Raw genomic sequence first — 56931 nt, forward strand, 5'->3', positions numbered from 1 at the left:
GCGCGCGGGCTCGTGATCGCTGGATTTAAGCGTAAGCTCTGAAATCGTCATGTGTCGAAGCCCTCAAAGGCTCCGAACATCGTCCTTCACGCCGATCACCGAAAGGTGCCGTCGGGACATCGCTTACGTTCAGTCTGTCGTTTGAACCTGGAATCTGGTGAAGGCAACCGAACCAATGGACAAGATCACAATCGACTTCTGGGGCTTTGCAATAACGGCCGAAGGGTTTTACGGCGTCTTGGCCGCGTCGGGGCTGGTGATGGCCATTGTCATTGTGTTGAAGGTCGGGAGGCGTCGGGGTACCTAAGGCTGCTTCTCGGCAAGACGGAGGGCATCGATGTGCGAAGCCAGTATGACATTGTTAAAGATTGGGCACTCCTATCCGACGACGAGGCGATGGAAGCCGAGATCGAAGGCACGGCAAGGACGCTACCACGTCGGTCGCCTAGTGTCCCTTGGAAGTGTCTGGCAATCGTGAAGATGCCGAATATCGATTCTGGTTCGATCTGTTTTTGAGACTTTCCAGAAAGGACGACGTCGGGTGGGCTTAGCCCGTAGGAGACTAACCTAACCAATCTGTCCCAGTTCGCATGGGACGCCACTCCCGCAAACGATAGCGGCTGCTCTTCGTGCTTCACACGCTAAGCTGTAAAGTCAAAGCCGACGCCGTACCTCCGTTCTATGACCCACTCGGGGACCAGCATCCCGCCATCGGCCAACGCGTTGCCTTTGCGATTGGCAAAAGGATTGGCGGAAAGGGCCATGAACGAGGATGACGACACCCTCTTCTTGGTCTTCGATGAAACCGAACAACCCGAAAACGCCGCCAGGTGAGAATGATGGCGAAGCGCCAGAATAGCATTGGTCTCCTTAGCCTCGAACCTTCCGCCAAGGCGGACTACCCCAAAGACTTGACGTCGCAGTCCTCCGACGGCGGAAGCCTGCGCCCGTATCGTTGGTGAAGACGAAACGATTGTTTCGAAACTTCAGGAACGAGGGCCACGTTGGCGGAACCGGCCTGACAGTTCTCACGTGGATAAGCACGTCGTCATGCTCCCGAGCGTCGGGGGCATCTACGACTGCGTAGTGAGTATGAGTTTCGGTTCTGCCGTCGGCTACCGCCATAACCACGTCAAACCGACTCGGGGGTCGCAGATGCGCAACTGAGATCGCTATAGCTTGCACATCATCCCCAGAGCTACGCTCGCCAAAGTACAGATTTGCCGCGCAGTTCAGTACCTGCTGGTGGTTGCACGCAAGAATGTCCGCCGTATTTGACACATCGATCCAGCCACCGACGTGCTCGGCTTGATAGACGTCGCCATCCAGGAGAACAGCCAACAGCGTTGGCGAAAGCGGCAGGAAGAGAAGCGCACCTGCGCTGGAGATTCCAAAAGATCTGTGCTGCGCATGCCTGTGCTGTTGATGCCAGCGGTTGGCGAGAGCAGCAGGGTCATCTGATGTGAGAAACGGCACCGAGGTAAGGTTGCGAACAACCCGCACCTTTAGATCGTCTACGACGCTCATCGTTTTGGCGTAGTGATGCATCGCCGAGATCACCGCACTTTTGACGGCCTCCTTGAAAGACGGTTGTTCGAAGTCCGCACCTTTGACTGACGTGGCAGCGAAAGCAAACTCCGCGGATCGACGCGCGGCGGCTTCTGTGCGGACATGCTGCAGGTAGGCGAAACGCCTGAGGATTGTGGCATGAAGATCCTTGATGACCGCACGTGGCTTGAGCAACGACGAAACGCAGTCGCCATAGTGTCCCTCGACGGTCTGGATTGCGGTTTCGAGCCTTGGGTCCTGCCCGTAGAAGTAATCCCTGGAACACTGATTCTTCACCGGGGCATCGAAGAATGATTGGTTGCGATCAAGGTTAAACAGGTGAATGGCTTTGCCTTCGGCACACACGCTGAAGGGCGATAGATGTACCCGGGGAACAAAGTGCTGGTTCTTGTTCTCCGCCATGCAATTGAGCGATCCGCCATTCCGGCACTGCCGTGGGGGCGCTCAAACACCCGCGCCAAGCCGTTGCTATCACACAGAGCTTCCAGCGGGAATGTACGTCTCAGGCCCGCCCTTCCTGGCACTCAATCGAAGAGACGTGACGAACGCCGTCGCAGGGTGGCGTTCGTTTCACGAAGCGTCAGACTTGGATGCGGCCGACGCGCTGTCCCGGGAGGACGGCTCCAAAGGAGACGGCGTGCAGGGCTGGCTTGTCCCCAACACGGGAGCGCAGCGAAGGAGCGGGCAGGAACGGGACAAGACGGCCGCGCCGGCTAGACCCGAGTAACCTTCCGATACCATGCCAAGGCGTCCGAAGGCCGGCGAAAAAGAATAGCGGTCGATCCTCGCTCAGGGCGAACCAGTAGTTCCGCTGAACATGAAGTCGGCGCGCGAGAAAGTGCCATCCGTGCGGTTTTATCGAACACGGGGATATGCTGCGCGATCTCCCGTTCCTTGACCAACCAGGCGAGGTTCGCTGCCGATCCGTAGGCGCTGTCGGCGGCCAGATGCGTCGGCTTCTGGGCCGCAAGCGGACTATTTGTTTTCGGGTTGGCCGGTCTAGAAACGGACTAACACGTCCAGCATAGCGCGGACCGCTTGGCGCCAACAGCCGTCCTGAGAACTGTCCGGTTGACTCCCCGCGGTTCGCAAGCGAATTTTCATCCAGGAGGTCGACAGATCTAACGGCGCGGGTCAACGGCGAAGGCGACCTGAATAAGAGCGTGCCTGCCAACACGATCCCCACGGAGCAATCACCGATCCCTAACTAGGGACGTCGCAAACCCTCCAGCCCTCTGGCTACCCAATTCGCGCTCTGTGTATGCGGTGAACTGTAGCAATCTCTGCCAAAAGAGTTCTTCAACCCGAGTCGAGGCAAATTCTTTGGACAGTTCTCCGATGCGTCTTGCAGTGTAGCGGATGTGGCTACACTCGTCGCCACTTAACTTGCATAGCGTTCGACCCAGCATGTCTAGGTTACGGTGCGGGCAATATGCCTCGAGCACGGGCTCCAACAACTTCTGGTGAATGCGGGTCCTCACCTCACCGAGGTTCACCTGAATCAAATAGTCGAGCACCCTCCAGGTTTCGAGGCTAGCGGCCTCGACCTGGCTGTGCTGCATGGGGGGAAACTGGGTCTCAACGGCCCCGCGCACATTATCTGGCAATGCGTCTGGAAATACCAGATCGGCGAGACGAAGGTACATTCGGCAATGACCTGCCTCATCCTCGACATGCTGGCTCAGATCGTCAACAAGCCCGGCACTTGTGCAAGCGTTGGCAATCTTCGCTAAGTCGCGGGAACCCTCGCCCTCTTTGATCGCATTCGAGACAAGCGACTGCAGCACCCATACCGGGTTCTCAATATGCGACCTAAAACTGTTGCCGTAGTCGGCGAGGAAGTATGGCGGCACGTGACGTGCAACAGCGTCGCCAAACAGCCGAAGGTAGTCGCGCGTTGCTATGTCGCCTTGTTCGTCAAGGGCAGTTTCAACAAAACGCGCGACGTAGTCCATTGTCATTTTTCAACTTCGAGCGGGCCATTGCAAGCGATAAAAGGGGCCATGCCGTCCTTGAAGGGTGAACTGCTGATACCGATTATCCCTGCGTTGATGGCAATGTTGTCGACCTTCAGGGTTGTCCCATCGACATAACCGGAAATGCGTATGCCTTTACCTCCAGCGAGGGACCTGAGGGCCTTAGCTTGATCTTCACTCAGTTCGAAGGAAAGCGGTGCTTCAGACATAGTCGAAAACTCCTTTGCCATAGAATTCACTGAACGCCGTTATAATTGCAAATCTTGCGATGGGAGACAATTGCAAAAGGACACGCTTCAAAGCAGAAGCGCCGCCAAACTCTTCAAGGTCAGCCAAGAATGTCCTAGTATCCGCCACAACGATTGCAGGACGCTCCCAACGCTCTTGCCCAACGCTGTAAATGATCTCTGCCAAGTGGTTATCGAACCACCAACGCGACACCGAAATGCTAACTGAGAGGGATTGGACGTAATGCCAGTAACTGGGAGGGATATGCAGGAGGTCGCATGGACCGACGATTGCATGACGTAACGACGGCACGCGTTGCCAGACATTGGGGTCCGTCGGCGAGGCATCGCAATGGTGCCCTCGCACTGTGGCGCCGTCCGTGAGCGCGAAGGTATCCCGTGGGTGGCAGACTGCAACATATTTCCACCCAAACAACTGAATGAAGTAATTATGGTTCGTGACGTAGTCGTTGTGGTTATCTTGATGAAAGGTTTGCACCGTTCCTGGCGGACCGATCCATATGTTGTCGAAGTATGCCGGCTCGCGTGATCGAGGTGAAACAGGCAATCGACGCGCGATGTCGACGAAGGACGCGTCACTCTGCCTGAGATAAAATTCAGTTGTGTCGAGACCAGCGAGATAATCGCCCAATCTCTGTTGCGCCCGGAGGTTCCGCCATCGTTCCTTATGCTCGAGCGTGACCAAGCGCGTCCCATGCCGTGCCGCGATACGCTGGGGTGTGAGGAGGGCAGCAAGTTCATCCAGAGCGGAAACGTCTCGCGACACCCAGGGAGTTTCCATCAGCTCTGCTGCGCACTTCATTCCGATGATGGGGATGCAACCTATTTCCCGAAATCTCACATCGGGACAAACGTATGACAAGTCTGGAGGAGCCGTCTGCAACATCCTCAGCCTCCAAGGGCAGCAACATATCCGCTTGGCAACTGGTCAGCATCGAACGCGGTCCAAGGGATATGATAGTGCACTCGGCTAAGATCCGACTGCCCATTTGCTTGCCATCGTTCCCGATGGGCTGCCAAGGTGCCGGCAAATTCGAGGCCCAGATCACCGAACACGACTATGTCGCGGCCGTGATAAAGCGCGCCCGAGCGGCGCTCGCTATCGATGAGACCGAAAGAGTAGTGTGTGAGGTCGAATGTACGCTCGACGCCTAGGTTCACAGCGCGGAAATTCGGTTCAGCGCCAAAAAGGTAGCTCCGGAATGCCAAAGAATCCAAAACAGGGTGACCAAAGCCTCGGCCCTTTTCAATATGCAAGAAGGACTTCGGTCGCGGATCAATAAGCTTTTCAAGCGGGATGTACCATGTGTCCTCATCTGCAATGGAACCGGTTGTAGGGACGGACACGGACATCCTAGCGCCGACCGTGAGTAGTCCTTTCTCGGTTGCTAGGAAGATCGTAAAGCAGTCCCCGCCACCCGGAATCGCTACAGGCATAGCGAGCATGCCTCCCGGCACCCGCAACGCCTCGCGAAGCAGTCGCGGGATGCCACGAAACGCAGAAGTGGCTATTATGACGTCGAAGAGACCCAGCTCGGGTAGTCGATCGACCCAATCACCTAATTGCACGCGCACACCAGAAGTGCCGATGAGGGCGCGCTGTGATTGATCGAAGAGGTCGGGAATAATCTCGCAACCAAATATCAGTGGGACGTCTCCTTCCCTGCCGGCTAGCAAGGAGAGTACTGACACCAGATAACCAGTTCCTGTTCCAATTTCGTATATGCGCTTCCCCCTCAGATCGCCGAGTTCTCTGATTATCCACCTAAGAAACGTTCGATCCGATATTGCTGAGAGAGTTGTCCCATCTGCGTCTGAGAACGTTCGAATAGGACCATCAAAACGCTCATGCCCCCTCGGGGCAAATCGCGCTATGTCCACCCCCGCGAAAGCGGCGTTGATGTCAGTATCGCCCATGGCACTAGGTTTAGCTAATTGATCTTACCTTAAGCTAATAGAGAGCGTCAGTTCGCACCGCGATGCAAGCACTTTTGCCAATACTAGTCTCCAGCTATCCATTTCAGTTGAACCCACATTCCATGCCTGTTCATGGCGCGACCGCGACGGCGCGCGTTGTCAACCGAAATGTCTGCTTCCGGGCAGAGGTAAAGTTCGCCTCTATGGCCGACACGAGGCGCAAAAGCTGCCAGGCGGCGTTGGGCCGTTGCAGGTTGGCAGTTTTAAGGCACAAATAGTCGGAAACGAACGTTGAGGCACCCCGCTAGGCATAGTCGTGACCTGACCCAAAGCTACCGTTTCGGCCAACACGGAAAAGCCCTCCAAAAGGGCCTCGCACTCAGTTCGCCATAGGCCGATTGCAGTGCGACGAATAGATCGCTTGCTGCGCTCAAACCCGGCTACAGCGAGAAATTCGCTACTGGTGCGGCATCGTGATGCCGGCCGCGGTCGGCGGCAGCGTGGTCGGTGCCTGCCAATTAACGTCGACTTTGCCCGACGCGGTCAGCCCTTGCGGGAGAAAGGCGGCCTGATCGAGCCTAACGACAAGGACGTAGTCACGGCGCTGTCCTGTCGGTGTGATCTGGATCGACCCCTTCTGTCCCAGCGTTGTAGGGATCTTGCCCTTGGTCAGTTCCAACTTGAACCACAGGGGGACCGTACCTGAAAACACCGGCGTGACGACATGGGCGAGCATGTAGATCGGCTGCGTGAGCCGCACATGGTAGGTTGTGCTGTCGCCATTGGGCGTATCAAGCGATGTCGACCCCGTCGCCGACTTCGCGCCCAAGGTAACCAGCGCGCCGCCGATTGGAATGGTGCCGCTTATCTTGCAGAACTCTACTTTGCCGCCGACCACTAAGCCGGCAAGGCCAAGTGTATTTTGAATGCGAAAAGCGAGGCCGTCATTCTCATTCCAGCTGTGATCGATATGATCGACGTGGAGCGCGCCGTAGAAAGCTTCGTTGAATGCCGGCACAACCTCGAAACCAATGCGACCTGGAAGCGGCCAAGGGCAATCGGTCCAAGTTCGAGCGATATAGCCCGAGTAGCCGTACGATTGATCGTCATCGTGCGATCGTTAAATCCAAGATTGTTGAATGCCTCGATCGTGTCTTCGATTGGCCTTCCGTGACGTCGAACTGGACATCCTGGCCTGCGCGCCCGCGGTACGGTGCCGCCATTCTTGAAGTGACCAGTGTAGCGCTCGCGGGGAAATAGGAAGCCATCGCTGCCGATTTAGTATTTCTGAAGGTCGGATTATAGTCTTTGCAGGCCATCTCGCTCAGAATAATTCGCGGCGGAGGGCACGTAGCAAAGAAGGGTTCGCAAGCTCGATCAACGGCATCTTCTCTGTCGAAACGCCAACAGTGACGCGCAGTAGAACCGCGAAGGCGTGACGAACGAGATCGAGAGAGTGATCGTCGGCCCAATAGTCGCTGGACGGTCTCTTGCGCGTTCTCGCCCAAGTTGGTGGCACGCCATGAGCGATGTCATTCCTGATCGCAAATGCAAGACTGGCCGCATTGGACCATGTCTGAAGAAGGGTGCGCTCGTCTCCCGCTGGCAGCGGTTGACGCGAATGTTTCAAGCATCCGGATCAAATCAGAGATCATCTTCGCGTCGGTCTCGGGTCGAATGCCCTTTGGATTGACGCCCTTGAGCTTCCACAACGCCGCTCCAGGTGATGTTCGATGCTGGCGGCGAAGATGATGATCGGCGCAATGCGCTGGCCAACCAGCGGCTTCAACCCAAGCCGCTCTTCGAGGGTATCGGCCCTTCCATAGGTCATTCGCGATCTCGCGACACCTTGCCCGGACGGGGCGGACCATACATTTTTGCGGCAGCATCCTTCAAGATCCATTGTCGAGCATCCGCTCCGCCGGCAGCTTCTTGAGCCGCGCGTTCTCGTCCTCCAGCGCCGTCAGGGGACGGGCGTCGGACAATTCCATCCCGCCAAACTTCGCCTTGAACTTATAGAAGGTCGCTGCCGAAATGCCGTGCTTGCGGCAAAAGTCCGCCGTATTCGCACCGAGAATGTCTCGGGGCTTGAAGATCGATCAATCGAACCAACGTTGTGGATAGGTGGCAGAGCGGTCGATTGCGCATCCCTGATAAGGAGGTGGACCTTCATCGGTCTCGTGGGTTCGAACTCCGCCCTGAATTAGAAAAGCCCGCTCCTGGATTCAGTCGAGCGGGCCCTTAAAGGCTATTTTGTTTTCGGCTATGGTCCGCGGGTCACTTCGATGTCGACCGTCCGGATGGGCCCATTTCCCTTGCGTTTTGGCCCTTCGACATTCTGCTGTTTGAAGACATTGGAAACATCATTTCCGTTTGACCCTCAACCCGCTTGCGGCCAAGCTTTTGTGGCGAAACAGCCGGCTGTCTTCCTACTTCCGGAAGATCTATCATCCCCCAGGCGTTCGACGGGCGTCTTCTAAATCTGGACTTTAGGAACTTGCTTTGAGCGCGGGCCGACCTCACCCTCGGATGCAGCCTCTCTCAGCATCGGTGCCGTTGGTGGATCAAGGCAAACCAAAACGCCAATCTCTGCGCTCTCCAGTTTGTGGATGGCGTCGACGCCAACGTGCAGTCCACCTTTTCGGACACAACCAGTTCGCCGGAAACCAAACTCCTTGGCGCTCTTCTGAATGAGGCCAAAACTGCTTCATGTCTGTCAAACCGGCGCTATTTCTTTTTTTTCACCCTTTGCGTAAGAGCGGATCCCGCGACCGATTTGACTGCCTTTGAGGAGCTGTTAGAACGAAGCAACTTGGATGCCGTCGAAGCAACTTTCTTGCTCGTAGTCTCATTGGGTTTCTTCGCCATTGGTTTTCCCGCGCGGTTGAGTCGGAGTAATACGCATTGTGATGCGTCTGCAATCAACTGCCGGAGAGCACTGTCCCCAACTTTCATTTTCCAACACTCGGTCCGGTTCCGCAAACAACCAAGCGGAGCAGGAACTATGCTCGCCTTCATTGCCTTTCACCTTTTGTCGGTCGGCATCGGCTGTTCTGCCGTCCTCCGTGATCAGCCACGCTAAGGCACGCAGGAATTCGAAATATGCGAGCACATCTTCGATGAAGATGTTGGCGATGCAACGTTTCTCATCACAGTATTTGACAAGGTAGCCGTTGCGACCGCCGAGCCTGCTGCCGTTTAACCAAAGACCAAGTCTCGCTGTCCATGTCGGCAATCTCTCATGATTGGTGAGATCGGCGACGGCGTAACTGCGAAGCCGGCGGCGCTTCGCGTCCTCGGCTGTGAGCGTGATCTCGCGGCGCTTCGCCTCCGCCGCGATCTAGCCGCGCCGGCCGATTAACGCGTCAATTGGCGCAAGGTCATTGTCAGCGCGCAGCTTGAGATATTCGAGCATCGAGAAGCCTGCAGCAAGGATCGCCTGTCGGACCTTATGCAGCGCCTGCTCGATGGATCCCATTGGTGGTGCGGTCCTGACATAATCCGCAGTGAAATGCCCTTGAGTCTTCACGTCAGTAGGCGAGGATACGTGGTCGCAATTGAGGGCTGTACGAAACCTCGAAAAGTTGCGCGATTGTTGGCCAGTAAGGCAATCCATCCCGGTCACGCAAATGGTCAAACGGCAGCAGTCTTCCGAGGTCGATAAATTCAAGGGCATCGAAATTGGGCAGCCGGATCCACTTCTGGTTCTACCACACATCGCGTCGCGTCGAGTAGTGCGAACTGTTCGCCGGTCGCAGCTGCGAGAAATCGTTCCCCTGTCTGATACGACCGTCTATGAGATGGAACAGCGTGGCGAGTTCCCACGACGCTTCAATCTCACCGCCCGCTGTGTTGTTTGGGACTTGGCAGAAGTCGAAGCGTGGATCGAGGAGCGGCGGAATGCGTCATCTGTCGGAAAAATCAAGACCAAGCCTGCGCCTGACGTAAGACTACGAAAGGCAAGACCCGTCAAATCGGATCAAGGATAACCGCTGCCTCTGCAGGCGGCTGGAGTGTGGGCGTGTGCTTTTTGCCTGCCGCCCACGCATCGACCATGTCCGCCCATTCCTGCAGCATATGACGACGCTGCGGCTCATATTCAGCTCTGTTGTAGACACCTCGAGAGGACCGCCTGTCGTCGTGGGCAAGGCATTTCTCAATCCAGTCGCGATTAAATCCGATCTCGTTCAGGAGTGTTGAGCCGGTGCGCCGAAGGTCGTGCACTGTGAAAGGCGCGAGCGGAAAGTCTTGCTGCTTTGCCCGCTCGACAATCGCCGCGGTTACCCGATTGAACGTCGCGCGCGACATGGGCTCATCGGCATCGTAGCGGGACGGCAGCACATATCGGGAGTTCGCCGCACAAGTCTTGAGCGCGATCATGATATCGAGGGATTGCTGTGACAGGTAGACGTTATGCGGCTTCTTCCGCTTCATTCGCTCTTTTGGGATGCTCCAGACGGCGTTCTCGAAATCGACCTCGTCCCAAGTCGCCTCGAGTAGTTCACTCTTTCGGACCATCGTGAGCAGGATGAACTTTAGGCCGACCCGAATCGTCGGCAGCGTCGGCACGTTTTCCAACTCTTTCAGCATTATCCGGATTTCTGCAGGCGACAGAGCGCGGTCTTTCGCCTCGAACGTGGCAATTGAGGCTGGTCCCACCTCGTCCGCAGGGTTGGCGATCTTCTCGCCGTGCAGAATGGCGTAGCTATAGATCTGCTTCACGACATCGCGGATATGGACGGCGGTTGCCGGCGCACCACGATCCCTCACCTTTGCGCAGAGCGCCCGCAAGTCGTCAGGTGTTATTTCGGTTAGGAGTCTTTTTTCCCAAATCGGCAAAATGTCGCGATCGAAAATAGCCTTGCGCATCGAGCGGGTGCTATCCGCCATCTTCGCTTCCTTTAACCAGCGCTTGCCTTGATCCCCGAAGCTCGCCGTGCCTGACAGGCGACGCTTCTCGCGCTGCTTTTCTTGCGCCGGCGACTTTCCGGCTGCCACCATTTTTCGCGCGGCAAGGCAGCGGTCGCGTGCCTCTGCCAGCGTGAGACCTCCGTTCCCATATCGGCCCAGCGTCACAGTCTCTCTCCGACCATTGGTCCGGTAGTCGTACCGAAACGCAATCTGCCCAGTCGGAGACACCGCAGCGTACATACCGTCACGGTCGGCAACTTTGTACATTTTGTCTTTCGGTTTCAGCCGCTTAAGGGCAATATCTGTTAACATAATGACAGAGGATCGGATCACAACTTGGGTTTCTCGGCCGCCAATTTTACCGTCATTGATTTTACCGTCAACTGTTAGGAACAATCATTGTATTTCAATGCTTTGATGGGCAAGAAGTGAGTGCGCTTGCAATCGGCGGGACGACGGTATTGCATGGCAGGAAAGAGAACGCTGAAACGCATGCCGTCAAATTTACCGCCAAATGATTCCGCTTCCAGGCGATAGATGGCGATAGATGCAGTAAGGAAAACACACTTATTTCAGAGGCTTATACAACTCTGATCGATACTTACCGAAAGCTAGCTAATGATGCACCTTTATTCCCACTCGATCGTCCCGGGCGGCTTCGACGTCACGTCGTAGACGACGCGGTTGATGCCCCGTACCTCGTTGATGATACGGGTGGCGGCGGCGGCGAGGAAGTTCATGTCGTAGTGGTAGAAGTCGGCCGTCATGCCGTCGACCGAGGTGACGGCGCGCAGCGCGCAGACGAACTCGTAGGTGCGGCCGTCGCCCATCACGCCGACGGTCTGCACCGGCAAGAGCACGGCGAAGGCCTGCCAGATGGCGTCGTAGAGACCGGCCTTGCGGATCTCGTCGAGATAGATGGCGTCGGCCTCGCGCAGAATCTCCAGCTTGTCGCGGGAAATGCCGCCCGGGCAGCGTATGGCAAGGCCGGGGCCTGGGAACGGATGGCGGCCGATGAAGCTTTCGGGCAGGCCGAGTTCCTTGCCCAGCGCCCTCACCTCGTCCTTGAACAGCTCGCGCAGCGGCTCGACCAGCTTCATGTTCATGCGCTCGGGCAGGCCGCCGACATTGTGGTGCGACTTGATCGTCACCGACGGGCCGCCGGAGAAGGAGACGCTTTCGATGACGTCTGGATAGAGCGTGCCCTGGGCCAGGAAGTCGGCGCCGCCGAGCTTCTTTGCCTCTTCCTCGAACACTTCGATGAACAGCCGGCCGATGGTCTTGCGCTTCTTCTCCGGGTCGCTCTCGCCTTCCAGCGCCGAGATGAAACGGTCGGAGGCATCGACCAGGATCAGCGGCAAATTGTAGTGCTGGCGGAACATCTCCACCACGCTCGCCGCCTCGTTCTTGCGCATCAGCCCGTGGTCGACGAGGATGCAGGTCAGCTGGTCGCCGACCGCCTCGTGGATGAGGAGCGCGGCAACCGAGGAATCGACGCCGCCCGACAGCGCGCAGATCACCTTGCCCTTGCCGACCTGGTTGCGGATCGCCTCGACGGCATGCTCGCGATAGGCGCGCATCGTCCAGTCGCCCTCGATGCCGGCGATGTTGTGGACGAAATTGCGGAGCAGCCTGGCGCCATCCGGCGTGTGCACCACTTCGGGGTGGAACATGATGCCGTACATCTTGCGCTCGACATCGCCGAAGATGGCGAAGGGCGAGCCTTCCGACCTGCCGAACACCTCGAAGCCCTCCGGCAAGGAGATGACGCGGTCGCCATGGCTCATCCACACCTGGTGGCGCTGGCCGGGCGCCCACAGCCCCTCGAACAGCGGGCTTTCCTTCTCGATCTCGACGAAGGCGCGGCCGAATTCGCGATGGTTGGAGCTTTCGGCGACGCCGCCCATCTGCACGCAGAGCGCCATCTGGCCGTAGCAGATGCCGAGCACCGGCACGCCGGCCTCGAAGACGATCTGCGGCGCGCGCGGGCTGCCGATATCGGTGGTCGAGGCCGGGCCGCCGGAGAGGATCACCGCTTTCGGATTGATGCGCTTGAAGGCCGCCTCGGCGGACTGGAACGGCACGATCTCGGAAAAGACGCCGGCCTCGCGGATGCGGCGGGCGATAAGCTGCGTGAACTGGCTGCCGAAGTCGACAATCAGGACGGTGTCGGAGCGATTGGCTGTTTTCATGGCGAGCGTTTAGAGAAAGAAACGAGTCGGCGCAATGGGTTGCGGGGCCTCTGGCTCAATCCAGTCCTTGCCGGGAACCAAGCCGGATCGTTCCGGATGCGATCGCCTGCTCCAGCAGGCCAATGGCGCCGGCCAGCTTCTCGTCGATGACGTGGAGATACTCCGTCCAGTCGCCGACATGCCTCAGATCCGCCGCACCGTCGGAAATGCCGCGCAGGCCGATCAGCGGCACGCCGAAGAGCTGGCAGGCGCGCAGGCAGGCGAATGTCTCCATGTCGACCATGTCGGCGGCGATCGCGTCATAGGCGACGCCGGAGATGACCGCGCCGCCGGTCGACAGCGATGCCTCCCTGATGCCCGGAATGCGTATCGGCAACGGCACGGTGACCGGCAGGTCGAGAAACGGCGTGGCGCCCTTCTCGAAGCCCAAGGGCGAGGCGTCGATGTCGCGATAGGCAACCGAAACGGCCTGGTAGATCTCCGCCTGCTCCAGCCTTCGGCTGCCGGCCGAGCCCAGCGAGACGACGAGATCCGGCAGCGCGTTTTCCAGTTTCAGCCTGGCAAGCTCGGCGCCCAGCCTGATCCCGGCCTCGACCGGTCCGACGCCGGTCATCAGCGGCGTGAACAGTTTCCTGAGATGCGGGCCATATTCGGCTTCCACGGCCATGACGAAGAGAACGTCGCTGCCGGACAGACGTGACACTTTGACGGTCATGACGGGCCCTACCCCCCTATTTGTTGCCACTACGAAAGGGAAGGGGCAATGTGCCCTCGCCGCCTCCCGGCCCTTCGCTAGGGCTCGGGGCGTTCGTCGCTCGAAAAGCCCATTTTGGGGCTTTTCGTCCGCTGCGCGGACCGCTCCTCACCCTTCGATCCCGTCCCGTCCGACGACCGTCATCATCGTGCCGGTCATGGTGGCGATCAGCTTGGCCTCGCCGTCGGCGGCAAAGGCATAGGCCTGGCCATCTGCAACGACGATGGTGCGGCCGGGCTTGGTCACCGAGCCGCGGAACAGGAAGCGCTCGCCCCTGCCCGGCGCCAGCAGATTGACCTTGAACTCGATGGTCAGCACGCTGGAATTCTGCGGCAGCAGCGAGAACGCCGCATAGCCGCAGGCCGAATCCAGCGCCGTCGAGATGACGCCGGCATGCAGGAAGCCATGCTGCTGGGTGAGCGCCGCCGAATAGGGCATCTCGATCTCGATGATGCCGGGCGTCACCAGGGTCAGTTCGGCGCCGATGGTCGTCATCGCCTGTTGCCGGGCGAAGGATGTGCGGACACGGTCCTCATAGTCCGGAGCGGGTACGATCTTTGCTGCCATGGCCATCGCCCTTGTTTCCAGGGAAAGCTTATTGCAGAGGCACGCAGCGCAGGCAATCTCTTATGTTGCAGTGCAACAATGCCGCCGCGCGGCCGTTCTCACCGGCCTCATCCCGCCCTGCGCAGCGCACAGACATGGAACCCGTCGGTGCCGCTCAGCGCCGGCGACAGCGAGATGCCACCGTCGCTGCCCAGGCGCGCGGCGGCCGGATGGCCTGGAAAGCGGCTGTCCCAGAGCTTGCGGTGGTCGACCGGCGCGAAATCGCCGTGGCGCGCACGAAACGCCGCGACCTGCTCGCCGTTCTCGGCGTCGAACACCGAGCAGGTGATGTAGACCAGCAGGCCGCCCGGTTTGACGAAGGCCCTGGCCGCGTCGAGGATTTCGCTCTGCTCGCCCCGGCGCTGGTCGAGCTGCCTTTGCGTCAGCCGCCATTTGGCATCGGGGCGGCGTCGCCATGTGCCGCTGCCGGTGCAGGGCGCGTCGACCAGCACGATATCCATGTGGTTTGACAGCGGGGCCAGCTCGGCCGGCTTGCTGACGATCTGGACGTTGCGGTTTTCCGAACGGCGGATGCGGTCGAAGATCGGCGCCAACCGCGCCTTTTCGGCGTCGTGGGCGAAGATCTGGCCTGTATTGCCCATCTCGGCCGACAGCGCCAGCGTCTTGCCGCCGGCGCCGGCGCAATAGTCGAGCACCTGCATTCCGGCCTCGGCGCCGGCGAGCGCCGCGACGATTTGCGAGCCCTCGTCCTGGACCTCGAACCAGCCCTTCTGGAAGGCAGGTTCGGCCTGGACATTCGGATGCCTGCCGTCGCCGTCGATCGGCGGGATGCGGATGCCTTGCGCGGCAATGCTGGCCGGTGCCGCACCCGTCCCGTCGAGTTCGGCCAGCACCCTGGCCCGGTTGGCCTGCAGCGTGTTGACCCTGAGGTCGAGCGGCGGGCGGGTGGCGAGTGCCGATCCTTCCGCGACCCAGGCCTCGCCGAAAGCCTGCTCGAACAGCGGCACGCACCATTCGGGAATATCGGCGCGCACCGCATCCGGCGCGTCGCCCGGCCGGCGGTCGGCAACCGCCTTGAGTTCGGTGTCGCTCAACAGCGGCGGCGCGAACTTGTCGCCTTCGAGGGCGTCGTTCAGCGACTGCGCCGTCTGCCCCCATTCGAGCAGAAGCGCGCCGAAGCCGATGGCGCGCGGCGTGTCCTCGCCGAGCAGCCAGCCGGCGGAACGCTTATGGCGCAGCGCGTCGTAGACGATGTTGCCGATCGCGGCGCGGTCACCGCCGCCGGCGAAGCGATGCGACAGGCCCCAGTCGCGCAGTGCATCGGCCACCGGCCGATGACGCCGGCCAATGTCCTCCAGCACTTCGATGGCCGCCGCCAGCCTTCCGCCCAATCGCATTCTCTTGTCTTCCGTTTTCCGAGCAAATTAATTCCGCCCTGCTCTTAGAGCCTTTCACACCCGATTTGAACCAACTCAATTTGCCGGCGGCCGGAGCAATCCCGGCGAAGGCTGCGAGCTCTCGACAAACCGGGCATCCGCCAGCGCGAACGGAACAATTCATCCAATATATGAAAGCTCTCTAATCGGCGCGACTGGCGGGCACAAGCATGCCGTGTGGAGCAAGTGCTCTGCTTTCCAAGGTTTCAGGTTGCGAATACTCTTTCGGCTGTGATTCGCGACGCAGGAAAAGCGGATTTGCGGATCGATACGAGGAGAGGGCAATGAAGACTTATCTTGCGGAAGTTCTAGGCACTTTTCTGTTGGTGTTCATCGGCACGGCTTCTGTGGTTACGGGCGGCTTTGGCGGCGCGCTGCCGCTCGGCCAGGAAGGCATCGGCCTGGCGTTCGGCATCGGCCTCATCGCGGCGGCCTATGCGATCGGGCCGATCTCGGGCGCGCATCTCAATCCGGCGGTGACGCTTGGCGCCTTCCTCGCCGGCCGGCTGCCGGCAAAGGATGTCGTTCCCTACTGGATCGCGCAGATCATCGGCGCCATCATCGCCTCGCTGGCGCTGTGGATCATCGTCTCCGGCCAGGTCGGCGGCCACACCGGCGGCTTCGGCGCCAATGGCTGGGACGAGGCGAAATGGGGCGTCAGCTCGGCCTTCCTGTGGGAGCTGATCGGAACCTTCACCTTCGTCACCGTGATCCTCGGCGTCACGGCGCAAAACCACAGCACGACCTTCGCCGGGCTGGTCATCGGCCTGACGCTGGCCGGGCTGCACTTCGCCATCATCCCGGTCACCGGCACCTCGCTCAATCCGGCCCGCTCGATCGGACCGGCGCTGTTTTCGGGCAGTGCCGCGCTCAGCCAGCTGTGGCTGTTCATCGTCGCGCCGCTGATCGGCGGCGCCATCGCCGGCGTCGTCGCCAAGGCGCGCATCTTCGAAAAGGAGTGATTTTCGAAGCCTGAGGAAAAAAGGCGCGGGCTGGCCCCGCGCCTTTTCTTTGCAGTGAATGCTTGGCGTCAGGCGATCTCGAAGCGGTCGAGGTTCATCACCTTCACCCACGCCTTGACGAAATCCTTGACGAACTTCTCCTTGGCGTCGCCCGAAGCGTAGACCTCGGCCAGCGCGCGCAGCTGCGCGTGCGAGCCGAAGATCAGATCGGCGCGGGTGCCGGTCCACTTGACCGCCTTGGTCTTGCGGTCGCGCGCTTCATACACGCCGTCTGAGCCCGAGGCCGGATCCCAGATCGTCGCCATGCTGAGCAGGTTGACGAAGAAGTCGTTGGTTAGGGTGCCCGGCCGGTCGGTGAACACGCCGTGCTTCGACTTGCCGGTGTTGGCGCCGAGCACGCGCAGGCCGCCGACCAGCACCGTCAGTTCGGGCGCCGTCAGCGTCAAAAGCTGCGCCCGGTCGACCAGCAGCGCCTCGACCGAGAGCACCTGCTTGCCCCTGGCATAGTTGCGGAAACCATCGGCGACCGGCTCGAGCGCAGCGAAGGAGACTATGTCGGTCTGTTCCTGCGAGGCATCGGTGCGGCCCGGCGTGAACGGCACCTTCACGTCATGGCCACCGTCCTTCGCCGCCTTCTCGACCGCGGCGACGCCGCCGAGCACGATCAGATCGGCGAGCGAGACTTTTTTCCCGCCGGCATTGAACTCGGCCTGGACGGCCTCGAGCTTCGCCAGCACCTTCGCCAGTTCGGCCGGCTGGTTGACCTCCCAGTCCTTCTGCGGCTCAAGGCGGATGCGGCCGCCGTTGGCGCCACCGCGCTTGTCGGAACCGCGGAAGGTCGAGGCCGAGGCCCAGGCGGTCGAGACCAGCTCGGAGACCGACAGGCCGGAGGCCAGGATCTTCGCCTTCAGCGCGGCGATATCCTGTTCGCCGACCAGTTCGTGGTCGATCGCCGGGATCGGATCCTGCCAGATCAGCTCTTCCTTCGGCACGAGCGGGCCGAGATAGCGCACGACCGGACCCATGTCGCGGTGGGTCAGCTTGAACCAGGCGCGGGCGAAGGCATCGGCGAATTGCTCGGGATGCTGGTGGAAGCGCCGCGAGATCTTCTCATACGCAGGGTCGAAGCGCAGCGAAAGGTCGGTGGTGAGCATGGCCGGGGCATGGCGCTTCGACGAATTGTGCGCGTCCGGAACGGTGCCGGCGCCGGCGCCGCCTTTCGGCGTCCACTGGTTTGCACCCGCCGGGCTCTTCGTCAGCTCCCATTCGTAGTTGAACAAATTGTCGAAGAAGTTGTTGCTCCACTTGGTCGGCGTCGTGGTCCAGGTGACCTCCAGGCCGGAGGTGATGGCGTCGCCGGCAATGCCGGTGGCATGCTTGCTCGACCAGCCGAGGCCCTGCGCCTCGATGCCGGCGCCTTCCGGCTCGGCGCCCACCAGCGCCGCATCGCCGGCGCCGTGCGTCTTGCCGAAGGTGTGGCCGCCGGCGATCAGCGCCACGGTCTCTTCGTCGTTCATTGCCATGCGGCGGAAGGTCTCGCGGATGTCGCGCGCCGCGGCGAGCGGATCCGGCTTGCCGTTCGGTCCTTCCGGATTGACGTAGATCAGGCCCATCTGCACGGCGCCAAGATGGCCGCTGAGTTCACGATCGCCGGAGTAACGCTCGTCACCCAGCCACTTGGCCTCGGAACCCCAATTGACGTCCTGCTCGGGCTCCCAGACGTCGGCACGGCCACCGGCGAAGCCGAAGGTCTTGAAGCCCATCGATTCCAGCGCGACGTTGCCGGCGAGGATCATCAGGTCGGCCCAGGAGATCCTGCGGCCATACTTCTGCTTGACCGGCCAGAGCAGGCGGCGCGCCTTGTCGAGATTGGCGTTGTCCGGCCAGCTGTTCAGCGGCGCGAAACGCTGCTGCCCGGCGCCGGCGCCGCCGCGTCCGTCGCCGATGCGATAGGTGCCGGCGCTGTGCCAGGCCATGCGAATGAACAGCGGCCCGTAATGGCCAAAGTCGGCCGGCCACCAGTCCTGCGAATCCGTCATCACCTGGTGCAGGTCCTTGACCACCGCATCGAGATCCAGGCTCTTGAATTCCTTGGCGTAGTCGAATCCTTCGCCCATCGGATCCGAGAGGTTCGACTGCTGGTGAAGAACGCCGAGGTCGAGCTGGTTCGGCCACCAGTCACGATTGGTCCTGCCGGCGGATCCATGCGGCACGGGGCATTTGCCCGCGCTGTTGTCGTCGGTTTTCGCGTCCATCTTACTCTCCGATTTTTACCGAGATTTGATTTTTCACCAGGGGCGGCCAGCGGCCGCGCCAATCTGGAACGATTCCAGACTAAGCCGGCGAGTTGATAAAGACAAATTGCCTTTCCTGTTTTTTCCGATAGGATTTTCTTATGATTGGCCTCACCGTGCGGCAGATGCAATATTTCGACGCGCTGGCGCAGACGCTGCATTTCGGCCGCGCCGCCAAGCTCGCCGGCGTCAGCCAGCCGGCGCTCTCCTCCCAGATCGCGGAGATGGAGCAGCGGCTGAGCTGCCGTCTGTTCGAGCGCGGCGGCAAGACGGTGCGGATGACCGACGAGGCGCTGGCCTTGCAGCCACGCATCGAGCGCATCCTCGCCGATATCCGTGACGTCGAGACGACGGCGCGGCGCGGCCGCCCCGCAATGGAAGGACGCTTCCGGCTAGGCATCATCCCGACAGTCGCGCCCTATCTGCTGCCGCATGCGTTGCCGGAACTGAGGCGGCACTTCCCGGTCTTGCAGCTCGAACTGCGGGAGGCGGTGACCGCGTCGCTGGTCGACGACACTGCCGCCGGGCGGCTCGACGCGTTCATCGCCGCTCTGCCGCTCGACCATCCCGGCCTGGTCAGCGAAGAGCTCTTCCCCGACCGTTTCTTCCTTGCGGTGCCGTCAGGCGATCCGGCCTTCGCCTCGCCGCCGGTGCCGCCGGAAAGCCCGGCGCTGGAAAGGCTGATGCTCCTGGAGGAAGGCCACTGCCTGCGCGAGCAGGCGCTGGCCGTCTGCGGCAATGTGCGGCCCGTGGCGATGGCGAGCTACGGCGCCACCAGCCTGACGACCCTCTTGCAGATGGTGGCGCATGGGTTGGGCGTGACGCTGGTCCCGGAGATGGCGATGCGGCCCGCCGGCACCATCCCCGACCTCAAGATCGTGCCGTTCCAGGAGCCGATGCCGCAGCGCATGATCTGCCTCGCCTGGCGCCGCAACAAGGCGCGGCACGACGAATGCGTGGAACTGGCGAAGATCATTCGCGGGCTGGATGCGGCGGTGCTGGCCGCGTGAGGGTGCGCCGACTACGCTGCCATCCCAGTTTCTCGGCAATCGCATAGCGCTTCAGAAAGGCCTGCGACCTGCTGGTTCTTACCAAAGCCTCTCACGGCACAAATATCAGAAATACATATGTAAAAAACACCACGACATGCACCATGCCGGTCAGGAATGTGGTTCTCTCGGTGCTGAAGCTGATGCTGCATACGAAAAGCGCCAGGACCATGAGGACCGCGTCAGCCGCCGGGAGCCCAAGGGTCAGCCCTCGTCCGGTAAAAAGGCTGGCTGCCGCGACCGCCGGTATCGTCAAGCCAATTGTGGCGCAGGCAGAGCCCATCGCGACATTCAGGCCGCGCTGCAGCTCGTTGTTGAGGGAAGCACGGACCGCCGAAATCGCCTCCGGCATCAGAACCAGCCCCGCGATCAATGCCCCGACAATGCTGTCGGCCTGGGTCACCTCGTAGGCAACGAGCGTGTCTTCGACGCTCGCGGCGACCTGCTCGGCCAGCATGACAATTCCGATCAGCCCGACGAACAGCAGCAGGGCGCTGGCGTAGACGCCTTCATGGGGGGCGGTTCGGATCGGAACCTCGTGGGCCTGTGCTTCGATGAAGTCTTCCCGATGGCGGACGGTCTGCGCGAACACAAAAGCCGCATAGAGCAGCACGGAAAGCACGCTGACAAAGCCGAGCTGAGCGGCTGAGAACGTGCCGGGATCGGTGGTCCGCGTGTAGGTCGGCAGAACAAGCGTCATGACCGTCAGCGCGACCAGAACCGCCAGATAGGCGCTGGTCCCCTGGCGAACGATCGCCTGCTTGCGATGACGCCAGCCGCCAAGCACGAGACAAGTGCCGACAACGCCGGTGGAGGTAATCATCACCGTCGAGAAGACGGACTCACGCGCAAGCGTCGGGTTGTTCTCTCCATGCAGCATCATCGACACGATGATCGACACCTCGATCGCCGTCACGGCAAAGGTCAGCACCAGCGTGCCGTAAGGCTCGCCCACCCGCCGAGCCACCGCCTCGGCATGCTCGAGCACCACGAAAATGGTGATGAACATGATCGCGCTCGAAAGCGCTCCGACGAGGATCCTAACGCCCGGCGACCCTACGTCCACGGAGAGCCCGCTGGCCCTGACCGCGACGGCCATCGCCAGGGCGGCCAAGGGCATCGCGTAGGACGTTACCGATCGTCCGAAACCTGTCATCCGAGCCCCCGAACGCCACGCGTTTCCGCGAACTTAGCGGAAAAGCGCGGCGGGGGCACCTCTCACAGGCATCTTTGCCTGCCAAGCGCACCATTCAAAACACGATTGAGGCCTGGGCACCGTTTTGCGCATCGAATGTCTCGATGGCCTTGCGAACCGCCCCACAAAATCGTTCCAGAAGTTCCAACTCGCTCCCCAGTCGACGGCGCAACGACAAGGGCACTTCCAGCTGTGCTCCTTTCCCCGTCAAGCCTCGGTTGACGATGTTCAAATCCTGGATACCTGGAAAGGGATGGTTGTCCTTTTGCGTCTGGAAGTCGGCCTCCTGCAGACGCCAGGCTATCTCCGAAACCAACGCGGCGTCCTTGCCGCCGAGGTAAACTGTCGAGGGATCGTCCCGATCCTGACGACCGTGGATGGCGACGACCGTGGACTTGGTCCGCAACAGTTCCAGCGCGGTTGCCTCGTCAAAGTTCCTGGATGTTATGTGCAGCTCTCGGTTGCTTTCCGGCATGAGCCCTTCAAAGCAATACATGTCGAGATCGCGCCCTGCTATTGTCTCGGTGATCAGGGAAGTGCGGGGCTCGATCTTGCCGCCATGCGGGGCCATGACGATCGCACTGCCGGTTCGCGCTCCGAGCCGGACGACTATGCGATAATCTATGTTTTCGGTTTTGGCGGCCTTCAGCGCCGCGAAATTCGGAAACTCGTTGTCCATAAATGCCGTTTCACGCCGTCTTCTGCACCACCAAACCCAGTTCTTCGATCATCGTGTCGCGCATCAGGAATTTCTGCGGCTTGCCGGTGACCGTCATCGGCAGTTCGGTGCGGAAGCGGATATAGCGCGGCACCTTGTAGTGCGCGATCTGGCCGGCGCAGAAGGCCTTGATCTCCTCCGCGGTGGCGATCTGGCCGGGCTTCAGCACGATCCAGGCGCACAGCTCCTCGCCATATTTGTCATCGGGAATGCCGAACACCTGCACTTCCTTGACCTTGGGATGGCGGTAGAGGAACTCCTCGACCTCGCGCGGATAGACGTTCTCGCCGCCGCGGATGACCATGTCCTTGACCCGGCCGACGATGTTGCAATAGCCCTCGGCGTCGATGGTGGCGAGGTCGCCGGTGTGCATCCAGCCGTCGGCGTCGATCGCCTCGCGGGTCTTTTCCACGTCGTCCCAATAGCCCTTCATCACCGAATAGCCGCGCGTGCAGAGTTCGCCCGGCGCACCGACCGCGACCGTGGCGCCGTCGGCATCGACGGCCTTGACCTCGACATGCGGCTGGATGCGCCCGACGGTGGAGACGCGCTTTTCCAGCGGATCGTCGACGCCGCTCTGGAAGGAGACCGGGCTGGTCTCGGTCATGCCGTAGGCGATGGTCACCTCAGACATATGCATCAGCGACACAACCTTCTTCATCACCTCGATCGGGCATGGCGAGCCGGCCATGATGCCGGTGCGCAGGCTGGAGAGGTCGAAGGACGAAAAATCCGCATGGTCGAGCATGGCGACGAACATGGTCGGCACGCCATAGAGGCCGGTGCAGCGTTCCTGCGCCACCGCCTTCAGCGTGGCGCCGGCATCGAAGCCTTCGCCCGGGAACACCATGGTGGCGCCCTTGGTGACGCAGCCCATCGTGCCCATCGACATGCCGAAGCAGTGATAGAGCGGCACCGGGATGCAGAGCCGGTCGTCGACGGTGAGCTTGATCGCCGAGGTGACGAAATTGCCGTTGTTGACGATGTTCAAATGGGTGAGCGTGGCGCCCTTCGGCGCGCCGGTCGTGCCTGAGGTGAACTGGATGTTGATCGCCTCTCCGGGCTTCAGCCCCTCGGAGATGCGGTCGAGGCTATCGTGCTCGTCGCGCCCGGCCATGGCAAGCACGTCACCGAAATTGAACATGCCGGGCGAATTGTCCTCGCCCATGCGGATGACGATCTTCAGCGCCGGCAGCTTTTTCGCCTTGAGCTTGCCGGGTTCGGCCTTGGCGATCTCGGGCGCGAGCGTCTCGATCATGCCGAGATAGTCCGACGTCTTGAAACTGGCGGCCGTGACCAGCGCCTTGCAGCCGACCTTGTTCAGCGCATATTCAAGCTCGGTCAGCCGGTAGGCCGGATTGATGTTGACCAGGATCAGGCCGATGCGCGCGGTGGCGAATTGCGTCACCAGCCATTCCCAGCGATTGGGCGACCAGATGCCGACGCGGTCGCCCTTTTCAAGGCCAAGCGCCAGGAAGCCGGCAGCCAGGGCATCGACCGTGTCCGACAGCTCGCTCCAGGTGAAGCGCTTGTCCTGGCCGACGAAGACGGCGGCGTCGAGCGTGCCGTATTTGCTGACCGTGTCGGAAAACAGTTCCGGGATGGTCTTGTCGAGCAAGGGCACCGAATGGTCGCCCGAGACATGCGCCTTGCCATCGACCGGGGCAATAAAGGTGCCCCTTGCGCTGCGCCCGCGCAGATTGGTGGCGTTCATGAGCTCGTCGAGTTTGATCGCCATCGCCGTCTCCTCCCGGGATTAGCCGAGCCTATCAGTCGACGGCGGCGGTGGGAACTGGCCGATGGTATGGAGGGCAATCGCCTGAGGCTCGAATGCCCGTCACGGTGATTATGTTTCGATATGTTGGCGCTGCCTGCCGGGCATTTCTCCCCGTACGGTGACGGGGAGTAAGGGCGCGTCGCCGAGGGGCGGCGCCGACCTCGGTTGCTATCCGTTCACGGACGCCATCTTCGCCGCTATGTCGCGCAAGACGGCTTGGTCCGCTGCTCCACGCGTCTTCCTCGACGCCACAAGGCACGCCTGCGATCGCAGCACGACGCCGTCGGCAAGCACCTTGAGGTGGTTGGCGCGCAACGTCGAGCCGGTGGTGGTGATGTCGACGATGACGTCGGCCAGCCCTTGCGCCGGCGCGCCCTCGGTGGCGCCCAGGCTCTCGACGATCCGATAGACCTGGATACCGTGCTTTTGCGAAAAGAACTGCTGGGTGAGCCGCCAGTATTTGGTGGCGATCCTCAGCCGCCTGCCGTGGCGCTGGCGGAAGTCGGCGGCGACATCGTCGAGATCGGCCATGGTCTCGACGTCGAGCCAGATGTCGGGCACCGCCACCACGACGTCGGCATGGCCGAAGCCGAGGCGGGCGACGATCTCGGCGCGCGCTTCCCAGTCGGCCAGGTTTTCGCGCAGCAGGTCCTCGCCGGTGATGCCGAGATCGACCGAGCCCTGGCCGATCTCGCCGGCGATCTCGGAGGCCGACAGGAAGGCGACCTCGACGGCCTCCATGCCCTCGATGCGGGCGCGGTATTTGCGCTCGTCGCTGGGCAGGCTGACGGTGAGGCCGGCCTTGGCCAGCACGTCCAGAGCCTCCTCCTTCAGCCGGCCCTTCGACGGGAGCGCGAGCGTGATCATTTGGCCTTCTCCCGCAGCGCCTCGATGCGGTCGAGCCAAACCGAGAAGCCGACGCCGGGGATCGGCGTCTTCGCGCCGAGCAGCGTCAGCAGGCGGTCGTAGCGGCCGCCGCCGGCCAGCGGCCTCTCCACGCGCTTGGCCGCGATCTCGAAGACGAGGCCGGTATAGTAGTCGAGCGGACGGCCGAAAGCGGCATCGTAGTGGATATCCGCCGTTGGCAGGCCGTGAGCCTCGATCGCTCTGGCGCGGGCGGCGAAATTGTCTAGCGCCGCGCCCAGGGAAAGGCCCGCGCCGGAAGCGAAGCTTTCCAGCGCCTGCGCCGCACTGTTAAGCGGTACGTCGATCGCCAGAAACCCTTTCAGCGCCGAGAACGCCTCGTTGGACAGCCTGACGCTGCGCAGCTCGGCCTTCTCGATCAGCCGCCGCGCGATGTCGGAAGGCGAGCGGCCGGCCGATGCCGACAGGCCGGCTTCCTCCATGCCGCCGGCGATGTGAGCGGCAAGACTCTCGACGTCGCCGTCGAGCACCAGTGTGGCGACCGGGCCGGAAAGCTGGCTGTTGCGCGGCGGGTTGGCGAGGTCGGCCAATGCCGCCTCCAGCATCGGCGCCGAGCCGAAGGCCCGCGCCAGCCGCATGCGCCAGCCGCGCGGCAAGCCAAGGGCTGCCAGCACCGCCTCGAAGACGGTCTGGTCGCCAAGCGTGACGGCCAGCGCCTGGCCTGGCAGCGCCAGCGTCAGCAGCGCGTGCGCGTCGGCCAGCGAGCGGGCGTCGGCAGCCGCCGTGTCGCGGTCGCCGAGATCCTCGATGCCGGCCTGGAAGAATTCATTGCCGCCCTCGCGGCGCTGGCGGAACACTTCGCCGAGATAGGAATAGCGGCGCGGCGTGCCGGCCTGGCTGGCGATATGGTCGAGGCAGACGGGAATGGTGAATTCCGGGCGCAGGCACAGCGCCCTGCCGGTCTCGCTCTCGGTGAGGAAGATGCGGCGGCGCAGGTCTTCGCCGGCCATGTCGAGGAACGGATCGGCCGGCTGCAGCACAGCGACCTCCACGGCGTGCGTGTCGCGCGCGGCGAAGAGCTTGGCGATGTCGGCGGCGATGGCGGGGTAGCGGGAGGTCATGCGGCACGCCCTTCCCTTCTCCCCTTGTGGGAGAAGGTGGATCGGCGCGCAGCGCCGAGACGGTTGAGGGGTGCTGGAAGGAATGAGACGTTGGCGTTCCCTGGAACACCCCTCATCCGACCGAGCTTCGCTCGGCCACCTTCTCCCACAAGGGGAGAAGGGGAGGTCGGCGCCTTACCTGCCACGTGCCCGCTCCTCGGCCTGAGCCGCCAGGATCTTCTTCACCTCGCCAACCAGTTCGCTCTCCGCCACCGTCACCTGTGCCGGGCGAGCGGCGCGCCATTCGGCGTTGTCGGTGATCTCGGCCGACATGCGCGCGCCTTCGATCAGGTCCTTGATCTGCACCTCGCCCCGGGCACGCTCGTCGCCGCCCTGGATGATGGCGACCGGGCTGCCGCGGCGGTCGGCGTATTTCAGCTGCGCCTTCATGCCGGCGCCGCCGAGATACATTTCGGAGCGGATGCCGGCGGCGCGCAGCTCGGCGACCATCTTCTGGTAGCGGCCGAGGCTTTCCGTGTCCTTGTCCATGACCAGCACGACGACCGGAGCGATGACATCGGAGATGTCGAGCTTGCCGAGGTTCTTCAGCGCGGTCATCAGACGCGAGACGCCGATGGAAAAGCCGGTCGCCGGTACCGGCTCGCCGCGGAAGCGCGAGACCAGCCCGTCATAACGGCCGCCGCCGCCGACCGAACCGAAGCGCACGATCTGGCCGTCCTCGTTGGGAATCTCGGCCAGCAGCTCGGCCTCGAAGACGGGGCCGGTGTAGTATTCGAGACCGCGCACGACGGAGCGGTCCATGGCGACCCGGTCTTCGCCATATCCTGCCGCTCTGACCAGAGCTTCGATCGTGGCAAGTTCGGCGACGCCTTCCTGGTAGACGGCGTTGGAACTGACGCTGTTATCCTGGCCACCCTGTCCGTTCCTCGCCGTTGCAAGCAGCACAGCTTCGGCCTGCGTGTCTTTCAGTCCGGCGCCCTTCGCGAAATCGCCTTCGCCTTCCTTGCCGCCATCCCAGCGCCCCGGACCAAGCAGGAGCCTCACGCCTTCCGGCCCGAGCTTGTCCAGTTTGTCTATCGCGCGCAGCACCGTCAGCCGGCGCCCCGCATTCTCGTCACCGCCGAGCCCGATCGCTTCCAGCACGCCGTCCAGCACCTTGCGATTGTTGACGCGGATGACGTAGTCGCCGCGCTTGATGCCGAGCGCTTCCATGACGTCGGCCATCATCATCGCCATCTCGGCATCCGCCGCGACGCCCGGCGTGCCAATCGTATCGGCGTCGAACTGCATGAACTGTCGGAAGCGGCCGGGACCGGGCTTCTCGTTGCGGAACACCCAGCCCGAGCGGTAGCTGCGATAGGGTTTCGGCAGCTTGTCAAAATTCTCGGCGACGAAGCGCGCCGTCGGCGCGGTCAGGTCGTAGCGCAGCGACAGCCACTGGTCGTCATCGTCCTGGAAGGAGAAGACGCCTTCGTTCGGCCGGTCCTGGTCGGGCAGGAATTTGCCGAGCGCGTCGGTGTATTCGATCATCGGCTGGTCGACCGGCTCGAAGCCGTAGAGCTCATAGACGCCGCGAATGGTCGCCATCATCTTCTCGACGGCGCGGATGTCATCGGCGCCGCGGTCGGCAAACCCGCGCGGCAGCCGCGCTTTCGTCTTTTCCGATTTGTCGGCCATGGGATGGGTACTCGGTGTTTCGTGGCGTTGCGTGGGCCGGTTAGATTACCGCTTTCCACGGCGGGCGTGTCCTAGCCGATGCCGCTTGGTGCGGCAAGGGTTTGCGGCTCGATCCGCAACGAGGCTTGAGTTCGGACAGTTTGCGAACGCCGCGCCGCCCCTCATCCGCCTGCCGGCACCTTCTCCCCCGTATAGTGACGGGGAGAAGGAGAGACTTCGGCGCCGGTGCTACAATTCCAACGTTGGCGATTGGCGAAATCGGCGATGACGGCGTCCTTCTCCCCGTCACTATACGGGGAGAAGTGCCCGGCAGGGCGATGAGGGGCAGCGCCAGGCAGCTGAAGACGTAAGCACCAATTGCTGTGGTTAGTAGTTTGGAACGCCTAAGGCATTTCTGAAACCAACCCCACCAAAAAGGAAACAATTCCGCCATCAGCGCGGCATCGTGCCGACACAATCGCAGCCGATAAAGCGCACCGAAACCAACGGGTTCGGGGCTATGAGCACCACGGGACAATTCGACACAATCGACAGCGGCGCGCGCGAACTGCCCGCGCGGCTGCGTCCGGCCGATGGCCAGGCCCTCGTAACGGTGAGCCAGGTGGCGGGCCCGTTCGAGGTGGAGCCGCGCCAGGGCTCGTCGATGCGCGATGCGCTGATGACCGGCCTGCTGGTCATCTACCCGGCCTTCGCCGCGCTGGCGGCGATCGTCGCCGGCCTGTTCCTGACCGGCGCCAGCGGCATCTGAGGGCGCGACCTGACCTTCTCCCTTGTGGGAGAAGGGGAAGGAAGTCACTTCGGCCGTTTGAACCTCTTCCGCTCCGCCTCCACCTCCTTGCGGCAGACGCATCCTTCGAGATGGTCGTTGACCAGGCCCATAGCCTGCATGAAGGCATAGACGGTGGTCGGGCCGACGAAGCTCCAACCGCGCTTCTTCAGCTCTTTCGAGATGCGGACCGAGACCGCCGTCGTCGGATTGGCGCGCAGATGGGCGAGGTCGACGATTTCGGGCCGTTCGCCGGCCCCCGGCTCGAACTTCCAGAACCAGGCGGCCAGCGAGCCGAACTCGTCGACCATTTCGCGCGCACGTTTGGCGTTGTTGATGGTCGAGACGATCTTGCCGCGATGGCGGATGATGCCGGCATTGCCGAGCAGGCGCTCGACATCCTTGTCGGTGAATTGAGCCACCTTGTCGAAGTCGAAGCCAGCGAAGGCCTCGCGGAAATTCTCGCGCTTGCGCAGGATGGTCAGCCAGGAAAGGCCGGATTGGAAGCCTTCGAGGCAGATCTTCTCGAACAGCCGCCGGTCGTCCGTTACCGGGCGGCCCCATTCGCGGTCGTGGTAGTGCATATAGTCCGGCAGATTGCCGTGCCAGAAGCAGCGCGCCTTGCCGTCGGGACCGTCGAGCAGGCCGGCATTTTCAGTTCCCATTGCCAGAAATCCATTCGTTAATGCGCCTCGGCGCCTGTTTTACCGTGGCTTTACCAGATTCCTGAACCGGCCGGTAACCACACCAAAAGGTTTACTGACACATCGGCATTTTACGCATTCCGATTCATGTTTCGGTTGCCGCTTGGCGCCAAGGATCGCGCAACCGGGGGCGGTTTCGTGCCTCCGTCCGTTCGACGATCAAGGTGCGTTCCGATGAAGACAGTCTTGTTTTCCCTGCTGGGTGCCGCGACGGTTCTTGCCGCCGGCGCCACCTCCTCCAATGCCGATGACCGCTATGCCGACCGGCCGCCGGTGATGGTGAGCCCCGACCTTTCGGCGCCCTGGGTGCTGCAGCTCGGCCATGCGCCTGGTATCGTGCGGCAGACCCGCCAGATGGTGCAGCAGCCGCAGCGGCGCTATCTGCAGGTCCAGCCCGACCAGCAGCGCACGGCGGCGGTGCAGCAGCCGGCCCGGCGCACGGCGATGCGGCCGCAGATCAACCCGATCTACCTGCCGCAGGAAGTCGCGTTCGACGGGCCGCAGAAGCCAGGCACCATCGTCATCGATACGCACCAGAATTTCCTTTATCTGGTCGAGAAGGACGGCAAGGCGAGGCGCTACGGCGTCGGCACCGGCAAGCCGGGCTTCGAATGGTCGGGCACGCACAAGATCACCGACAAACGCGTCTGGCCCGACTGGCGCCCGCCGGCGGTGATGATCAAGCGCGAGGCCGCCAAGGGCCGCTATCTGCCGACCTATCTGGCCGGCGGCGAGGAGAACCCGCTGGGCGCCCGTGCGCTTTATCTCGGCACGACGGAATACCGCATCCACGGCACCAACCAGCCATGGACGATCGGCGGCGCCGTATCTTCCGGCTGCATCCGCATGCGCAACGAGGACGTCGTCGACCTCTATGAGCGCGTCAATGTCGGAACGACGGTGGTGGTGATTTAGGGACTGCGAATCTGCCGGTCAGGCAGCGCCGACTAATTTTGGCGCCAGCTGTTGCTCCCAAGCCATAGCGCATATTCGGGAGACGTGCTTAGACTGGCAACGAGTTAACGGGGGACGGGCCGTGTGGGGATGCGGCCGGTCACGAAAGGGCAGCACGGGAAACCGTGCTGCCCTTTCGCCTTTCGAGGCAAAACGCGTCGCGCTGAAGGCAGAGCGTTTCGTTTTCGGAGGCTGATTTCCCGGACGGCCTCTGCTATTGCAGCGCACAATTCCCGACACCAAAGGTCAACCATGTCCCGGTCCGACGACAGCCGCTATCTCAAGGGTGGGCCGGTGGCCCAGCGCATCATCGCCTCCGTGCGCGAGGACGCCGCGATCGCCACCGCCGAAGGTTTTCCGCCGAAGCTGGTGTCGATCACCGTCGGCGACACCGCCGCGGTCGATGTCTATGTGCGCAACCAGCGCGCCAAGGCGGAACTGGCCGGCATCGGCTTCGAGGAACGGCGCTTTGCCGCCGACATCACCGCCGGCGAACTGGAGGCCGCGATCCACGGCCTCAATGCCGATCCGCGCGTCACCGGCATCATCATCCAGCGGCCGGTGCCGGTGCACATCCCGATCAAGACGCTGCAGGCGGCGGTGCATCCGCTAAAGGACGTCGAGGGCATGCATCCGGCGTCGATCGGCAACATCGTCTACAACCAGCTCGACCTGGCGCCCTGCACGGCGGCGGCCTCGGTCGAGCTGCTCAAGGAGACCGGCCTCGACCTCAAGGGGCTCGAGGTGGTCGTCGTCGGCCATTCCGAGATCGTCGGCAAGCCGATCGCCTTCCTGTTGATGAGCGAGGGCGCGACGGTGACCGTGTGCCACCACATGACGCGCTCGGTGGCAGCGCATGCGCGGCGCGCCGATGCGCTGTTCGTCGCCGTCGGCAAGCCGCGGCTGATCAAGGCCGACATGGTGAAGCCGGGCGCCGCCGTCATCGACATCGGCATCAATTCCGAGATCGGACCGGACGGCGAGACCCGCATCGTCGGCGACGTCGACACCGAAAGCGTCAAGGATGTGGCCTCCTGGATCACGCCGGTGCCGGGCGGCGTCGGCCCGATCACGGTGGCCATCCTGCTGCGCAACACGATGGTGGCGCTCAGCCGCCAGCGCGCCCTCTACCAGGCGACCTACGGCGTGGCGGACAAGCTCGCGGCGGAGTAACGCGGTCACACGCCCGAGGCTATTACGTCAACCAAAGCCGTTTCCAGTTTTTTGCAGACACGCCATTTGTCGAAGCTGGCGCCGCCCCTCATCGCCCTGCCGGGCACTTCTCCCCGTATGGTGACGGGGAGAAGGGGCTGGCTGCGACGGCGGCGACCCTCTTGCAACGCTGGTGATTGGCGAAATCAGCCATGACAGCACCCTCTCCCCGTCACTTTACGGGGAGAGGACGCCGGCAGGCAGGTGAGGGGCAGCGCCGACAGTCCGAAGAATTATCTGGCCAAGTCGAAACCTGGAGGAACTGCATCACTCTGCCGCGACCATCGTCGAGTCGGAAACGCCTTCCGGCTTCGGGCCACCATAGGCCCAGTCGAGCAGTTTTATCGTGTGCACCACCGGCAGCTTCGCGGCGGACGCGATCTGGGTGATGCAGCCGATGTTGCCGGTGGCGACGATTTCGGCGCCTGTCGCCTCGATATTTTTCACCTTGCGGTCGCGCAGTTTTGCCGAGATCTCGGGCTGCAGGATGTTGTAGGAGCCAGCCGAGCCGCAACAAAGATGCCCTTCGCGCGGCTCGCGCACGACAAAGCCCGCCCTGGCCAGCAGCTCCTTCGGCTGCCGGGTGATCTTCTGGCCGTGCTGCATCGAGCAGGCCGAATGATAGGCGACGACAGTGCCGGGCTTGCGCAGCGGTTCGGGCAGGTCGAGACCGGCCAGATATTCGGTGATGTCCTTGGCCAGCGCCGAGACCCGCGCGGCCTTTTCGGCATAGGCCGGATCGAGGCGCAGCATGAAGCCGTAGTCCTTGATCGTGGTGCCGCAGCCCGATGCGGTGATGACGATAGCATCGAGCCCGCCCTGGTCGATGGCGCGCGTCCAGGCGTCGACGTTCCGCCTCGCCGAGGCAAGGGCTGCCTCCTCGCGGCCCATATGGTGGACGAGCGCGCCGCAGCAGCCCTCGCCTTCCGGCACCACCACCTCGACGCCGAGCCTTGTCAGCAGCGAGATGGTCGTCTCGTTGATGGCCGGATCGAGCACCGACTGCGCGCAGCCGGTCAGGATGGCAACGCGACCCTTGCGCGTGCCCTGCCCGGCGTGCACGCCAGGCAAGGCCATTGCCGACACCGCCGGGATCGAGGATGGCGCAAGCCTGAGCATGGCGGCGACAGGCTTTAGCGCCGGCAGCTTTTCGAACAGGCCGATGAACGGCCTGCCGAGCCCGGCCAGCTTCAATGCGGCGCGGAAGCGCGAGGGATAGGGCAGCACGAAAGCCAGCACGGTTCGCGTCAGCCGGTCGAGCAGCGGCCGCTTGTAAGTCTTCTGGATGTGGGCGCGGGCATGGTCGACCAGATGCATGTAGTTGACGCCCGAGGGGCATGTCGTCATGCAGGCGAGGCAGGACAGGCAGCGGTCGATATGGGTGACGATCTCCTTGTCAGCCGGCCGGCCGTTCTCGAGCATGTCCTTGATGAGATAAATCCGCCCGCGCGGCGAATCCAGCTCGTTGCCCAAGGTCACATAGGTCGGGCAGGTGGCGGTGCAGAAGCCGCAATGCACGCATTTGCGCAGGATCTTTTCCGATTCCGCGACGTGCGGATCGGCAAGCTGGGCGGCTGAGAAGTTGGTCTGCACCGGGGAGTCCTATTGTCCGAGGAGCCAGCTTTGCGGGTTCTTGACCGGCTCGCCGCGCTGCAGCGCCTGCAGCCCGAGGATGCAGCGGGCGATGAACCAGACGGCAGCGGCAAACATCAGCAGGAAGCCGATCACGAGCATCATCAGGACCACGGAGATCAGCGCGTAGAGCAAACCGATCCAGAAGGTCCTGATCAGGAAGGTGTAGTGGCTTTCGACGAAGCCGCCGGCCTTGCCGCGGTTGATGTAGGCAAGCACGATGCCAACGATGCCGGTGACGCCAATGACGAGGCCGGCGAGATAGAGAATGTAGATGACCAGGGCGTTGGTCGAACCCGGCTCCAGCCAGCGATCGGTCTGGCGAGGTCCGCCGCCCGGGCCTTGATTGATGTTGCTCATTGCGCTGCTCCTTCCGATGAGTGTGCCAGAGTAGCAGAGCTGGAACCCGGCGCCATTCGGCCGGGATTGAGGATATGCTTGGGGTCGAATTCGGCCTTGAGCCTTGCCGACAGCGCCGCCAGATGCGGCGGCTGCGGCTCGAACACCGGCAGCGCGGCGCGATGCGCGGGTGCGGCGCGCACCAGCGTCGCGTGGCCGCCGCCATGCTTGCGGATCAGGCTGCGCAGCAGGTCGGCCTCGGGGTCGTTCTCGCGCATCGACAGCCAGACCAGACCGCCCTGCCAATCGTAGAAAGCGTCGACCGCCGCCTGCATGCGCAGGGCCATCACCATGTGATGCGCCTGCGACGGCGCCATCGACACACGCCAGACCGGTCTCGCGCCGCCATCGGCGAAGGGTATGCAATCGCGGATATCGCGCCAGATGGCCTTCGACGCCTCGCCGGCGATCTCCTCCAGCGGCCCTGCTTTGCCGAGCAGGCTCTTCAGCGCCTCGATGCGATAGACCACGGAAGGGCCAAAACCCTCTACGCGCAGCAGCGTCGCGGCATCGCTGCCATGCTTGCCGGTAGCAACGCGTGCTGTGATGCGCTCAGGCAGGTGCGCGGCGCTCGACACTTCGGCGCTGGAGCCCAGCGCGAGCGCCATCGCCGCGACGGCAGCATCATCGAGCAGGCCGCGGATGGCTAAAGTCACCTCGGTCTCCGCCGCCGGCAGCACCTTGAAGGTGACGTCGGTGAGCACGGCGAGCGTGCCCCAGCTTCCCGCCATCAGCTTCGACAGATCGTAGCCGGTGACGTTCTTGACGACGCGACCGCCAGACTTGAAGGCCTCGCCGCGGCCGGCAACCGCCGATATGCCGAGAATATGGTCCCGCGCGGCCCCCGCCTTGAGCCGGCGCGGGCCTGACAGGTTGGCGGCAAGCGCGCCGCCGATCGTGCCGCTCTTGCCCCCTTGGCCCGGCTCGCCGCCGAGCAGCGGGCCATAGTCCATCGGCTCGAATGCGAATTGCTGGCCGTTTTCGGCGAGCAGCTTGTCGATGTCGGCGAGCGGCGTGCCGGCTCTGGCCGACAGCACCAGCTCGGCGGGCTCGTAGAGGGTGACGCCGGCAAGTTTCGAAAGGTCGAGCGTGTGCTCGCTCTGCTGCGGACGCCCGATGCCACGCTTGGAGCCGTGGCCGACGATCTCCAGTGGCGCTTCCTCCGCCGCCGCCCACTGGACGGTGGAGAGGACTTCGGCGGCGGTGGATGGGGTGAAGGTGGTCATCGAAGCGCGCCCTTCCTCGCCCCCGCAGAGCGGGGGAGAGGTGGCTCGGGCGAAGCCCGAGACGGAGAGGGGGCCATCATAGAGCGCTGTCTCCGATCTTCTTGGCGGCGAAAACAAACCTGAGGTCCGGAGCGACAACATCTTCGGCGAGCCGCCCTTCAAGCGCTGCAAGGATCGTTTCGCAAACACTCCTTTTGTTCTTCAACACGTCGAGATTCCAGAAGCGCAACACCGAGAAGCCTTCGCCTCGCATGAACTCGTCTCGCCGTCTGTATAGCTACTCTCAGCATGCTGGCTGCCGTCCAGCTCCACGATCAAACGTTGGTTTCTGCAAGCAAAATCCGCGAAGTACGAGCCGACGGGCATTTGGCGAATGAATTTGTATCCGCCCAGTTTCTTTGCCTTCAGTTCGTTCCAGAGGGTTGCCTCCGCCTGATTCTCACCATGACGAAGCTCGCGCGCACGAGCAATTTTCTCTGGCGAGCGGCGGCTTGGCTGAGAGGGTGTCCCCCTCTCCGTCTCGGGCTTCGCCCGAGCCACCTCTCCCCCGCTTTGCGGGGGCGAGGAACTTTGATCCTGGGCCCCCATCAAAACCTCGGAATGTCCGGAAACGCCACCTGCCCGCGATGCACGTGCATGCGCCCCAGCTCGGCGCAGCGGCGGAGCTGCGGGAAGACCTTGCCGGGGTTGAGCAGGTGGTTGGGGTCGAAGGCGCATTTGACGCGCATCTGCTGGTCGAGGTCGACCTGGTTGAACATTTCCGGCATCAAGTCGCGCTTTTCGACGCCGACGCCATGCTCGCCGGTCAGCACGCCGCCAACCTCGACGCAGAGGCGCAAAATGTCGGCGCCGAAATTCTCGGCCTTGTCGAGTTCGCCCGGCACATTGGCGTCGTAGAGGATCAGCGGATGCAGATTGCCGTCGCCGGCATGGAAGACGTTGGCGACTCCGAGCCCGTATTTCTCCGACAGGTCGCGCATGCCGGCGAGCACGCGGGGCAGTTCCTTGCGCGGGATGGTGCCGTCCATGCAGTAATAGTCGGGCGAGATGCGGCCGACCGCCGGGAAGGCCGCCTTGCGGCCGGCCCAGAAACTCAGCCGCTCTTGCTCCGACTGCGAGATGCGGCAGGTGGTCGAGCCGTTGCGATAGGCGATCGCCTCGACGAGGCCGATCAGGTGATCGACCTCGACGCCTGGTCCATCGAGCTCGACGATCAGCAGCGCCTCGACGTCGAGCGGATAGCCGGCATGGACGAAATCCTCCGCGGCGTGGATCGCCGGCCGGTCCATCATCTCCATGCCGCCGGGAATGATACCGGCGCCGATGATGTCGGCGACGCACTGGCCACCCTGCTCGCTGGTCGGAAAGCCGATCAACAGCGCGCGCGCCGTCTCCGGCTTCCTCAGGATGCGCACCGTGACCTCGGTGACGACGCCGAGCAATCCTTCGGAGCCGGTCATGACGCCGAGCAGGTCGTAGCCCTCGGCATCGAGATGCCTGCCGCCTAGCCGCACCACCTCGCCATTGATCAGCACCATCTCGATGCCGAGCACATTGTTGGCGGTCAGCCCGTATTTCAGGCAGTGCACGCCACCGGAGTTCTCGGCGACATTGCCGCCGATCGAGCAGGCGATCTGGGAGGATGGATCGGGGGCGTAGTAAAAGCCCTCCTGCTCGACGGCGGTGGTGATGCCGAGATTGGTGACACCGGGCTGGGCAACGACAATGCGGTTCGGATAGTCGATCGCAAGGATGCGATTGAAGCGGCTCATCACCAGAAGCACCGCATCCTCGAGCGGCAGCGCGCCGCCCGACAGCGAAGTGCCCGAGCCGCGCGGCACGACGCGGATGTTGCGATCGTTGCAATATTTGAGCACCCGCGAGACCTGCGCCACCGTTTCCGGCAGCACGACGACAAGCGGCAACTGCCGATAGGCGGTGAGGCCGTCGCTCTCGAAGGCGCGCATTTCATTGGCCGCGTCGACGACACCCTCGCCCGGCACGATGATGCGCATGTCGGCGACGATCTCGGCGCGCCGGCGCATGGTGGCGGCGTCTGGCTTCGGCATGGCAAGGCCGGACATCGGCGCTTTCCTCCACTCGACTGGTCAAAATCTTTTACCAGTGAAGCGCGTTTGTTGCAAACCCCTGCCTTGGTCGGATGAGACAATGGGTGCAGGCCGCGCTTCCGCAGCGGCAATCTGCCGCTGATGTTCTCCCCCCTTGAGGCCCTTGAGGGGGAGATGGCCGCGAAGCGGTCAGAGGGGTCGTCTCGCACAGATCGCCAGCGCATCTTCCGTCGCGAACGAGGTTGGCGTCCCACGCGAGGCTACCCCCTCTGTCGCCTTCGGCGACATCTCCCCCTCGAGGCGGGAGACTACTCGCCCGGATGCTTCGCCGGCTCAGAGTGCATGCGCCGCACGCGGCGCACCCCCCACCAGACCAGCAGCACGACGACTGGCACCGCGGCGGCGGTGACGATTTCGGGCGCGAAGGCGTGGCCGAAGATCGAGGCGCCCTTGGCGAGATAGGAGATGAGGCCGACGACGTAATAGGAAACGGCGGCAACGGAAAGCCCCTCGACCGTCTGCTGCAGGCGCAGCTGCAGGCGGGCGCGGTTGTTCATCGAGGCCAGCAGGTCGCGGTTCTGCTTCTCGACCTCGACATCGACCCAGGTGCGCAGGAGCGTGGTGGCGCGGGTGAGTTTGCGCGACAGGTTGGCCTGCCGCTCCTCGACCGAGCGGCAGGTCCGCATGGCCGGCGCCATGCGCCGCTGCAGGAAGCCCGCCCAGGTGTCGTAGCCGGACACCGGCTCTTCCTCCAGCGCCTCGAGCCGCTCGACGACAATGCCGTCATAGGCGCGGCTGGCGCCGAAGCGATAGAGGCTGGAGGCGGCATCCGCCTCCAATTCGGCGGCCAGCTCGGTCAGGTCGGCAAGCAGCGTCTGGCTGTCGCGGGTCTCTGCCCCCTTCATTTCCAGCGTGGTCTGCGCCAGCCGGTCCTCGATGCGGCGGGCGCGGCCGGAGAGCGTCAGCGCAAGCGGCAGGCCGAGCATGGCCAGCGTCCGGTAGGTCTCGATGTCGAGCAGCCGCTGTGACAGCGCGCCGGTGCTGGCCGGCGTCAGCCCGCGGTCGAGCACCAGCATGCGCGTCAGGCCGTCGCCGTCCTGGCGGAAGTCGGTGACGATGGCCGCGTTGCCGCGGCCGACCAGAGAGTAGCAGAGGCTGGTCGGGTCGAAATCGGCAATGAGCTTTTCGCTGGTTTGCGTCCATTTACGGATCTCGAGCCTGATCCCGGATATGACCGTGCCCGGCGGCGAAAACCCGTTGCCAAAAGGCGAATCCTCCTGCGATCCGGCGCTTTCGGCAAGCGGCCCTTCCCACAGGTAGGTGGAGAATTCGGTGTGCCGTTCCCAGCGCAACGAGCCCTTGCCCCACTTCATGGCATGGTGGCGGGCCTGGCGGTCGGGGGCGGCGATGCCAAGGCGTCGCGACATCTCCGAAAGCACCGCGTGGTCGACGCCAGAGCCGCCTTCGGTCATGAAGGAAAGCTGGATCAGCACGCGCGACTTCTCGATCAGCGGATGCGGCCGGGCATGGACCTCGCCAAGCGCGCCGGCGCGGCCTCCATGCGCCGGAAAACCCATGACGCTGCCCTGGGCGCGTGGCTGGAATTCGATGGACGTCTCGTCCGACACGGCCGGTCCCCCTGTTCTTGACCCTGCGTGTATCGGCGTCCTCTAGGGCCAATCGCCCGGAGACGCAAACAGCAAAGTTTAGCTGACGGGCATATAGGAGGGCGGCGTCGGCAGCGAGCCACATCGGAGGAATTGGATAAATAATTTGACCAGTTGGGGACAGAGGCTTTAATCTGGGCGACAACCGCTTCCCTTTCCCAGGCGCCCCGTTGAGCGATATTTTCTCCAGGATCGAGCATTCGCGCACCGCCGACGAGGTGGTGCAGCAGATCGAGAGCCTGATCCTGGAAGGCGTGCTGCGCACCGGCGACCGGCTGCCGGGCGAGCGCGAGCTGGCGCGCCAGTTCGACGTGTCGCGGCCGATCCTGCGCGACGCGCTGAAGGCGCTGGAGGGGCGCGGGCTGCTGACGACCAAGGCCGGCGGCGGTACCCATGTCGCCGACGTCATCGGCCAGCTGTTCACCAAGCCGGTGACCGACCTCATCTCGATGCACCGCAAGGCGGTGACCGACTATCTGGAGTATCGCCGCGAGATCGAGGCGGTCGCCGCCGAATACGCGGCGCGGCGCGCCACGCCGGAAGACCTTACGCTGCTCGACAGCATCATGGCCCGCATGGACGAGGCGCACCGCACCGGCGATTTCGACGACGAGGCCGAGATCGACATCGAGTTCCACCACGCCATCTCGGAATGCGCGCACAACATCATCCTGCTGCATACGCTGCGCTCCTGCTACCGGCTGTTGTCGGAAGGTGTGTTCCAGAACCGGCTTCTGGTGTTCAGCGTGCCCGGCGCGCGCGAGGCGCTGCTTCACCAGCACCGGGCGATCTATGCGGCGATCAAGGCCGGCGATCCGGCTGCTGCCCGGGAGGCGGCCATGGACCACATCTCCTATGTCGAGCGCTCGATGCTCGAGGCCGAACGCAGCGGCGACTGGCAGCGCGTGTCACGGCTGAGGCTAAGACAGCGCTCCGAGGCCGGCGACGGCGCCAAGACAACGAATTAGCGAACACCCAGCGGGAAAGACCATGAGCGACATCCTCACCATTGCCGATCTGAAGGACCTGGCGCGCCGCCGCGTGCCGAAGATGTTCTTCGACTACGCCGATTCCGGCGCCTGGACCGAAAGCACCTACCGCGCCAACGAGGAGGATTTCGCCAAAATCAAGTTCCGCCAGCGCGTGCTGGTCGATATGAGCAACCGCTCGCTGGAAACGACCATGATCGGCGAGAAGGTGGCGATGCCGGTGGCGCTGGCGCCAACCGGGCTGACCGGCATGCAGCACGCCGACGGCGAGATGCTGGCGGCCCAGGCGGCGGAGGAATTCGGCGTGCCGTTCACGCTGTCGACAATGAGTATCTGCTCGATCGAGGATGTCGCCTCAGTGACGAAGAAGCCGTTCTGGTTCCAGCTCTACGTGCTGCGCGACAAGGACTTTGTCCTCAACCTCATCGACAGGGCAAAGGCGGCGAATTGCTCGGCTCTGGTGCTGACGCTCGACCTGCAGATCCTCGGCCAGCGCCACAAGGATGTCCGCAACGGCCTGTCAGCGCCGCCGAAGATGACGCTCGCCAACATCATCGACCTGGCGCTCAAGCCGCGCTGGTGTCTGGGCATAGCTGGCACCAAGCGCCGCACCTTCCGCAACATTGTCGGACACGCCAAGGGGGTCGGCGACGTCTCTTCGCTGTCGTCGTGGACGACGGAGCAGTTCGATCCGCAGCTTTCGTGGAAGGATGTCGCCTGGATCAAGGAACGCTGGGGCGGCAAGCTGATCCTGAAGGGCATCCTCGACAAGGAGGACGCGCTGATGGCGGCCCAGACCGGCGCCGATGCGATCGTCGTTTCCAACCATGGCGGACGCCAACTCGACGGCGCCGCCTCGTCGATCGAGGTGCTGGAGGAGATCGCCGACGCCGTCGGCGACAGGATCGAGGTGCACATGGATGGCGGCATCCGCTCGGGCCAGGACGTGCTCAAGGCGCTCTGCCTCGGCGCCAAGGGCACCTATATCGGCCGGCCCTTCCTCTACGGCCTCGGCGCCATGGGCAAGGACGGGGTCACCAAGGCGCTGGAGATTATCCGCAAGGAGATGGACATCACGCTGGCGCTGTGCGGTAAGCGTTTGGTAACCGACATGGGCAAGGACCAGCTGAGGCGCTAGGGCCTATTCACCTATGCGCTCTAGTTTCCCGTGATGATCGATACGGGAAGACGCTCGCCGTGACCGAAACCGGCATCCATTATCTCGACGCGCGCGGGCCGGAAGGCCTGCGGCTCTACGCCATCGGCGACGTGCATGGCCGGCTCGACCTTCTGGCCGCCATGCACCGCCGGATCGAGAGCGAGCTCGAATACAAGCCGACCGCCGACTGGCGCGTCATCCATCTCGGCGACTATACCGACCGTGGTCCGGATTCCAGGGGCGTGATCGATTTCCTGTTCGACGCAAGGGCACGCGACCCGCGCCATCTGATGCTTGCCGGCAACCACGATGTCGGCTTCCTCGACTTTCTCGCCGAGCCCGACGCGGACGGCCTGTTCATGCGCTATGGCGGCATCCAAACGGCGCAGTCCTACGGCGTGACGCTGCCTGCGGCCAGTGGCTGGTTCGGCACGGCGGAGACGGCATTGCGGGAGGGACACGCGACCCTGGTCGCGGCCGTGCCGCGAGCCCATGTCGACTTCCTGCGCTCACTGCCGTTTTCGGTGGCGTTCGGCGACTTCTTCTTCTGCCATGCCGGCATTCGGCCAGGCGTACCGCTCGAAAGCCAGAGTCCGCAGGACCTGATCTGGATTCGCGACGCCTTTCACGATCACCCCGGCCTTTATCCGAAAGTGATCGTGCATGGGCACACACCGGTGCCGGAGGCCGAAATCATGGCCAACCGCGTCAATGTCGACACGCTCGCATGGCATTCGGGAACGCTCAGCGCGCTCGTCGTCGACGGCGCGGATAAGCGCATCCTGACGGTCGAGGCGCAGCGGTTCCAGTCATGATCCCGGCTATGGGATCAGCTTTCCGTTTGTCGGGAAGGACCAGGCTTTAGCGAAGGGCGGCGGTGACGCCGTAGCCGTCGACGGCCTGGTGATTGTTGGCGGCGTCGGCCGAATAGATGCCGAGGCCGCACAGGACGATGGCAGACAGCATGATAAAGGACAGAAGCGCTGCTTTCACGGACGTCATCTCTGGTTGAGCTTCCTGCATCTGTGCACGACCCGGTTACCAATGCGTTGAAACGATAAAATGCGTCTCAATGTTTCGACGATTTCGCGTTTCTAAGCAGATTCCGTATCGCCGGTGTGTCGCGCGGATCACACATAAGGTTCATCGCGGTTGCACCGGCGATACAAAGCGCGCGCCTTCTAGGATGGCGCGCGGACACAAACCAAGGATGAAAAGGGTTTTCCCCAGCCGGAACTGCCGTGGCGTGCCAATAATGTCACGCCGCCCCAGGTCGGTGTGCGCCAAGGTGGGTTGAGATTCAGGTCAGGCCGAGCCGAAAACGATGGCCTCTGAGAACCGGAGCGGAGCGTACTTTGAAGTACGTGAGCACCGGAAGCGCATTGCAGGCCGGCCTCACCCGAATATCGACACGCCTCAGATGGTCGCCACCCAGGCGCGGGCAATGGCCAGACCGGCGGCGTCGGCATCGGAACCATTGCGGGTGATTTCGCCGTCGAGCCGGTCGTTCCAGTCGGGATGGCGCTCGGCGATGAGGGAGGCGAAGGACGTGCTCCAGTCGCGCACCATCGGCGTGTCCGCCTCGAAATGGAACTGGAAGCCGTAGACGGCGCGGCCAAGGCGGAAGGCCTGGTTCTCGGCGACGGCGCTGCCTGCCAGCCGCACGGCATTTTGCGGCAGCACGAAGGTGTCGTCGTGCCATTCGAAGATCGGGAAATTCTCCGGCAAGGCGGCCAGCACCGGATCGGTCTTCGCCGCCGGCGTCAGCGACACCTGGTGCCAGCCGAACTCGGTGGCGCCGCCGATCTGGTTCTCGCCGCCGAAGGCCCGCGCCAGCAACTGGCCGCCGAGGCAGATGCCGAGCACCGAGCGGTCCCTGTCGGCGAAGTCGCGGGTCAGATCGAGCAGTTCGGGGAAATAGGGGCAAAGCTCGTCATCGAGCGCGTTCTGGGCGCCGCCGAGCACGACCATGGCGTCATGCTCGCCGCTGTGCCCGGGCAAGGCCTCGCCGTTGCAGGGCTTGCGCAGATCGATATCGGCGCCGGCCTCGACCAGCGCTGCGCCAATTTGGCCAAGGCCTTCATTGTCGAAATTCTGGACGACCAGGACGCGCATCGAAACCCTGCTGACATGATATTGAGCCCGCGAGCGATATCATGGTGCCCGCATCGCAGCCAAGAAGGAACGCCTATGCCACTGCAGAACCGGGTCGATCCGTTCGGCGCCATCCATGCCGTGCCCGAACGCGGCCTGTTCACCGGCAATCGCGGCATCATCCACGACCCCGAGACGAAGACGTTGCTGAAGAAGCGCTAGGCGCTTGAGGCCTGGATCATCTGCGTGTGCCAATTTCGCAATGTGCGACGCGAGCCGATGGGCCGCAACAGGCCGGGCGGCAAGGCGGGCTGGACCGAACTGTTCTTCCTCGACGAGGTGACGGCGCTGGCCGCCGGCCATCGGCCCTGCTTCTTTTGCCGGCGCGAACGGGCCAGCGACTTCGTCCGCCGGTTCGGCGAGACCTCCGCCATCGCCGAGCCGCGCGCGCCGATGCTCGACAAGCGGCTGCACAAAGAGCGGCTGGCCTCGGGCGGCCAGCCGCCAACGGTCAAGCCCGAAGAGCTGGACGCCCTTCCCGATGGCGCCATGGTCGCGGACGGCAACACGGCCTATGCCCTGCGTGGCGGCAAGGCGCTGCGCTGGTCGTTCGCGGGCTACGGCACAGCGGCCGCTTTCGGTGACCTGGGTGGCCGGCCGCTTCGCCTGCTGACACCGGCGACCACCATCTCGGTGCTGCGGCAAGGCTACGCGCCGGCATGGCACCCTTCGGCCGAGGCTTGACGGCAAAGTCCGCCTCGCCCATTGCTCGGCGATGCGCGCCAATTACAAGATGCAGCGGCTGTTCGTGCCGGACGACCTCGGAGCGGGCATCGAATTCGATGCCGGGCAGCAGCAGAGCCATTACCTGATGCATGTGCTGCGCCTTTCCGAAGGCGCCGAGATCCTGGTCTTCAACGGCCGCGACGGCGAATGGTTGGCGGCGATCGCCGCCAGATCCAAGAAGGCGGTGCGGCTGAAGGTGCTCGACCAACAGCGGCAGCAGCCGCAGCTGCCCGACCTCGTCTACTGCTTCGCGCCGCTGAAGCAAGGACGGCTCGACTACCTGGTGCAGAAGGCGGTCGAGATGGGCGCCGGCATCCTGCAACCGGTGATCACCCAGCATACGCAGGTTGCAAAACCGGGCATCGATCGGCTGCGCGCCAATGTCGTCGAGGCGGCCGAGCAATGCGGCATCCTCGCCGTGCCCGAGGTGCGCGAGGCGGAAAAGTTCGAGCGCCTGCTGACAGGCTGGGACAAGGAACGGCGGCTGATCTTCTGCGACGAGGATGCCTCGACCAACAACCCTCTGCCGGCGCTGCAGGCGGTCGGCGAGACAAAGCTCGCGCTGCTGGTCGGGCCGGAAGGCGGCTTTTCCGACGACGAGCGCAAGATGCTGAGGGCATTGCCTTTCGTCACCGCCATCCCGCTTGGGCCACGCATCCTGCGCGCCGACACCGCCGCCGTGGCCGCGCTCGCGGTGATGCAGGCCACGATCGGCGACTGGTGATCAAATCCAGTTGAGCCTTGGCTCAGGATTTTTCGCTTGATCGGCTACTGACATTTCGTCCATTTAGCGCCCGGCGGCGAGATAGCCGCTGCGGAGGGCTTCCCATGGCGCGCGACACAACCGATTTCCGGCCCATCGAGGGCGTCGACGAGCTCGTCGCCTATCTTGCCGAAGGCAACAAGCCGCGCGAGCAATGGCGCATCGGCACCGAGCACGAGAAGTTTCCGTTCTATGTCGACGGCAACGCGCCGGTGCCGTATGGCGGCGAGCGCGGCATCCGCGCCATTCTCGAAGGCATGCAGCAAAAGCTCGGCTGGGACCCGATCCTGGACGACGGACGCATCATCGGCCTGGTCGAGCCGACCGGCCAGGGGGCGATCTCGCTGGAGCCCGGCGGCCAGTTCGAACTGTCGGGCGCGCCGCTGGAGTCGATCCACCAGACCTGCCGCGAGGGCAACGCGCACCTCTCCCAGGTGCGCGAGATCGCCGAACCGCTGGGCATCCGCTTCCTCGGCCTCGGCGGCAGCCCGAAATGGTCGCTCGCCGAAACGCCGAAAATGCCGAAGTCGCGCTACGAGATCATGACGCGCTACATGCCGAAGGTCGGCACCAGGGGCCTCGACATGATGTACCGCACCTGCACCATCCAGGTGAACCTCGACTTCGAGAGCGAGGCGGACATGCGCCGCAAGATGCAGGTCTCGCTCAAGCTGCAGCCGCTGTCGACGGCGCTGTTCGCCAACTCGCCCTTCACCGAAAGCCGGCCGAACGGACTGCAGAGCTGGCGCGGCGATATCTGGCGCGACACCGACAACCAGCGCTCCGGCCTGCTCGAATTCTGCTTCTCGCGCGATTTCGGCTTCGCCGACTATGTCGAATGGGCGCTCGACGTGCCGATGTATTTCGTCATCCGCGACGGCCACTATCACGACATGACGCACATCACCTTCCGCCAGTTCATGGCGGGGGCCGCCCGCAATGAGGTCCCGGACGGGCTGCCGACGATGGGCGACTGGGCGAACCATCTGTCGACGCTGTTCCCCGACGTCAGGCTGAAGCGCTTCCTCGAAATGCGCGGCGCCGACGGCGGGCCGTGGCGACGCATCTGCGCGCTGCCGGCCTTCTGGGTCGGGCTGCTCTACGACGAGGCGGCGCTGGAGGCCGCCGAGGCGCTGACCGCGAGCTGGACCTACCAGGAAGTGCTGGCAATGCGCAACGCGGTGCCGGAGCTGGGCATTTCGGCGCCGTTCCGCAACACGACCTTGCGCGATGTCGCCCGCGACGTGCTCGCCATTTCGCGCTCGGGGCTGAAGAACCGCGCCCGCAAGAACCGCGACGGCTATGACGAGACCTCGTTCCTGAACACGCTGGACGAAGTCGTGGCGCGCGGCACGACCAGCGCCGAGGAAATGCTGTCGGCCTACCACACGCGCTGGGGCGGCTCGATCGAGCCGGTGTTCATGGAATATGCTTACTGACCCTTCGCCGTCCGCCCGGCGGAGAGGGCGGCAAAAGCCGCTTCAATCAGCGATGGAAACGAACTAGGCTTCTCCAACGAGGATGTTCCCGGAGGAGAACCCAATGCCTTCCCTGTTCGACATATTCGCCCAGGCCCAGAACGGCGCCGGCATGCAGGCGCTGGCTCAGCAATTCGGGCTTTCGATGCAGCAGACCCAGGCCGCGGTCGAGGCGCTGCTGCCGGCCTTTTCGCAAGGGCTGCAGCGCAACACGGCCGACCCCTACGGGCTCGGCGCTTTCATGACGGCGATGGCGAGCGGCCAGCACGCCAAATATTTCGAGGACGCGACCCGGGCCTTCTCGCCGCAAGGCATCAACGAGGGCAACGGCATTCTTGGCCATCTGTTCGGCTCGAAGGAGCTGTCGCGGGCCGTCGCCAGCCAGGCCGCGCAAGCGACCGGTCTCAGCCAGCAGGTGCTGCAGCAGATGCTGCCGGCGATGGCCTCGATGATGATGGGCGGGCTGTTCAAGCAGACCACCAACCAGATGCAGGCGGCGGGCGGCTTCGGCGGCGGCGGCAATCCGCTCGGCGAGATCATAGAGCAGATGATGCGACAGGCGGGCGGCAGCGCGCAGCATCAACAGGCGCCCAATCCCTACGGCGACAACCCGCTCGGCAAGGTGCTGCAGGACATGTTCGGCGGCGGCGCGCAGCAGCCGCAGAGCCAGCCGCAGCAGGCGCCCAATCCCTATGGCGACAACCCGCTCGGCAAGATGTTCGAGGAGATGCTGCGGCAAGGTGGCGGCGGTTTCGGCTTGCCCGGGGCCGAGCCGGCGCCGCAGCAACCGCAGGCGTCTCAGCCACGCCAGGCGCCACAGCCGCAGACCAATCCGAGCGGCAGGCCGCGGAACCCGTTCGACGATATCTTCGGCAAGATGTTCGAGACCGGCGCACAGCAGCGCGACGAGTATCAGAAGGGCATGGAGACGATCTTCGATCAGTTCAAGCGGGGCATGGATCGACGATAGCCCGAAAAGAAAAGCCCGGTCCTTGGGAGGACCGGGCAGCGTGCAGGCAGGCCGGGGGGAACCGGCAGGGAGTGGGGAGCCTGCATGAACCTTGGTCGCCGCGCCCCTTGAAAAGGCTCCGGGCGACCTGAATGCGCCGCCGGCTCGATCAAGCCACCTTGCGGGCGAGATCCTCGATCGTGTCGACCCGGTCGCTGGCGATCGCGCGCAGCTTCACGGTCGGATCACGGCCAAAGGGCACGGCAACGGCGACGTGGAGGTCGGCGCGCGTCAGGCCGATGTCGGCGAGCTCGGCGTCCGACATCTCGCCGAGGCGATAGAATTCGCGGCGGTTTTTCCAGGCGCGGTAGGCATCGGCGACGGCATTGAGCACGCGCGTCGCAACGGCCGGACGCGTGGTGATGCGCGAGGTCTCGGTGGCGAAATCAAACGTGGTCATGTCAGTCCTCCTTCAGAGTCGAGCAGACGAAGCCGGGCAAACGTCGCTGGGAGGAGCGCCGTTCCGGTCTCGATTCACATGCCTTCATGTGGATGTTGGAGAATGTGCCACCGTGCAATTGATTAATCCAACGAATGTTTCTAATCTTTAGCATCAACATCAATGATGGATTGGACCGATGAAAGCGCCGCTCGATCTCGATCAGTTGCAGACCTTCATCTCGATCGCCGATACCGGCAGCTTCACCCGCGCGGCGGAAGAGGTGCACCGGACGCAGTCGGCGGTGTCGATGCAGATGCGCCGGCTGGAGGAGCGGATCGGCAAGCCGCTGTTCGAAAAGGACGGCCGCACCAACAAGCTGACCGAGGAAGGCGACAGGCTGCTTTCCTATGCAAGGCGGCTGATCTTCCTCAACCGGGAGACGCTGGCCGCCTTCGACGACAAGCGGCTGGAAGGCACGATCCGCATCGGCACGCCGGACGACTACGCCGACCGCTTCCTGCCGGAGATCATGGCGCGCTTCACGCGCTCCAATCCGCGGGTCGAGCTGACCGTCATCTGCGAGCCGACGCCCGGACTTGTCGAACACATCAAGCGCGGCAATCTCGACCTGGCCCTGGTGACGCACAACGACACGCGCGGCCAGTCGGAAGTGGTGCGGCGCGAGCCGCTGTTGTGGGTGACCTCGGCCAACCACGCCACGCATGAGCAGGAAATCCTGCCGATGGCCTTCGGCCGGCCGAACTGCATCTGGCGCCGCGCCGCCGTCGACGTGCTCGACCGGCAGAACCGCGAGTACCGCATCCTGTTCTCGAGCTTCTCGGCGACCGTCATCACCGCCGCGGTGCTTTCCGGCCTCGCGATCTCGGTGCTGCCCGAATGCGCGCTGCGGCCCGGCATGCGCGTGCTCGGCGAGGCAGACGGCTTCGGCACCCTGCCCGACTGCCGCATCGGCATCATGCGCGGCCAGACCTCGCAGCCGGAGATCGTCGACGCGCTTGCCCGCCACATCTGCGAAAGCCTCGACAACATATCGGTGCCGCTCGGCGAAGAGACGGGAAGCTTCGATTTCGCCGCGCTCGCCTTCACCAAGATGAAGCGGACCAAGCCGAACCAGATCATGCCGGGCTGGTAGGGTCTTTCCTAGGCGCGCGCAGCCGCCGGCACGACGTCGTGCGGCTTAGCCAGGCCGGAAAGGCCGAGCAACTGGGCCGGTTCGAGCGGTGGCGACAGGAAATAGCCCTGGAACTGCCGGCAACCCATGGCGACCAGCAGGATCTTCTGTGCCTCGGTCTCGACGCCCTCGGCGGTGACGTCGACGCCGAGCGCGACGGCGAGGTCGATCAGCGCCTTGACGATCGCCGCCGCATTGGCCTCGCCGTCGAGCAGCCGCACAAAGGAGCGGTCGATCTTGAGCTTGTCGATGGCGTGGCGGCGCAGATAGCTCAGCGACGAATAGCCGGTGCCGAAATCGTCGAGCACGATGCCGACACCGGACTCGCGCAAGGCCGTCAGAGCCGCCCGCGAGGCATCGCTGTTTTCCAGAAGCACGCTCTCGGTGATCTCGAGCTGCAGGCGCTGCGGCGCCAGGCCGGTATCGGCGAGGATCGATGCAACCTGTTCGGCAAAGCCGGCGTCACGCAACTGCAGCGGCGACACATTGACGGCGAGCCACGGCAATTCGGTGCGCACGGCGAAGCGGCAGGCTTCCTGCAGCACCCATGCGCCGAGCTGGCCGATCATGCCGCGCTCCTCGGCAATGGCGATGAACTGCGCCGCCGGCAAGGCGCCGTGCACCTCATGCCCCCAGCGGATCAGCGCCTCCGCGCCGAGGATCGTCTTGCCGTTTGCCGCGAACACCGGCTGGTAGGCGAGCCCGATGCCGGTACCGCCATCGAGGGCCTTGCGAAGCTCGGTCTCGACCTTGCGCTTGCGCAAGAGAAGGTCGTCCATGTCGCCGGCGAAGACCTGGTGCCGGCCGCGGCCATTCTTCTTGGCCTCGTAAAGCGCGATGTCGGCCTTGCGCAGCAGATCGTCGGCATCGATCTCGGCGCCGACCGACAGCGCGATGCCGATGCTGGCGCTGATGAAGACCTGATCGTCGATCAGCTTGAACGGCTCCTGCAGCTTCTGCAGCAGCCGCTCGGCAATATCCTCCGCGGCGCGGATATCGCGGATGTCGATGAGGATCAGCGCGAATTCGTCGCCGCCCAGGCGCGCCACGGTGTCGACTTCACGAACGGTATGCTGGAGCCTGGCCGCCGTCTGGCGCACCAGTTCGTCGCCAGCCGGATGGCCGAGCGTGTCATTGATATGCTTGAAGCGGTCGAGATCGAGGTAGAGCAGCGCCACTTTCCCCATATCGTGACCGGCCGTGTCGTGGGTGGTCCTGAGCAGGGCCCGCCGGAGCCGATCCTCGAACAGGGCGCGGTTGGGCAGACCCGTGAGCGTGTCGTGGAAAGCGAGGTATTGCGCCTCGTCCTGGCTGGTCTGCAGCGCCGACGATGCGCGGCGCAGGCGGCGCAGCAGGAAGGCGAGCACGCTCGCCGCGAGCAGCAGGCCGATTATCAAGGCCGGGGCCGCCTTGCGCACCAGCGTCAGGCCGGGCCGTTCCTGGTCCCAGCCGATATAGCCGAGAATGACACCGCGAGAATCCAAGAGCGGAATGGCAGCCGAGCCGGTCGGCTGCGACAGCGGCAGCAGATGCGCGCCGTCCAGCAGATATTTTTCGGCGATCTTGCCGATCACCTTGTCGCTGATGAACTCGACCGAGATGTGGAGGTATTCGCTGCCCGGTGCCTGGGTGAGCCGGTTCGTGCTGGGGACGAGCGGCATGATGCTGAGAATGGCCGGCTTGCCGCCGAGCGCCACCAGGTCCTCGCCGACCATCTTCGCCGGCGCGGCCGAAGCGTCCTCGCTCGGCGGCTCGGCCATCTTGGCGCGCAGATTTTCGATGGTGGGCAGCAATGCGGGCGCGTCCTCGCCATAGACGGACGGGTCGAGCACCTTGCCTTCCCGCATGGCGTGAACCGGATGGTTTGCGGCATCCAGCACATAGACCCGGTTGTGGCCGTAATAGGAGTACATCCAGACGCTGAGGTTCTCCTCTATCCAGGCCTGGTTTCCCGCCTTCACGTTGATGATGGAATCATCCCAGACGGTCACGCTCTCCTGCTCGCGCTCCACCGCCGCGATCTGATCCTTCAAACCATTGGCAAAGAATATCTTTTGCCGCTCGAGCGAGACATGATCGGCCTGGGCAGTGGCGTAGAAGCCGAAGCCGACGACCATGGCCAGCGCGAAGGCGGCGAGCATCAGCACGGTCAGCGTGACCTGATGCGTCAATGGGCTGTTGCTTGCGCGTGCGCTCATGCGTTCCTGGCCAGCTGCGTTGCCGACAAGTCAAAGCAAATCGGGCTTAAGATCGCGTTATAATATTAGCGCGGATTGAGCGCCGCCTTGACGCGGACGGGCAACCACCCCTCAATCGGCCCATGAGCGATACGGCATCCGAATCACGCAGCAATGCCACCGAATACACGGTGAGCGAGATTTCCGGCGCGCTGAAGCGCACGGTCGAGGACGCGTTCGGCAATGTGCGGGTGCGCGGCGAGATTTCAGGCTACCGCGGCCCGCATTCGTCCGGCCACGCCTATTTCGCATTGAAGGACGACCGCGCGCGGCTCGATGCCGTGGTGTGGAAGACCACGATGAGCCGGCTGAAATTCCGTCCCGAGGAAGGGATGGAGGTGATCGCCACCGGCAGGCTGACGACCTATCCCGGCAAGTCCAATTACCAGATCGTCATCGACAATCTGGAACCGGCCGGTGCCGGCGCGCTGATGGCGCTGCTCGAGGAACGCAAGCGCCGTCTGCAGGCCGAGGGCCTGTTCGAGGCCGGCCGCAAGCGGCGGCTGCCGTTCATGCCCGGCGTCATCGGCGTCGTCACCTCGCCGACCGGCTCGGTGATCCGCGACATCATCCACCGCATCAAGGACCGCTTCCCGCTGCACGTCCTGGTCTGGCCGGTCAGGGTGCAGGGCGAGACGGCGGGCGCGGAAGTGACCGCCGCGGTCAACGGCTTCAACGCGCTCGCCCGGGATGGCGCCATCCCTCATCCCGACGTGCTGATCGTGGCGCGCGGCGGCGGCAGCCTCGAGGATCTCTGGGGCTTCAACGACGAGGGCCTGGCGCGCGCGGTCGCCGCCTCGCGCATTCCGGTCATCTCCGCCGTCGGCCACGAGACGGACTGGACGCTGATCGACTTCGCCGCCGACATGCGGGCGCCGACGCCGACGGGCGCGGCCGAGATCGCCGTGCCGGTCAGGGCCGACCTCGAAGCGACGCTGGCAAGCCTCGCAGCACGGCTCAGAGCTTGCGCCTTGCGCAATCTCGATCGCAAGCGCCAGGCGGTGCGCGCGGCGGCGCGGGCGCTGCCCTCGCCCGACCAGTTGTTGGCCCTGCCACGCCGCCGCTTCGACGAGGCGACGAGCCGGCTCGGCCGGGCCCTGACGGTGAGCATCGAGCGCAAGCGCGCAAGGCTGGAGCGGCAGCGGCTGACGCCCGCCACACTCTCCCGCCGCATCAACGAAGCGCGCACGCTGACCGGCCGCGATCTCGCCCGCGCGCAGGCGGCGTTCTTTGCCATCGCGCGCGAGAGGCGGGCACGCTTCAAACGCACCGCCGCAAGGCTGTCGCCGGCGCCGATCGTCAGGCGTCAGAAGGCTCAAGGCGACGCTCTGACCGGGCTGACGCGGCGCCAGGACCATGCCATCGCGAGACGGCTGGACCGGTTGCGCGCGAGCCTGACCCAGGCCGACCGGCTTTTGTCGACGCTGTCGCACAAGGCGGTGCTGGCGCGCGGCTTCGCGCTGGTCAAGGATGCCGAAGGCGCGGTGATCAAGCTGGCGGCGGACGTGGTACCAGGGGCGGCGCTGTCGCTGGAATTCGCCGACGGCAGCGCCGACGCGGTCGCCACCGGCGGCGGCGCGCGGCCCAAGGCGTCGGCCAAACCAGCCAAGCCAAGGGAGCCGGGCAATCAAGGCTCGCTGTTCTGAGGCGCGGCATGACAGGACATGATCCGCATTTCCTGACGCCGTCCCGAAAGCAGCGCGCCCGCGCTTTCGGCATCGGCTTCGACGGCACGCCCGGGGAGTTCAATGCCATCACCGACGTGCCGGGCGTTTCGGTGGGCTATACGACGCTGATCTCGGGCGACGGGCCGCTGGTCGTCGGCAAGGGGCCGGTGCGCACCGGCGTGACCGCCATCCTGCCCAGGCCGATTGCTGAACTCGCGACGCCGGTCTTTGCCGGCGTCTTCAGCCAGAACGGCAACGGCGAACTGACGGGAACGCACATCATCGAGGAGACCGGCGCCTTCAATTTCCCGGTCACCATCACCAACACGCATTCCTGCGGCGTCACCCGCGACGGCGCGCTGCGCTGGATGCACAAGGTGCTGCCGGCCGCGCTCGACACAGGCTGGGGCCTGCCGGTGGCGGCGGAGACCTTTGACGGCTTCCTCAACGATATCAACGGCCATCATGTCAGCTTCGACGACGTTGCCGGCGCGCTCGACAGCGCTGCCACCGGCGCTATCGAGGAAGGCAGCGTCGGCGGCGGCACCGGCATGATCACCTTCGGCTTCAAGGCCGGGTCCGGCACCGCATCGCGCATCGTCGCATGGCAGGACAGCCGCTACACCGTCGGGGTGTTCGTGCAGGCGAATTTCGGCAAGCGGCGCAATTTCACCCTGCGCGGCCAGCGCGTCGGGCCGGATCTCGCCGAACCAGCGATCCGCGAAGGCACGCCGCGCGCCGAAAAGGGTTCGATCATCGCCATCGTCGCCACCGACGCGCCGTTCCAGCCGCATCAGATGAAGCGGCTGGCAAGGCGTGTGCCGCTCGGCATCGCCATGACCGGCGGCTACGGCTACCACAGCTCGGGCGACATTTTTCTTGCCTTCTCGACCGCCAACCCGGAGGCTGCGCTCGGACCGTCAGGACGGATCGCGCATGCCGATTTCGTTCCGGACGTCGATATCGATCCGTTTTTCGATGCGGTGGTGCAAGGGGTGGAGGAAGCGATCCTCAACGCGCTGGTCGCCAATGAGGACATGACAGGGCGGGACGGCAATTTCGTGCCGGTGCTGCCGAAGGCCTGGCTTCAGGCCAAATTCCCGAAAGGGTAGTCGCTGCCTGGGACAGGCGCGCCCCGCCCGGGTCTAGCTCACTCGGACGGCTTGTTCGGATGGGTTTCTTGCTCGGCCTCGGCGGCCTCTTCGAGGCGCGATGCGATCAATTCCTTGATGTCGCCGACCTCTTCCTGGATGTCCTCAAGAAGAATGCCCTCCTCGGCCGCCTTGGCCGCGCATTCCCTGGCGAGGGTCTCGGCCTGCGTGTCGATCTTTACCGGCGAGTGCTGGCAATGGACCTTCTCGCCAATCCACCCCCGCAAGAACTCGATCGCATGTTCACTCATACTGCTTTTCCCTAGCGGCTATGCCGGTTGGTAATCATAAACGTCGGCACCCCGCAAAGGATGCATGCACCCATTCCAGCCGAGTCGGCATCGCCCGGCAAGTTGATCTTGCCCGAGGTCCACAGCGTGCGAGAGGAGGGAAGCGTCAAGGGACACGTTCTGATCGTTGAGGATGATGGTGGAGGTGGCTGGGATACCCAGCATCATGCTATTGTTTCTATTTTGCTTTTCCGGTTTTCAGACCGATTTGCATCACAATAGGTGTCAGCACATTCGCAGCGCCGTCGACCGCCCAATACCCGGGGCGCGTCGCCGAAGCCGCCGGTATATAGTGATATCCTCATGCGATGTCGACTCTCCTGGTTGCGGTGCTTCTTTCCGCCGCAATGAGGGGTCTGCCGGGGGCTGTCGGCGGCGTGGCAGGCCGGCAGCCCCGAACTGGCACCCGACCATCGGCGTTGCCGTTTCGCCGGGGCAGATGGCATTGGCCGCATTGCGGCGCATCCGTGGTGCTAGCGCTCGAAAGGCTCTCCCAGCGAAGCAACGCCGTTGAGCTTGAGCAGCCGCCGGTTCGACGAGATGATGCCAAGCACGATGACTGTCACGAGATAGGGCAGGCTCGACAGAAGTTGCGAGGAAACGCCCAGCCCGGTCGCCTGCGCCGCCAGACTTGCCAGGGACACGGCGCCGAAGAGACACGCGCCGAGAAAGATACGGCTGGTGAGCCAGGTGCCGAAGACGACCAGCGCAATCGCAATCCAGCCGCGCCCGGCGATCATGCCATCGGCCCACAGCGGCGTGTAGACCACGGCTGCGTAGGCGCCGGCAAAACCCGCCAGCACGCCGCCGAAGGCGACGGCGGCGAAGCGCACGGCGATCACCGGATAGCCGAGCGCATGCGCCGCCTTGGGGTTCTCGCCGACGGCGCGGACGACGAGACCGGTCTTGGTGTAGGCGAACGTCGCCCAGATGGCGACGGTCGCGGCAAGCGAAAGCCACACGACAATGTCCTGGGCGAACAGGCCGCCGACGACCGGGATATCCGACAGCCAGGGCAATGACAGCTTCGGCAGCCCCCTGACCGTGAGGCTCTCATAGCTCTTGCCGAACAGCGCCGAGAGGCCCTGGCCGAGTATGCCTATGGCGAGGCCGACCGCGACCTGGTTGGCGCGGAATCCCAGCGCGATGACGGCAAAGACTAGGGAAAGCGCAGCACTGGCAAGGCCGGCGGCGAGGAAGCCGAGCAGATGCCCGCCGCCCTGATAGACGACGATGAAAGCAATCACGGCGCCGAGGGCCATCAGTCCCTCGACGCCGAGATTGAGGACGCCGGCCCGCTCGGCCACCAGTTCGCCGAGCGCCGCCAGAAGGAACGGCGTGGCTGCCGCCAGCATCCCGGCGACGATGAACTCAACGGCGTTCATGAGGTGCTTCCGTGGGCGGCATGGCGCCAGACGAGCCGGTAGCGGACGAAGGCGATGGCGACGAGATAGGCAAGCAGCAGGCTGCCCTGGAAGACCCGGACCGCTGCGACCGGCAGATTTGCCGAGACCATGGCATTATCGCCACCGATATAGAGGGCCGCCATCAGCAGCGCGGAAAAGACGATGCCGACCGGGTGAAGGCCACCGAGATAGGCGACGATGATGGCGGCGTAGCCGTAACCGGTAGAGATGGAGCGCTGCAACTGACCAAGCGGCCCGGCCACCTCGGCCGCTCCGGCGAGGCCTGCAGCGAAACCACCGATGAGCAGCGAAAGCCAGATCGCGCGCCCTTCGTTGAAGCCGGCGTATCCGGCCGCGTGCGGCGCGAGGCCGCCGACCTGCAGCTTGTAGCCAGCGAAACTCCTCTGCATGAAGACCCAGGCCGCGAGGGAGAATGCGACGGCGACAAGCAGCGAGACGTTGACCCGGGTGCCGGGGATCAGGATCGGCACCATCGCGTCATACTGGAACATCACCGATTGCGGGAAGTTGAAGCCGGCCGGATCCTTCCAGGGGCCGAGAAGCAGATAGTTGAGCAATTGCGCGGCGACGAGCGCCAGCATGAGCGACACCAGAATCTCGTTTGCATTGAGCCTGACGCGCCAGAAGGCGGTGAGCGATGCCCACAGCGCGCCGCCCAGCGCGCCGATGACGAGCATGGAGGGCCAGATCCACTGGCCCGTCGCGGCTGGAAACCAGATTGGGATAGCCGATGCGAAGATCGCGCCGAGGATGAACTGGCCCTCGGCGCCGATGTTGAAGACCTTTGCGCGAAAGCCGATGGCAAGCCCCTGCGCGATGAGCAGGAGCGGCCCGGTCTTGAGCAGGACTTCCGAGAACGAGACCCAGGACAGGAAGGGTTCCAGAAGCATCGCGTGGAAAACGGCTACCGGATCGCGGCCCATCAGCACGTAGAGCCCGAGATTGAGGAGCGTCGCCAGGCCGAGCGCCACGGGCGGGGCGACCAGCTTGACGGTAAGCGAGGCATGCTCCCGGCGAACCAGAACGGGAAGGAACGGCCTGGAGGAAGCGATCATGCAGGGACTTTCCTGGCCGTCGAATGGGCGCCGATCATGTAGCGGCCGATCTCCTCGGGTCTGGTGTCGCGCGTCACCAGCGGCGGGCTCAGCCGGCCCTGATGGATCACCTGGATCGAATCGCAGAGTTCGAACAGCTCCTCCAGTTCCTCCGAGATGACGAGGATGCCCACGCCTTCGTTGCGCAGGGCGACAAGGCGCCGGCGGATGGCGGCGGCCGCGCCGATATCCACACCCCAGGTCGGCTGCGCCACGAACAGCAATTTCGGCGACAGCATGATCTCGCGGCCGACGATGAACTTCTGCAGATTGCCGCCCGAGAGCGCGCCGGCCTCCGCTTCGGAACCGGGCGTGCGCACGTCGTATTGGCGGATGCAGTCGTCGGTGAAAGCCTTCGCCCGCGGCGTGTCGACGAGGCCGCGCTTCAGCAGGCCGAACGGATGGGCGGTCAGAAGGCTGTTGAGGACAAGCGACATTTCCGGCACCGCGCCGCGGCCGAGCCGTTCCTCCGGAACGAAAGCCAAGCCCAGCCGGCGCCGGGCCGCCGCATCAAGCGCGCCGACATCCTTTCCCATCATGAAGATACGGTCGGACTTTTCGCGCGGCAGCACCGTCTCGCCCGAGATCAGCGCCGCGAGTTCGCTCTGCCCGTTGCCCGATATGCCCGCGATGCCGAGGATCTCGCCGGCCCGCACCGTCAGGCTGACGTCGGAAAGCGGCACCGCGAAGGGATCGTCCGGCCGATGGTCGAGGCCGACGATCTCGAGGCACTTGTCGCCGCCGGAATGCGCGACCGCCGGCATGGGCTGCGGCATGTCGCGGCCGATCATCATGCGGGCGAGGTCGTGCGCGTCGTGGTCGCGCGGGTCCACATTGCCGGTGACGCGCCCGCCACGCAGGATGGTCGCACGGTCGCAGACCGCGCGGATCTCCTCCAGCTTGTGCGAGATGAACAGGATGGAAACGCCGCCGTCGCGCAGCCGCCGCAAGGTCTCGAACAGCTTGTCGACCGATTGCGGCGGCAGGACGGAGGTCGGTTCGTCGAGGATCAGAAGCTGGGGTTCGGTCATCAGGCAGCGGATGATCTCCACCCGCTGCCGCTCGCCGACCGAGAGCGCGTGCACATGGGCGAGCGGATCGACTTGAAGTCCGAAGTCGCGGCCGAGCGCGCGGATGCGTTGCGCGAGATCCGATTTGCTTGCGGGCACGACCAGGCGGATGTTCTCCACCACCGTCAGCGTCTCGAACAAGGAGAAATGCTGGAAGACCATGCCGATCCCCTTGCGCCTCGCATCCGCGGGGGAAGCGAGGGCCAGGGGTTCGCCTTTCCAGATCACCGTTCCGGCGTCGGGCTGCTCGACGCCGTAGATCAGCTTCATCAGCGTCGACTTGCCCG

At 63.8% G+C, this 56931-nt stretch carries 50 protein-coding genes and 4 pseudogenes (1 of these 54 only partly in view); 17 read left to right on the forward strand and 37 right to left on the reverse strand.

Annotation, left to right across the window (positions count from 1 at the left end; genetic code table 11):
* Positions 1 to 175: 175 nt before the first annotated feature.
* On the forward strand, positions 176 to 307 hold the full coding sequence (locus EN846_RS36445) for a hypothetical protein (RefSeq protein WP_268929511.1): 132 nt from the start codon (positions 176 to 178) through the stop codon (positions 305 to 307).
* Between the two features lie 563 nt (positions 308 to 870).
* Here EN846_RS36445 and EN846_RS26480 read toward each other — a convergent pair.
* The 10 genes and pseudogenes from EN846_RS26480 to EN846_RS35280 all read right to left on the reverse strand — a co-directional run bounded on the left by EN846_RS26480 (position 871) and on the right by EN846_RS35280 (position 9188).
* Entirely contained in the window at positions 871 to 1971 is a 1101-nt protein-coding gene (locus EN846_RS26480; RefSeq protein WP_091595756.1) for a DUF4238 domain-containing protein, read from the reverse strand.
* A 411-nt stretch (positions 1972 to 2382) separates the two neighbouring features.
* A pseudogene (locus EN846_RS26490) lies at positions 2383 to 2516 on the reverse strand (IS5/IS1182 family transposase); the annotation flags it as partial.
* 246 nt (positions 2517 to 2762) lie between these two features.
* The gene (locus EN846_RS26495) at positions 2763 to 3524 is read right to left on the reverse strand and encodes a hypothetical protein (protein WP_091595760.1); all 762 of its coding nucleotides are present in this window, start codon (positions 3522 to 3524) and stop codon (positions 2763 to 2765) included.
* Between the two features lie 2 nt (positions 3525 to 3526).
* Positions 3527 to 3754: a hypothetical protein gene (locus tag EN846_RS26500; RefSeq protein ID WP_091595762.1), complete on the reverse strand. Its 228-nt coding sequence runs from the start codon at positions 3752 to 3754 to the stop codon at positions 3527 to 3529.
* A complete protein-coding gene (locus tag EN846_RS26505) occupies positions 3747 to 4679 on the reverse strand; it encodes a cupin-like domain-containing protein (protein WP_095518984.1) in 933 nt (310 codons plus the stop codon). The genes EN846_RS26500 and EN846_RS26505 overlap by 8 nt, the downstream gene beginning before the upstream one ends.
* Positions 4680 to 4681: 2 nt before the next feature.
* Positions 4682 to 5710, reverse strand: coding sequence for a hypothetical protein (locus EN846_RS26510; RefSeq protein ID WP_091595766.1), 1029 nt, complete (start codon positions 5708 to 5710; stop codon positions 4682 to 4684).
* Between the two features lie 457 nt (positions 5711 to 6167).
* Positions 6168 to 6728, reverse strand: a complete 561-nt coding sequence (locus tag EN846_RS26515) for a hypothetical protein (RefSeq protein ID WP_091595768.1) — start codon at positions 6726 to 6728, stop codon at positions 6168 to 6170.
* Between the two features lie 883 nt (positions 6729 to 7611).
* Positions 7612 to 7806 (reverse strand): annotated as a pseudogene (locus tag EN846_RS26520) (transposase); the annotation flags it as partial.
* Between the two features lie 752 nt (positions 7807 to 8558).
* Positions 8559 to 8945, reverse strand: a complete 387-nt coding sequence (locus EN846_RS26530) for a hypothetical protein (RefSeq protein ID WP_127214438.1) — start codon at positions 8943 to 8945, stop codon at positions 8559 to 8561.
* A gap of 105 nt (positions 8946 to 9050) precedes the next feature.
* Positions 9051 to 9188 (reverse strand): hypothetical protein, encoded by a 138-nt coding sequence (locus EN846_RS35280; protein ID WP_164746654.1) that lies wholly within the window; start codon positions 9186 to 9188, stop codon positions 9051 to 9053.
* A gap of 256 nt (positions 9189 to 9444) precedes the next feature.
* On the opposite strand from EN846_RS35280, the gene EN846_RS26535 reads away from it, so the two are divergent.
* Positions 9445 to 9699 carry an AlpA family phage regulatory protein gene (locus tag EN846_RS26535; protein WP_091595894.1) on the forward strand — a complete coding sequence of 85 codons (255 nt, stop codon included), beginning with the start codon at positions 9445 to 9447 and terminating at the stop codon, positions 9697 to 9699.
* On the opposite strand, the gene EN846_RS26540 is transcribed toward EN846_RS26535, so the two are convergent.
* The 5 genes from EN846_RS26540 to EN846_RS26560 form a co-directional block, all read right to left on the reverse strand.
* On the reverse strand, positions 9680 to 10933 hold the full coding sequence (locus tag EN846_RS26540) for a site-specific integrase (protein WP_095518986.1): 1254 nt from the start codon (positions 10931 to 10933) through the stop codon (positions 9680 to 9682). The two genes, EN846_RS26535 and EN846_RS26540, sit on opposite strands and share 20 nt — an antisense overlap.
* A 317-nt stretch (positions 10934 to 11250) precedes the next feature.
* Positions 11251 to 12813: a glutamine-hydrolyzing GMP synthase gene (gene guaA, locus EN846_RS26545; protein ID WP_127309486.1), complete on the reverse strand. Its 1563-nt coding sequence runs from the start codon at positions 12811 to 12813 to the stop codon at positions 11251 to 11253.
* A 55-nt stretch (positions 12814 to 12868) separates the two neighbouring features.
* On the reverse strand, positions 12869 to 13528 hold the full coding sequence (locus tag EN846_RS26550) for a 5'-methylthioadenosine/S-adenosylhomocysteine nucleosidase (RefSeq protein ID WP_127392342.1): 660 nt from the start codon (positions 13526 to 13528) through the stop codon (positions 12869 to 12871).
* Between the two features lie 147 nt (positions 13529 to 13675).
* Positions 13676 to 14134 carry a PaaI family thioesterase gene (locus EN846_RS26555; RefSeq protein ID WP_127285378.1) on the reverse strand — a complete coding sequence of 153 codons (459 nt, stop codon included), beginning with the start codon at positions 14132 to 14134 and terminating at the stop codon, positions 13676 to 13678.
* A gap of 107 nt (positions 14135 to 14241) precedes the next feature.
* Positions 14242 to 15531: an RsmB/NOP family class I SAM-dependent RNA methyltransferase gene (locus tag EN846_RS26560; RefSeq protein WP_128346189.1), complete on the reverse strand. Its 1290-nt coding sequence runs from the start codon at positions 15529 to 15531 to the stop codon at positions 14242 to 14244.
* A 323-nt stretch (positions 15532 to 15854) separates the two neighbouring features.
* On the opposite strand from EN846_RS26560, the gene EN846_RS26565 reads away from it, so the two are divergent.
* Positions 15855 to 16532, forward strand: coding sequence for an MIP family channel protein (locus EN846_RS26565; protein ID WP_127285370.1), 678 nt, complete (start codon positions 15855 to 15857; stop codon positions 16530 to 16532).
* Between the two features lie 68 nt (positions 16533 to 16600).
* Here the strand turns inward: EN846_RS26565 and katG are convergent, their stop codons facing one another.
* A complete protein-coding gene (gene katG, locus EN846_RS26570; RefSeq protein WP_127392759.1) occupies positions 16601 to 18787 on the reverse strand; it encodes a catalase/peroxidase HPI in 2187 nt (728 codons plus the stop codon).
* A gap of 140 nt (positions 18788 to 18927) precedes the next feature.
* Here katG and EN846_RS26575 point away from each other — a divergent pair, with 140 nt between their 5' ends.
* Positions 18928 to 19836 (forward strand): hydrogen peroxide-inducible genes activator, encoded by a 909-nt coding sequence (locus tag EN846_RS26575; RefSeq protein WP_127392760.1) that lies wholly within the window; start codon positions 18928 to 18930, stop codon positions 19834 to 19836.
* Between the two features lie 91 nt (positions 19837 to 19927).
* On the opposite strand, the gene EN846_RS26580 is transcribed toward EN846_RS26575, so the two are convergent.
* The 6 genes from EN846_RS26580 to hisS form a co-directional block, all read right to left on the reverse strand.
* Positions 19928 to 21031, reverse strand: a complete 1104-nt coding sequence (locus tag EN846_RS26580; protein WP_127285373.1) for a calcium:proton antiporter — start codon at positions 21029 to 21031, stop codon at positions 19928 to 19930.
* A 94-nt stretch (positions 21032 to 21125) separates the two neighbouring features.
* Positions 21126 to 21749 carry a poly-gamma-glutamate hydrolase family protein gene (locus EN846_RS26585; RefSeq protein ID WP_127392761.1) on the reverse strand — a complete coding sequence of 208 codons (624 nt, stop codon included), beginning with the start codon at positions 21747 to 21749 and terminating at the stop codon, positions 21126 to 21128.
* Positions 21750 to 21759: 10 nt separating this feature from the next.
* On the reverse strand, positions 21760 to 23526 hold the full coding sequence (locus EN846_RS26590) for an AMP-binding protein (RefSeq protein ID WP_127285375.1): 1767 nt from the start codon (positions 23524 to 23526) through the stop codon (positions 21760 to 21762).
* 207 nt (positions 23527 to 23733) lie between these two features.
* Positions 23734 to 24432, reverse strand: coding sequence for an ATP phosphoribosyltransferase (gene hisG / locus EN846_RS26595; protein ID WP_128346190.1), 699 nt, complete (start codon positions 24430 to 24432; stop codon positions 23734 to 23736).
* Positions 24429 to 25550 carry an ATP phosphoribosyltransferase regulatory subunit gene (locus tag EN846_RS26600; RefSeq protein WP_135898955.1) on the reverse strand — a complete coding sequence of 374 codons (1122 nt, stop codon included), beginning with the start codon at positions 25548 to 25550 and terminating at the stop codon, positions 24429 to 24431. Before EN846_RS26600 ends, hisG begins: the two co-directional genes overlap by 4 nt.
* Before the next feature lie 174 nt (positions 25551 to 25724).
* Positions 25725 to 27227 carry a histidine--tRNA ligase gene (gene hisS, locus EN846_RS26605; RefSeq protein ID WP_127393819.1) on the reverse strand — a complete coding sequence of 501 codons (1503 nt, stop codon included), beginning with the start codon at positions 27225 to 27227 and terminating at the stop codon, positions 25725 to 25727.
* 499 nt (positions 27228 to 27726) lie between these two features.
* Between hisS and EN846_RS26615 the strand changes: the two genes are divergently transcribed.
* Positions 27727 to 27975, forward strand: coding sequence for a hypothetical protein (locus EN846_RS26615; protein ID WP_127393818.1), 249 nt, complete (start codon positions 27727 to 27729; stop codon positions 27973 to 27975).
* Between the two features lie 44 nt (positions 27976 to 28019).
* Here EN846_RS26615 and EN846_RS26620 read toward each other — a convergent pair whose 3' ends face one another.
* Positions 28020 to 28658: a DNA-3-methyladenine glycosylase I gene (locus tag EN846_RS26620; protein WP_127393817.1), complete on the reverse strand. Its 639-nt coding sequence runs from the start codon at positions 28656 to 28658 to the stop codon at positions 28020 to 28022.
* A 213-nt stretch (positions 28659 to 28871) separates the two neighbouring features.
* Here EN846_RS26620 and EN846_RS26625 point away from each other — a divergent pair, with 213 nt between their 5' ends.
* The gene (locus tag EN846_RS26625; protein ID WP_127393816.1) at positions 28872 to 29612 is read left to right on the forward strand and encodes a L,D-transpeptidase; all 741 of its coding nucleotides are present in this window, start codon (positions 28872 to 28874) and stop codon (positions 29610 to 29612) included.
* Between the two features lie 291 nt (positions 29613 to 29903).
* Positions 29904 to 30824, forward strand: a complete 921-nt coding sequence (locus EN846_RS26630) for a bifunctional 5,10-methylenetetrahydrofolate dehydrogenase/5,10-methenyltetrahydrofolate cyclohydrolase (RefSeq protein ID WP_128275002.1) — start codon at positions 29904 to 29906, stop codon at positions 30822 to 30824.
* A gap of 306 nt (positions 30825 to 31130) precedes the next feature.
* On the opposite strand, the gene glcF is transcribed toward EN846_RS26630, so the two are convergent.
* The 6 genes and pseudogenes from glcF to EN846_RS26665 form a co-directional block, all read right to left on the reverse strand.
* Positions 31131 to 32456, reverse strand: coding sequence for a glycolate oxidase subunit GlcF (gene glcF / locus EN846_RS26640; protein ID WP_128346513.1), 1326 nt, complete (start codon positions 32454 to 32456; stop codon positions 31131 to 31133).
* Positions 32457 to 32465: 9 nt separating this feature from the next.
* A complete protein-coding gene (locus EN846_RS26645) occupies positions 32466 to 32855 on the reverse strand; it encodes a DUF4870 domain-containing protein (RefSeq protein WP_126056406.1) in 390 nt (129 codons plus the stop codon).
* On the reverse strand, positions 32852 to 34120 hold the full coding sequence (glcE, locus tag EN846_RS26650; RefSeq protein ID WP_127393190.1) for a glycolate oxidase subunit GlcE: 1269 nt from the start codon (positions 34118 to 34120) through the stop codon (positions 32852 to 32854). The genes EN846_RS26645 and glcE overlap by 4 nt, the downstream gene beginning before the upstream one ends.
* A gap of 76 nt (positions 34121 to 34196) precedes the next feature.
* Positions 34197 to 34708, reverse strand: a pseudogene (locus EN846_RS26655) (DUF559 domain-containing protein).
* A complete protein-coding gene (locus tag EN846_RS26660) occupies positions 34708 to 36204 on the reverse strand; it encodes an FAD-linked oxidase C-terminal domain-containing protein (protein WP_127393189.1) in 1497 nt (498 codons plus the stop codon). Before EN846_RS26660 ends, EN846_RS26655 begins: the two are co-directional and overlap by 1 nt.
* A 293-nt stretch (positions 36205 to 36497) precedes the next feature.
* Positions 36498 to 37817 (reverse strand): DUF3422 family protein, encoded by a 1320-nt coding sequence (locus EN846_RS26665; protein ID WP_127393188.1) that lies wholly within the window; start codon positions 37815 to 37817, stop codon positions 36498 to 36500.
* A gap of 209 nt (positions 37818 to 38026) precedes the next feature.
* Between EN846_RS26665 and EN846_RS26670 the strand changes: the two genes are divergently transcribed.
* Genes EN846_RS26670 through EN846_RS26680 form a run of 3 tightly spaced genes read left to right on the forward strand, consistent with a single transcriptional unit; the run spans position 38027 to position 40819 of the window.
* Entirely contained in the window at positions 38027 to 38824 is a 798-nt protein-coding gene (locus EN846_RS26670; protein WP_127393187.1) for an FCD domain-containing protein, read from the forward strand.
* Between the two features lie 22 nt (positions 38825 to 38846).
* Positions 38847 to 39983 carry an alpha-hydroxy acid oxidase gene (locus EN846_RS26675; RefSeq protein ID WP_127310491.1) on the forward strand — a complete coding sequence of 379 codons (1137 nt, stop codon included), beginning with the start codon at positions 38847 to 38849 and terminating at the stop codon, positions 39981 to 39983.
* A gap of 59 nt (positions 39984 to 40042) precedes the next feature.
* On the forward strand, positions 40043 to 40819 hold the full coding sequence (locus EN846_RS26680; protein WP_127393039.1) for a metallophosphoesterase family protein: 777 nt from the start codon (positions 40043 to 40045) through the stop codon (positions 40817 to 40819).
* A gap of 46 nt (positions 40820 to 40865) precedes the next feature.
* On the opposite strand, the gene EN846_RS26685 is transcribed toward EN846_RS26680, so the two are convergent.
* Together EN846_RS26685 and EN846_RS26690 are read right to left on the reverse strand one after the other, a co-directional pair.
* The gene (locus EN846_RS26685; RefSeq protein ID WP_189340537.1) at positions 40866 to 41006 is read right to left on the reverse strand and encodes a hypothetical protein; all 141 of its coding nucleotides are present in this window, start codon (positions 41004 to 41006) and stop codon (positions 40866 to 40868) included.
* Between the two features lie 414 nt (positions 41007 to 41420).
* Positions 41421 to 42119, reverse strand: a complete 699-nt coding sequence (locus EN846_RS26690; protein WP_127393040.1) for a type 1 glutamine amidotransferase — start codon at positions 42117 to 42119, stop codon at positions 41421 to 41423.
* 75 nt (positions 42120 to 42194) lie between these two features.
* Between EN846_RS26690 and EN846_RS26695 the strand changes: the two are divergent.
* The 4 genes and pseudogenes from EN846_RS26695 to EN846_RS26710 all read left to right on the forward strand — a co-directional run bounded on the left by EN846_RS26695 (position 42195) and on the right by EN846_RS26710 (position 46095).
* A pseudogene (locus EN846_RS26695) lies at positions 42195 to 42842 on the forward strand (hypothetical protein).
* A gap of 31 nt (positions 42843 to 42873) precedes the next feature.
* Positions 42874 to 43608: a 16S rRNA (uracil(1498)-N(3))-methyltransferase gene (locus EN846_RS26700; RefSeq protein WP_127393042.1), complete on the forward strand. Its 735-nt coding sequence runs from the start codon at positions 42874 to 42876 to the stop codon at positions 43606 to 43608.
* A 104-nt stretch (positions 43609 to 43712) separates the two neighbouring features.
* The gene (locus EN846_RS26705; RefSeq protein WP_127393043.1) at positions 43713 to 45086 is read left to right on the forward strand and encodes a glutamate--cysteine ligase; all 1374 of its coding nucleotides are present in this window, start codon (positions 43713 to 43715) and stop codon (positions 45084 to 45086) included.
* A gap of 103 nt (positions 45087 to 45189) precedes the next feature.
* Positions 45190 to 46095, forward strand: coding sequence for a DUF937 domain-containing protein (locus EN846_RS26710; RefSeq protein ID WP_127393044.1), 906 nt, complete (start codon positions 45190 to 45192; stop codon positions 46093 to 46095).
* 148 nt (positions 46096 to 46243) lie between these two features.
* On the opposite strand, the gene EN846_RS26715 is transcribed toward EN846_RS26710, so the two are convergent.
* Positions 46244 to 46534, reverse strand: coding sequence for a DUF1127 domain-containing protein (locus tag EN846_RS26715; protein ID WP_127393045.1), 291 nt, complete (start codon positions 46532 to 46534; stop codon positions 46244 to 46246).
* A 178-nt stretch (positions 46535 to 46712) separates the two neighbouring features.
* Between EN846_RS26715 and EN846_RS26720 the strand changes: the two genes are divergently transcribed.
* A complete protein-coding gene (locus EN846_RS26720) occupies positions 46713 to 47669 on the forward strand; it encodes a LysR substrate-binding domain-containing protein (RefSeq protein WP_127283821.1) in 957 nt (318 codons plus the stop codon).
* 8 nt (positions 47670 to 47677) lie between these two features.
* Here EN846_RS26720 and EN846_RS26725 read toward each other — a convergent pair whose 3' ends face one another.
* Complete coding sequence (locus EN846_RS26725) at positions 47678 to 49906, reverse strand: EAL domain-containing protein (protein WP_128346447.1); 2229 nt, start codon at positions 49904 to 49906, stop codon at positions 47678 to 47680.
* Positions 49907 to 50028: 122 nt separating this feature from the next.
* Here EN846_RS26725 and xseA point away from each other — a divergent pair, with 122 nt between their 5' ends.
* Complete coding sequence (gene xseA / locus EN846_RS26730; RefSeq protein WP_128346448.1) at positions 50029 to 51591, forward strand: exodeoxyribonuclease VII large subunit; 1563 nt, start codon at positions 50029 to 50031, stop codon at positions 51589 to 51591.
* An 8-nt stretch (positions 51592 to 51599) separates the two neighbouring features.
* Positions 51600 to 52724 (forward strand): P1 family peptidase, encoded by a 1125-nt coding sequence (locus tag EN846_RS26735; RefSeq protein ID WP_127394170.1) that lies wholly within the window; start codon positions 51600 to 51602, stop codon positions 52722 to 52724.
* A 38-nt stretch (positions 52725 to 52762) separates the two neighbouring features.
* Here EN846_RS26735 and EN846_RS26740 read toward each other — a convergent pair whose 3' ends face one another.
* The 4 genes from EN846_RS26740 to EN846_RS26755 form a co-directional block, all read right to left on the reverse strand.
* On the reverse strand, positions 52763 to 53014 hold the full coding sequence (locus tag EN846_RS26740) for a DUF768 domain-containing protein (RefSeq protein ID WP_127394171.1): 252 nt from the start codon (positions 53012 to 53014) through the stop codon (positions 52763 to 52765).
* Positions 53015 to 53526: 512 nt separating this feature from the next.
* A complete protein-coding gene (locus EN846_RS26745) occupies positions 53527 to 54438 on the reverse strand; it encodes an ABC transporter permease (RefSeq protein WP_127286753.1) in 912 nt (303 codons plus the stop codon).
* A complete protein-coding gene (locus tag EN846_RS26750; protein ID WP_127392467.1) occupies positions 54435 to 55535 on the reverse strand; it encodes an ABC transporter permease in 1101 nt (366 codons plus the stop codon). Before EN846_RS26750 ends, EN846_RS26745 begins: the two co-directional genes overlap by 4 nt.
* Positions 55532 to 56931: the 3' portion of an ABC transporter ATP-binding protein gene (locus EN846_RS26755; RefSeq protein ID WP_127392468.1), read on the reverse strand. 124 nt of this gene lie beyond the right edge of the window; only the last 1400 of its 1524 coding nucleotides appear in the window; the start codon falls outside the window, past its right edge — the gene reads right to left on this strand; its stop codon occupies positions 55532 to 55534. The genes EN846_RS26750 and EN846_RS26755 overlap by 4 nt, the downstream gene beginning before the upstream one ends.

The sequence above is a fragment of the Mesorhizobium sp. M4B.F.Ca.ET.203.01.1.1 genome (assembly GCF_004791025.1).
Lineage (GTDB): Bacteria > Pseudomonadota > Alphaproteobacteria > Rhizobiales > Rhizobiaceae > Mesorhizobium > Mesorhizobium abyssinicae.

Excerpts from the sequence above, each read along its gene's own strand:
- EN846_RS36445 (WP_268929511.1), top strand. The coding sequence starts at position 176 with ATGGACAAGATCACAATCGACTTCTGGGGCTTTGCAATAACGGCCGAA.
- EN846_RS26480 (WP_091595756.1), bottom strand. The coding sequence starts at position 1,971 with ATGGCGGAGAACAAGAACCAGCACTTTGTTCCCCGGGTACATCTATCG.
- EN846_RS26495 (WP_091595760.1), bottom strand. The coding sequence starts at position 3,524 with ATGGACTACGTCGCGCGTTTTGTTGAAACTGCCCTTGACGAACAAGGC.
- EN846_RS26500 (WP_091595762.1), bottom strand. The coding sequence starts at position 3,754 with ATGTCTGAAGCACCGCTTTCCTTCGAACTGAGTGAAGATCAAGCTAAG.
- EN846_RS26505 (WP_095518984.1), bottom strand. The coding sequence starts at position 4,679 with ATGTTGCAGACGGCTCCTCCAGACTTGTCATACGTTTGTCCCGATGTG.
- EN846_RS26510 (WP_091595766.1), bottom strand. The coding sequence starts at position 5,710 with ATGGGCGATACTGACATCAACGCCGCTTTCGCGGGGGTGGACATAGCG.
- EN846_RS35280 (WP_164746654.1), bottom strand. The coding sequence starts at position 9,188 with ATGGGATCCATCGAGCAGGCGCTGCATAAGGTCCGACAGGCGATCCTT.
- EN846_RS26540 (WP_095518986.1), bottom strand. The coding sequence starts at position 10,933 with ATGTTAACAGATATTGCCCTTAAGCGGCTGAAACCGAAAGACAAAATG.
- guaA (WP_127309486.1), bottom strand. The coding sequence starts at position 12,813 with ATGAAAACAGCCAATCGCTCCGACACCGTCCTGATTGTCGACTTCGGC.
- EN846_RS26550 (WP_127392342.1), bottom strand. The coding sequence starts at position 13,528 with ATGACCGTCAAAGTGTCACGTCTGTCCGGCAGCGACGTTCTCTTCGTC.
- EN846_RS26555 (WP_127285378.1), bottom strand. The coding sequence starts at position 14,134 with ATGGCAGCAAAGATCGTACCCGCTCCGGACTATGAGGACCGTGTCCGC.
- EN846_RS26560 (WP_128346189.1), bottom strand. The coding sequence starts at position 15,531 with ATGCGATTGGGCGGAAGGCTGGCGGCGGCCATCGAAGTGCTGGAGGAC.
- EN846_RS26565 (WP_127285370.1), top strand. The coding sequence starts at position 15,855 with ATGAAGACTTATCTTGCGGAAGTTCTAGGCACTTTTCTGTTGGTGTTC.
- katG (WP_127392759.1), bottom strand. The coding sequence starts at position 18,787 with ATGGACGCGAAAACCGACGACAACAGCGCGGGCAAATGCCCCGTGCCG.
- EN846_RS26575 (WP_127392760.1), top strand. The coding sequence starts at position 18,928 with ATGATTGGCCTCACCGTGCGGCAGATGCAATATTTCGACGCGCTGGCG.
- EN846_RS26580 (WP_127285373.1), bottom strand. The coding sequence starts at position 21,031 with ATGACAGGTTTCGGACGATCGGTAACGTCCTACGCGATGCCCTTGGCC.
- EN846_RS26585 (WP_127392761.1), bottom strand. The coding sequence starts at position 21,749 with ATGGACAACGAGTTTCCGAATTTCGCGGCGCTGAAGGCCGCCAAAACC.
- EN846_RS26590 (WP_127285375.1), bottom strand. The coding sequence starts at position 23,526 with ATGGCGATCAAACTCGACGAGCTCATGAACGCCACCAATCTGCGCGGG.
- hisG (WP_128346190.1), bottom strand. The coding sequence starts at position 24,432 with ATGATCACGCTCGCGCTCCCGTCGAAGGGCCGGCTGAAGGAGGAGGCT.
- EN846_RS26600 (WP_135898955.1), bottom strand. The coding sequence starts at position 25,550 with ATGACCTCCCGCTACCCCGCCATCGCCGCCGACATCGCCAAGCTCTTC.
- hisS (WP_127393819.1), bottom strand. The coding sequence starts at position 27,227 with ATGGCCGACAAATCGGAAAAGACGAAAGCGCGGCTGCCGCGCGGGTTT.
- EN846_RS26615 (WP_127393818.1), top strand. The coding sequence starts at position 27,727 with ATGAGCACCACGGGACAATTCGACACAATCGACAGCGGCGCGCGCGAA.
- EN846_RS26620 (WP_127393817.1), bottom strand. The coding sequence starts at position 28,658 with ATGGGAACTGAAAATGCCGGCCTGCTCGACGGTCCCGACGGCAAGGCG.
- EN846_RS26625 (WP_127393816.1), top strand. The coding sequence starts at position 28,872 with ATGAAGACAGTCTTGTTTTCCCTGCTGGGTGCCGCGACGGTTCTTGCC.
- EN846_RS26630 (WP_128275002.1), top strand. The coding sequence starts at position 29,904 with ATGTCCCGGTCCGACGACAGCCGCTATCTCAAGGGTGGGCCGGTGGCC.
- EN846_RS26645 (WP_126056406.1), bottom strand. The coding sequence starts at position 32,855 with ATGAGCAACATCAATCAAGGCCCGGGCGGCGGACCTCGCCAGACCGAT.
- glcE (WP_127393190.1), bottom strand. The coding sequence starts at position 34,120 with ATGACCACCTTCACCCCATCCACCGCCGCCGAAGTCCTCTCCACCGTC.
- EN846_RS26660 (WP_127393189.1), bottom strand. The coding sequence starts at position 36,204 with ATGTCCGGCCTTGCCATGCCGAAGCCAGACGCCGCCACCATGCGCCGG.
- EN846_RS26675 (WP_127310491.1), top strand. The coding sequence starts at position 38,847 with ATGAGCGACATCCTCACCATTGCCGATCTGAAGGACCTGGCGCGCCGC.
- EN846_RS26685 (WP_189340537.1), bottom strand. The coding sequence starts at position 41,006 with ATGACGTCCGTGAAAGCAGCGCTTCTGTCCTTTATCATGCTGTCTGCC.
- EN846_RS26690 (WP_127393040.1), bottom strand. The coding sequence starts at position 42,119 with ATGCGCGTCCTGGTCGTCCAGAATTTCGACAATGAAGGCCTTGGCCAA.
- EN846_RS26700 (WP_127393042.1), top strand. The coding sequence starts at position 42,874 with ATGCGCGCCAATTACAAGATGCAGCGGCTGTTCGTGCCGGACGACCTC.
- EN846_RS26705 (WP_127393043.1), top strand. The coding sequence starts at position 43,713 with ATGGCGCGCGACACAACCGATTTCCGGCCCATCGAGGGCGTCGACGAG.
- EN846_RS26710 (WP_127393044.1), top strand. The coding sequence starts at position 45,190 with ATGCCTTCCCTGTTCGACATATTCGCCCAGGCCCAGAACGGCGCCGGC.
- EN846_RS26715 (WP_127393045.1), bottom strand. The coding sequence starts at position 46,534 with ATGACCACGTTTGATTTCGCCACCGAGACCTCGCGCATCACCACGCGT.
- EN846_RS26720 (WP_127283821.1), top strand. The coding sequence starts at position 46,713 with ATGAAAGCGCCGCTCGATCTCGATCAGTTGCAGACCTTCATCTCGATC.
- EN846_RS26725 (WP_128346447.1), bottom strand. The coding sequence starts at position 49,906 with ATGAGCGCACGCGCAAGCAACAGCCCATTGACGCATCAGGTCACGCTG.
- xseA (WP_128346448.1), top strand. The coding sequence starts at position 50,029 with ATGAGCGATACGGCATCCGAATCACGCAGCAATGCCACCGAATACACG.
- EN846_RS26735 (WP_127394170.1), top strand. The coding sequence starts at position 51,600 with ATGACAGGACATGATCCGCATTTCCTGACGCCGTCCCGAAAGCAGCGC.
- EN846_RS26740 (WP_127394171.1), bottom strand. The coding sequence starts at position 53,014 with ATGAGTGAACATGCGATCGAGTTCTTGCGGGGGTGGATTGGCGAGAAG.
- EN846_RS26745 (WP_127286753.1), bottom strand. The coding sequence starts at position 54,438 with ATGAACGCCGTTGAGTTCATCGTCGCCGGGATGCTGGCGGCAGCCACG.
- EN846_RS26750 (WP_127392467.1), bottom strand. The coding sequence starts at position 55,535 with ATGATCGCTTCCTCCAGGCCGTTCCTTCCCGTTCTGGTTCGCCGGGAG.